Genomic DNA, 56695 nt, shown 5'->3' on the forward strand with positions numbered 1-56695 from the left:
AGCCGTGCCCCGCCAGGTACGTCATCAGGGCGGCCCCGCCGCCGGCGTCCGCGCCGTCGCGGTAGCGCCGCAGCACCCGCCCCTCGTCCAGGGCGAACACGTCCGCCGTCCGCCCGCTGCCGATGAGTTCCCCCGTGATCATGCGGAAGAAGCTACCCGACGGAGCCTCAGGCCGGGTGTCTCTCCCGGAAGGAGGCGGCCTTGGCGCGGTTGCCGCAGCGGGTCATGTCGCACCAGCGCCGCGCCCCCTTGCGGGAGAGGTCGACGTAGAGGCGGGTGCAGGTCTCGGCGGCGCACTCCTTGACCGGAGCGGCCAGCGGGAGGGCGAGCAGGCGCTGGGCGGAGCGGGCCAGGGTGGCGAGCAGGGCCTCGGCGGTGCCGGTGCGGTGGAGGGTGCCGTCGGGGCGGAGTTCCTGACGGAGTCCCGGTCCGTCTGCCTGACGGTTGAGCAGCCGGCGGTCGGCGGCGGCGTACGGTGCGGAGGCGGCGGCAGCGCCCGCCAGCCGGAAGATCGTCTCGCGGAGCCGGACGGCGTGGGCGAGGTCCTCGGCGTCGGCGGCCATCGGCTGGTCGACCAACCCGGCCGCGACGGCCCAGGCGCCCAGGTCGGCGGGGGTGACCAGCTGGTCGAGGGCCAGGCCGCGGCGGCGCTGCACGGTGCCGACCAGGTCGAGGGCCGGGTCACCACTGACAAAGACGAACTCCATTTCGCCAGCATAGTGCGCAACCGGCCGCCATAACCGGTATGACTGGTTATTGCGAGGTCCGTGGGTTACTCTCGTAGCACCCTCAGAAATAACCCCACAGAGTGGTTACCAGCCGACGACGCCTGGCAGCGCTCCGTCAACTGACGTACGTAGCACGGGAATACGAGGAGTCGAGATGGCAGTCAAGGTAGCGGTCAACGGTTTCGGTCGGATCGGCCGCGGCTTCGTCCGGGCGGCGCTGGAGCGTGGCGCCGACCTTCAGGTGGTGGCCGTCAACGACCTCACCGACGCGAAGACCCTGGCCCACCTGCTCACCTACGACAGCTCCCTCGGCAAGCTGGCCGAGGACGTCCGCGCCGAGGGCGACACCATCGTCGTCGGCGGCCAGACCATCAAGGTCTTCGCCGAGCGGGACCCGGGCAAGCTGCCCTGGGGCGAGCTGGGCGTGGACGTGGTGATCGAGTCCACCGGTGTCTTCACCGACGCCGCCAAGGCCCGCGCGCACATCGAGGCCGGCGCCCGCAAGGTGATCATCTCCGCCCCGGCCAACGGCGAGGACCTCACCCTCGCGATCGGCGTGAACGACGACAAGTACGACCCCGAGGTCCACCACATCGTCTCCAACGCCTCCTGCACCACCAACTGCCTGGCCCCGCTGGCCAAGGTGCTGAACGAGGCGCTGGGCATCGAGCACGGCCTGATGACCACCGTGCACGCCTACACCCAGGACCAGAACCTCCAGGACGGCCCGCACAAGGACGCCCGCCGCGCCCGCGCCGCCGCCACCAACATCGTCCCGACCTCCACCGGTGCGGCCAAGGCCATCGGCCTGGTCCTGCCGGAGCTCCAGGGCAAGCTGGGCGGCACCTCGCTGCGCGTCCCGATCCCGGTCGGCTCGATCACCGACCTGACCGCCCGGGTGGAGCGCCCGACCACGGTCGAGGAGATCAACGCCGCCTTCGCCAAGGCCGCCACCGAGGGCTCGCTGGCCGGCATCCTCCGCTACAGCGAGGCGCCGCTGGTCTCCAGCGACATCGTGGGCGACCCGGCCTCCGTCGTCTTCGACGCCGGCCTGACCACCGTCAGCGAGGACGGCCGCCAGGTGAAGATCTTCGGCTGGTACGACAACGAGACGGGCTTCTCCCACCGCGTGGTCGACGCCGCCCTGCTGCTCGGCGCCTGACCCTCCGTCACCCGCCAGGAGCCACCCCGCACCACCCACGCCGCCCCCGCCGAGCCGTCCGTCCCACGGCCCGGCGGGGGCGGCGCGTTCCCCCGGCCAGACCATCCCGCAGCTCTGCCGCGAGGTACTGCCGGGCGTCGGCACCGTTCGTCCGGCCTTCAGCCCGGCAGTACCGTCCGATCCGCCGGGGGCGTCCACCCGTTCACCCTCGGCCGGTCAGGCACCGGAAAACGAGCGGACTCACCGCCGTAACACAACTGCCGCCTGCGCCAGGGAGGATGACGGTTCACGGACGAGCCGAGGGGACCGAACAGTGAGCGGAGCGCAGGCGGCACGGCGGCGGCCGACCGGGGCACGGTTCGGCGGGGTCTACCAGGAGGAAGAGGCCCCGGCAGCCCCGGCCCCCGCCGCCGCCGCGCCCCGCGGTGCCCGGTTCGCGGGCGCCCCCGTCCAGGCGGAGCCCCAACCGGAGGCCGCCGCACCGCCGTTGGCCCCTCCGCAGCGCACCGGCCCCGAGCTGGTCTCGCTGGCGGGCCGGATCACCGCCCTGCACCAGGGCGGAGCCGCCCACGAGTCCGCCGCCCTGACCGCCCAGGCTGCCGTCCTGCTGGCACCGGAGGACGTGGCCAGGCTGGCCGTGCTGCTGCACGCCCAGGGCCCGGCGGGCGCCGCCGGCTACCTGGCCAGGGCCACCGTGCACGGCAGCCCCGAGCAGGCCGCCGCCACCCTGGCCGGGCTGCGCCGGGCCGGGCTGGCCGAGGAGGCGGCCGGACTGTTCCACGCCCTCTGGGGCCACCCCAGCTCCCAACTCCCGCCGCTGCTCGCCGCCTTGGAGCGCCACGGGCTGGCCGGCGACGGACTCACCCTGCTCTGGGAGCGGGCCTCTGCGGCCCCCGCCGAGCTGGCCGCCCTGGCCACCGCTCTGCGGGCGGCCGGACGGGCCGAGGACGCGCACCGCCTGCTGCACCAGGCGACCGGCCGCCGCTCCGGCGAACTCGCCGCGACCGCGCTGGAGTTGGACGAGACACTGGCCGCCGAGCTCTCCGCCCAGGCGGCCCGGCTGCGCTCCCCCGCCGACCTGGCCGAGTACGCCGCCGCACTGACCGCCTCCCCGCCGCGCTACCGGGCCCTGCTCGCGGCCGTCGCCGCCCTCGACGAACCCCGCCGGCGCTCCGCCGTGGCCGCCCTGCGCGCCCTCGGGCTCCCGCTGCGCTGAGAACGCGGACGGCCCCGCCGCCCTCGAAGGGGCAGCGGGGCCGCATGCGGTCGACGGTGCGTCAGCAGCCGATCAGGCGGGCGCCCAGGTAGGACTTCACCTGGTCGAGCGAGACGCGCTCCTGCGCCATGGTGTCACGCTCGCGGATGGTCACCGCGTTGTCCTCGAGGGTGTCGAAGTCGACGGTGACGCAGAACGGCGTGCCGATCTCGTCCTGACGGCGGTAGCGCTTGCCGATCGCGCCGGCGTCGTCGAACTCGACGTTCCACGCGGTGCGCAGGTCGGCGGCCAGGCCGCGGGCCTTCGGCGAGAGGTCGGCGTTGCGGGAGAGCGGGAGCACCGCGACCTTGACCGGGGCCAGCCGCGGGTCCAGCCGCATGCCGACGCGCTTCTCCATGCCGCCCTTGGCGTTCGGCGCCTCGTCCTCGAAGTAGGCGTCGATCAGGAAGGCCAGCATGGCGCGGTTCAGACCGGCTGCCGGCTCGATGACGTACGGGAAGTAGCGCTCGTTGGCTTCCTGGTCGTTGTAGCGCAGGTCCTTGCCGGAGGCCTCGCTGTGCACGGTGAGGTCGTAGTCCGTGCGGTTGGCCACGCCCTCCAGCTCGGAGAACTCGTTGCCGCCGAAGTTGAAGCGGTACTCGATGTCCACCGTGCGCTTGGCGTAGTGGGAGAGCTTCTCCTTCGGGTGCTCGAAGAAGCGCATGTTCTCGGTGCGCAGGCCGAGGCCGACGTACCAGTCCCAGCGCTGCTGCAGCCAGTACTCGTGCCAGGTCTCGTCCTCGCCCGGCTTGACGAAGAACTCCATCTCCATCTGCTCGAACTCGCGGGTCCGGAAGATGAAGTTGCCCGGGGTGATCTCGTTCCGGAAGCTCTTGCCGACCTGGGCGATGCCGAACGGCGGCTTCTTGCGCGAAGTGGTCTGCACCTGGCTGAAGTTGGTGAAGATGCCCTGCGCGGTCTCCGGGCGCAGGTAGGCCAGGCCGGACGCGTCCTCGGTGACGCCGAGGTGCGTCTTCAGCATGCCCGAGAACTCCTTGGGCGCGGTGAAGCCGCCCTTGTTGCCGCAGTTCGGACAGTTGACGTCGGCCAGGCCGTTGGCCGGGAGCTTGCCGTGCTTGGCCTCGTACGCCTCCTCCAGGTGGTCCGCGCGGAACCGCTTGTGGCAGGAGAGGCACTCGGTCAGCGGGTCGTTGAAGGTGGCGACGTGGCCCGAGGCCTCCCAGACCTCGCGGGCCAGGATCACCGACGAGTCGAGACCGACGACGTCCTCGCGAGCGGTGACCATCGAACGCCACCACTGGCGCTTGATGTTCTCCTTGAGCTCCACGCCCAGCGGCCCGTAGTCCCAGGCGGCGCGGGTGCCGCCGTAGATCTCGCTGCAGGGGTAGACGAAGCCTCGGCGCTTGCTCAGGCTGACGATCGTGTCGATCTTGTCGGCGGCCACAGTGCTCTCTTCAGTACGACGTCACGCGAGTGACGGCACGGTCAGGGCACGGCTGGTTGCACGTACCCGAATACCAGCAGAGGTTACCGGGCGGCCCCGTGGGGGGTTCAAATCGGTATTCGCCCGCACACCGTGTGTCGAACGGACCATCGGACCGTCGGACAGTTGAGTGAGTTGACAATCATTTCCAGTTAAGTTGAGAATGGTTGTCATGAAGTCGCGCCGCCTCCCCACCTCGATAGCCCTGACCGCCACCGCCGTTGCCGGCGCCCTCCTGCTCTCCGCCTGCGGCGGGGCCAGCAGCGCCGAGGACGGCAAGGGGAAGCTCGACGTGGTCGCGTCGTTCTACCCCATGGAGTTCCTCGCCGAGCAGATCGGCGGGCAGCACGTGAAGGTGACCGACCTCACCGCCGCCGGCGTCGAGCCGCACGACCTGGAGCTGACGGCCAAGCAGGTCGCCAAGGTCAAGGGCGCCGACGCCGTCCTCTACCTCAAGGGCCTGCAGCCCACCGTGGACAAGGCCGTGGCGCAGAGCGACTCCAAGCACGTGGTCGACGCCACCGCCGCCTCCCCGCTGGTCGACCACCACCTCCCCGAGGGCCACGCCGAGGACGACGGCCACGACCACTCCGGCGCCGCCGGCGACCCGCACATCTGGCTGGACCCGAACCGCTACGCCGCCGTGGCCAAGAACGTCGGCGCCGAGCTGGCCAAGGCCGACCCGGCGCACGCGGCCGACTACCAGACGAACACCGACCGGGTGGTGGCCGAACTCGCCGCCCTGGACAAGGAGTTCAAGGACGGCCTGAAGGACGCCAAGGGGAAGTCCTTCGTCACCAGCCACGCCGCCTTCGGCTACCTCGCGGACGCCTACGGGATCGACCAGCTGGCCATCAACGGCGTGGACCCGGAGTCCGAGCCGACCCCGGCCAAGCTGGCCGAGATCCAGAAGGAGGCCAAGGAACACGGCGTCTCCACCATCTTCTTCGAGACCCTGGTCAGCCCCAAGCTGGCCGAGACGGTCGCCAAGGACCTCGGCCTGAAGACCGCCGTCCTCGACCCGCTGGAGGGCGTCAAGGACCCCTCCAAGGAGAACTACTTCTCCGTCATGAAGCAGAACCTGCACAACCTCCAGGCCGCCTTCGGCATCCAGAGCTGACGGGACACCGCATCACCATGAGTTCAGTCATTCCCGAGGCCCCGGCGGCCGAGGGGACGGACACCGCCGAGGCGCGGCACCCCCAGCGGGGTGCCGCGCCCGCGGTCGTCTGCCTCTGCGACGCCGTCGCCTCCCTCGGCGGCCGTCCCGTCCTGCGCGGGGTCGACCTCAGGGTCCGGCCCGGCGAGGTGGTCGCGCTGCTCGGGGCCAACGGCTCCGGCAAGTCCACCACCGTCAAGTCGGTGATCGGCGCCGTCCCGCTGGAGCGCGGCGGCCTGGAGCTGTTCGGCACCCCCTTCGCCAAGTTCCGCGACTGGCACCGGATCGGCTACGTGCCGCAGCGCACCACCGCCGCCAGCGGCGTGCCCGCCACCGTCCGCGAGGTGGTCTCCACCGGGCGGCTGCCCAAGCACGGGCTGCTGCCGTTCCGCCGCAGGGACCGGGCTGCCGTCGACCGCGCGCTGGCCGCCGTCGGGATGCTGGACCGGGCCGGGGACGGCGTGGCCGGGCTCTCCGGCGGCCAGCACCAGCGGGTGCTGATCGCCCGCGCCCTGGTCGGCACCCCCGAACTCCTCATCATGGACGAGCCGATGGCCGGGGTGGACCTGGAGAGCCAGCAGGTGCTCGCCGACACCCTGCGCACCGAGGTCGAGCGCGGCGCCGCCGTCCTGCTGGTGCTGCACGAACTCGGCCCGCTGGAGCCGCTGATCGACCGCACGGTCGTCCTTCGCGACGGCTGCGTCTCCTACGACGGCCCCCCGATCCCCAGCACCGGCCAGCACGCCCTGCCGGGCCACGACCACGTCCACCCGCACGGGGACGAGCACCTGACGACCCCCGGACTGCTCGCATGAGCGCCGACCACCCGCGCACCGCCCACCCGCGCACCACCCGCCCGACCTCAGGACTGCCGCGATGACCGAGATGCTCAGCTACGACTTCATGCAGCGCGCGCTGATCGCCGCCGTGCTGGTCGGCATCACCGCCCCCGCCGTCGGCATCTACCTGGTGCAGCGGCGGCAGGCGCTGATGGGCGACGGCATGGGCCACGTCGCGCTCACCGGCGTCGGCCTCGGCTTCTTCTTCCAGACCAGTCCGGTCTGGATGGCGGTGCTGGTCTGCGTGCTCGGCGCCGTGGTCATGGAGGTGGTCCGCTCGCGCGGCAACCAGCGCGGCGACATCGCGCTGGCGATGCTCTTCTACGGCGGCATGGCCTGCGGCAAGCTGCTGGTCAGCATGAGCTCGCAGTCCGGGAACGGCAGCCTGGAGAGCTACCTCTGGGGCTCCATCCTCACCGTCTCCCCCACCGACCTGCTCACCATCACGGTGCTGGCCGCCGTGGTGATCGCGGTCACCATCGGCCTGCGCCGCCAGCTCTTCGCGATCTGCCAGGACGAGGAGTTCGCCCGGGTCACCGGCCTGCCGGTGCGGGCGCTCAACCTGCTGCTCGCGGTGATGGCCGCCGTCACCGTCACGGTGGCGATGCGGGTGGTCGGCCTGCTGCTGGTCTCCGCGCTGATGGTCGTCCCGGTGGTCGCCGCGCAGCAGCTGACCCGCTCGTTCGCGATGACCCAGGCCGCCTCGATCGGCGTCGGCGTGGCCGTCGCGGTGGCCGGCGTGGCCGGCTCCTACGAGGCCGACCTGCCCTCCGGCCCGGCCATCGTGCTGCTGGCCATCGTGGTCTTCGCGGTCTTCAGCGCACTGGCCGCACCGCTGGCCCGCCGCCGCCACCGCGCCGCCCCGGACGCCGGGCCCGAGGTCTGCGAGGTCGGGCTGCCCCGCCAGGCCGGGCCGTCCGACCCCCACCGGCCCCAGGAGGCCCGGGAGTCCGAGGAGTCCCGCACCGAGGATTCGGTCACCAGTCGGGGACTGGCACAATGAGGTGCCAGACGCCCACTCTCCCTGGAGGACCCACGGTGACCACCGCAGGCCCGTCGCGTGCCCGATCGACCCGGCAGCGAGCCGCCGTCTGGGCGGCCCTGGACGAGGTCGAGGACTTCCGCAGCGCCCAGGAGCTGCACGACCTCCTCAAGCACCGCGGCGACTCGGTCGGGCTCACCACCGTCTACCGCACCCTCCAGTCACTGGCCGACGCCGGCGAGGTGGACGTGCTGCGCACCGCCGACGGCGAGGCGGTCTACCGCCGCTGCAGCAGCGGACACCACCACCACCTGGTCTGCCGCTCCTGCGGCTCCACCGTCGAGGTGGAGGGCCCCGCCGTCGAGCGCTGGGCCAACTCGATCGCGGCCGAGCACGGCTACAGCGACATCGCGCACACCCTGGAGATCTTCGGCACCTGCGCCAGCTGCGCCGCCAAGGCCACCGCCTGACGGACCGTCGGACGCACGGCAGAGGGCCCGTACGGATTCACCTCCGTACGGGCCCTCTCGTCGTGCTGTCTCAGCGCTGGGTCGGGACCTCGGCGGCCACCTCGTTGGGCAGCGCGCCGCCGAAGCGGCGGTCGCGCATCGCGTACTGCTCGCAGGCGCGCCACAGGTCGCGGCGGTCGAAGTCCGGCCAGAGCACGTCCTGGAACACCAGCTCGGCGTAGGCGCTCTGCCAGAGCAGGAAGTTGGAGGTGCGCTGCTCGCCGCTGGGGCGCAGGAAGAGGTCCACGTCCGGCATGTCCGGGTGGTACATGTACTTGGCGAGGGTCTTCTCGTTGATCTTCGACGGGTCGAGCTTCCCGGCCGCGACGTCCCGGCCGATCGCGGCGGCCGCGTCGGCCACCTCGGCCCGGCCGCCGTAGTTGACGCACATGTAGAGGGTGACCGCGTCGTTCTCCTTGGTCATCTCCTCGGCGACCTGGAGCTCCTGGACCACGCTCTTCCACAGCTTCGGCATCCGGCCGGCCCAGCGGATCCGGACGCCCATCTCGCTCATCTCGTCCCGGCGGCGGCGGATCACGTCCCGGTTGAAGTTCATCAGGAACTTCACCTCGTCGGGGGACCGCTTCCAGTTCTCGGTGGAGAAGGCGTACAGCGAGACGTTCTTCACGCCCAGCTCGATCGCGCCCTTGAGCACGTCCAGCACCACCGACTCGCCGACCTTGTGGCCCTCGGTCCGCGGCAGCCCGCGCTCCTTGGCCCAACGGCCGTTCCCGTCCATCACGATCGCGACGTGGCCCGGCACCAGCTCGCCCGGGATCTTCGGCGGCACGGCGCCGCTCGGGTGCGGGGTCGGCGGGAGGTACTCCCGCTGCTTGCTGCCGAAGAGCCGTCGCGCTGCCATGCTCACTTCTCCACGTATCTCATCGAGCGGATTCCCCGCTCCAGGTGCCACTGGAGGTAGGCGGCGACCAGACCGCTGCCCTCCCGCCAGTACCTCGGCTCGCTGTTGTCCGCCGTCTGCCAGTCCCCTGACAGCAGTGCGCCGAGCAGTACCAGTGTCTCAGGGGAGGGTACGGCACTTCCCGGTACGCGGCAGTCACCGCAGAGCACACCGCCCGCCTGGAGCGAGAAGAACCGGTTGGGGCCCGGGAGTCCGCACTTGGCGCAGTCGGTGAAGCTGGCGCCGTAGCCGTTGACGGCGAGGGAGCGGAGCAGGAACGCGTCCAGCACCAGATGGGGCTCGTGCTCCCCGGCCGCGAGCGTCCGCAGCCCGCCGACCAGCAGCAGGTACTGCTGCACGGCGGGCTGGCCCTCGTTCTCCGCGAAGCGCTCGGCGGTCTCCAGCATCGCGGTGCCGGCGGTGTAGCGGGAGTAGTCGGTGACGATCCGTCCGCCGTACGGGGCGATGGTCTCCACCTGCGTGCAGAGCGGCAGCCCACGGCCGATCAGGTCCGCTCCGCGGCTGAAGAACTGCACGTCCACGTGCGAGAACGGCTCCAGCCGCGCCCCGAACTTCGACTTCGTCTTGCGGATCCCCCGGGCCACCGCCCGGACCTTGCCGTGCTGACGCGTCAACAACGTGATGATCCGGTCGGCCTCGCCCAGCTTCTGGGTACGGAGGACGATGCCGTCGTCCCGGAACAGACTCATGCCGCCCATTCTCCCGCACCCCACCGACACCCCCGCCCGGGGAGGGGAACGCCTACGGCGGGCTTCGGAAGCGGGGGAGGGGAACGCCTACGGCGAGCCTCGGGCTCGCGAAAGGCAGACGCCTGCGGCGGGCTTCGGAGGCGGGAGAGGGGAACGCCTGCGGCGAGCCTCGGGCGCGGGGAGAGGGGAACGCCTGCGGCGAGCTGCAGTGGTCCCGGTCGGGCACGCGCGGGGCGGGTCGCAGACGTCCGCCCACGGTGACGCCCGACGGTCCCGGGCGTCACGGCTCGCGCGCGTGCCGATGGCCCCCGACGCCCCGTCAGCTCGCCACAGGCGGCTCCCGCACGGCGCGGCCTCGCACCCCGGTCGAGCCGGCCGCAGGCGAGGCATCCCAGTGGTAACACCGCGAGCCCCACGAGCCGGCCGCAGACAAGGCCCCGGCCCCATAGGCCCCGCCAGCTCGCCGCAGGCGGCTCCCGCACCCCGGCCGAGCCGGCCGCAAGCGAGGCATCCCAGTGGTAACACCGCGAGCCCCACGAACCGGCCGCAGGCAAGGCGCCGGACCCATAGGCCCCGTCCGCTCGCCGCAGGCGGCTGACGCGCCGCGTCGGCGTACGCCTCGACGAGCCCGCCGCAGGCGAGGCCCCGAGCCCGTGACACCCTCTCCCCTGGCGAGCTCGTCCTAGGTGGATTCCGCGCGCGGTGACGCCCGACGGACTCGGGCAGCGTGGCTCGCGCGTGCCGATGCCCCCGACGCCCCGTCAGCTCGCCGCAGGCGGCTCCCGCACGGCGCGGCCTCGCACCCCGGCCGAGCCGGCCGCAGGCGAGGCATCCCAACGGTGACAGCGCTCGCCCCACGAGCCCTCCGCAGACAAGGCCCCGGACCCATAGGCGCCGTCAGCTCGCCGCAGGCGGCTGACGCGCTGCGTCGGCGTACGCCCCGACGCGCCCGCCGCAGGCGAGGCCCCGAGTCCGTGACGCCTGCTCGCCTCGGCGAGCCCGCCGCAGGCGGGGCCGCGCAGCCGCGAGCCCGCACCCTGGGTCCGTGGGGGAACCGTCCTGCGGGTGCGGGTCGTGGCGGGCCCGGAGGGGGGAGTCGGGCCCGGCTCAGTGGGAGGTGCGGGTGGCGGCCTCGAGGAGTTCGGCGGTGCGGGTGGCCGGGAGGCCGAGGCAGCGGCCGACGGCGGTGAGGGCGGTGCGCTCGTGGGGGAGGTAGCGGCCGTCGGCGAGGGCGATCCAGGCGCCCTGCAGGACGAGGCGTTCGCGGCCGGGCTGGGCCAGGTGCGGGGCCAACGGTTCGAGCGCGGCGTGGAGTTCGACGGTGAGGGCACTGCCGGTGGCGTCCAGGTCGACGGGGGTGTCCCCGCCCGTCCCGGAGAGGGCGGCGAGCGCGGCCAGCACCTGGGCCTCGCCGCAGTCCTCGAAGCCGGCCTCCCGGATCGCCTCGCAGGCGGCGTCCCGCGCGGCCCGGCTGCCGGTGCCGCCGGCCGCGAGCACCGCCAGTGCGACGGTGTACTGCGCGTCCCGCAGCATCGCGCCCAGCCGGACGCAGGTGAGCTGGTCCAGCGCCTCCAGCCCGAAGCGCCGGTGGCAGGTGGTGCACTGCACGCAGCCGGTGACCGGGCCGACCGGCAGCACCGGGGTGCCGAACAACCGCAGCCACCGCCGGCCGTGCTGCCGGCGGTAGTTGCGGTCCCCGCCGCAGCCCGGACAGTAGAAATCACCGAGGACGTCAGTCCGCCACCGAGGACGGACACCCCACAACCCTGTCACGGCGCCAACTCCCCAGACATGGCAGGCGGCCTGCACAACAATGGGCAGGTCACGCGACCGGACGCCGCGGTCGTCCCACCGACCCCGGTTCCGGTGGGTAGATGCTGCCATGGTTAAGCGCGGGTGTCAGCACCCCGAACGGGTAAAAATGTGTCGCAGAACACACCCCGCGCCCCCGCCCGCCGACCCCCCTGCCGACACCCGCGCCGGCACCCCCGAGGAACCCCGGAAACGCCGAAGGGGCCGCCGCAGCGGCCCCCCTGACGCACCGTCAGCCGCGCTGGGCCCGGTTCACCGCACTGACCACGGCCTTCAGCGAGGCCAGCACCGTGTTGCCGTCGATCCCGACGCCCCACAGCACCTTGCCGTCCACCGCGCACTCGACGTACGCGGCGGCCTGGGCGTCGCCGCCCTCGCTCAGCGCGTGCTCGGCGTAGTCCAGCACCCGTACGTCGACGCCGATCCCGGCCAGCGCGTTGACGAAGGCGGAGACGGGGCCGTTGCCGGTGCCGCTCAGGGTGACGGGGCGACCGTCGACCACGGCCTCGGCGCGCAGCACGTCGCGGCCGTCCTCGGTCTCCAGGCTGCGCGAGCCGCTCAGCGCGATCCGGCCCCACGGGTTCTCCGGGGTGGGCAGGTACTCGTCCTGGAAGACGCTCCAGATCTCGGCCGGGGTGACCTCGCCGCCCTCGGCGTCGGTCTTGGCCTGGATGATCCGGGAGAACTCGATCTGCTGACGGCGCGGCAGGTCCAGCTTGTGGTCGTTCTTCAGCACGTAGGCGATGCCGCCCTTGCCGGACTGGCTGTTGACCCGGATGACCGCCTCGTAGGAGCGGCCGACGTCCTTCGGGTCGATCGGCAGGTACGGGACGCCCCAGGTGTACTCGCCGACCGGCACGCCGGCCGCCTTGGCGTCGGCCTCCAGGGCGTCGAAGCCCTTCTTGATGGCGTCCTGGTGGGAGCCGGAGAAGGAGGTGTACACCAGGTCGCCGGCGTAGGGGTGGCGCTCGGCCACCGGCATCTGGAAGCAGTACTCGGCGGTGCGGCGGATCTCGTCGATGTCGGAGAAGTCGATCATCGGGTCCACGCCCTGGGAGAACAGGTTCATCCCGACGTTGACCAGGTCCAGGTTGCCGGTCCGCTCGCCCTGGCCGAACAGGCAGCCCTCGACGCGGTCGGCGCCGGCCATGATGGCCAGCTCGGCGGAGGCCACGCCGGTGCCGCGGTCGTTGTGCGGGTGGGTGGACAGCGCGACGAACTCGCGGCGGCTCAGGTTCCGCGACATCCACTCGATCTTGTCGGCGTAGACGTTCGGGGTGGAGCGCTCGACGGTGGTCGGCAGGTTCAGGATGATCTCGCGGCCCTCGCCGGGCTGCCAGACGTCCATCACCGCCTCGCAGACCTCCAGGGCGAAGTCCAGCTCGGTGTCGATGAAGATCTCCGGCGAGTACTCGTAGCCGAAGACCGTCTCGTCCCGCAGGATCTTCTCCGCGTACTCCATCACCAGGCGGGTGCCGTCCACGGCGATCGCCTTGATGTCGTCCTTGCTGCCCTTGAAGACCACCCGGCGGAACAGCGGCGAGGTGGCGTTGTACAGGTGCACGGTGGCGCGCGGGGCGCCGACCAGGGACTCCACGGTGCGCTCGATCAGGTCCTCGCGGGCCTGGGTCAGCACCGAGATGGTGACGTCCTCGGGGATCGCGTCCTGCTCGATCAGGGAGCGGACGAAGTCGAAGTCGGTGGCGCCGGAGGACGGGAAGCCGACCTCGATCTCCTTGTAGCCCAGCTTGACCAGCAGGTCGAACATCTTGCGCTTGCGGGCCGGGGACATCGGGTCGATCAGCGCCTGGTTGCCGTCCCGCAGGTCGGTGGAGAGCCAGCGCGGAGCCTGGGTGATCACCTTGGACGGCCAGGTGCGGTCCGGCAGGTCGATGGTGCCGAACGGTACGTACCGCTGGAACGGCATCCCGGACGGCTTCTGCTGGACGGTGCCGGCCGTGATCGGGGTGGGGCGGTCGTTGAACGCACGAGCGATGGCGGACTGCTCAGTCATGAAGGGACTCTCGGCTTCCGAACTCGATATGCGGGCTGGTCGGGGTGGAGGACACCCGACTCGGCCGACCACTGCCCCGCATCCGTACGGGGACAGCACAGCATCCCGCGGCGAGGGAGCCGGCCTTCGTGGTCTACAGGCCCTCGCCGCGGCAGCTAAGAAGAAGCAGCCGGTAGCGCATGATGTCGCCCAGCGTAACCCAGGCGCCCTGCCCGCCGAAGTGAGGCAGGCCACTGTCCCACCCAGCGAGACGGCTCGAACTGACGTGCCGTCAGCCGGGCGGCCTCCGCGCACCTGCCCGTCCGCCCGCCCGCCTCCTTGATCCACCCGCCGATCCGACGCCGAATTTTCACCGAAACGGGCAGCGCGGCCGTGCCCCTGAGTAGCACACTGGCAACCATGCGCATCCAGGTGACCCGGACCGGCGGCCTGGCCGGACACCCCCTCCGAGCCGAGCTGGACACCGCCGCGCGCACCGACGCGCCGCACGTCCACGCGCTGGCCAGGGAGGCGGTGGCCGGCGGACTCCGCAACCCCTCCTACGGAGTGCCGGACGGGTTCCACTACGCGATCACGGTCGACGGACGGACGGTGCACTGCGCCGACCCGAAGCTGACCGACTCCCAGCACGAGCTGGTCTCCCTGGTGCTGCGCGAGGGCCTGGCCCTCCCGGTGGAGTAGTCCACTTCCGGATAATCCCGCTGGAGCCGCAGTTTGTAGACTGCGGGAATGACCGAACCCTCGCGCACCATGCCGGACCTGTCGGCCCTGCTGACCCACACCAGCCACGTGCTCTCCACCCGGATGTCGGCCGCCTTCGCCGGGAGCGGGCTCGGCATCACCCCGCGCGGCTTCTGCGTGCTGCTGCACGCCCTGGAGCAGGAGCGGACCCAGATCCAGCTGGCCGAGATCGCCGACCTGGACAAGACCACCATGGTGGTCACCGTGGACGAGCTGGAGCGGCTCGGACTGGCCGAGCGCCGCCCCTCCTCCACCGACCGGCGGGCCCGGATCATCTCCGTCACCCCGGCCGGCGCCGAGGCGGTGGCGGCCGGCGTGAAGGTCGCCGACGGCGTCCACCGGGAGGCCCTGGAGGCGGTGCCCGAGGAGGACCGCGCCGTACTGCTGCGCGCGCTCACCACCCTCCACGACGGCCACCTCTCGACCCCCGTGGAGAGCGAGCGCCCGGTGCGCCGGGCCCGCCGCCCGCGCGGCTGAGGCCGTCCCGGACAATTCAATACCGAGAAAGATAGTCTCGTACGGGACTATCTGATAGCTTCCTTCCTGTCGCCACCACCGAGGGGGAGGAACTCCATGACCACGCGAGGAACCGCACCGGGGACCGCGCATTCGCGCTGGACGGCCCTGGCCGTGCTCTGCGCCGGGATGCTGATGATCATCCTGGACGGCACCATCGTCACCGTGGCGCTGCCCGCCATCCAGGCCGACCTGGGCTTCACCGCCGAGGGCCTGACCTGGACGGTGAACGCCTACCTGATCGCCTTCGGCGGCCTGCTCCTGCTGGCCGGGCGGCTCGGCGACCTGCTCGGCGGCCGCCGGATCTTCGTGGCCGGGCTGGTGCTCTTCACCGCCGCCTCGCTGCTGGCCGGGCTGGCGGGCGGTCAGGAGCTGCTGATCGCGGCCCGGTTCGCCCAGGGGATCGGCGGGGCGATGGCCTCGGCGGTCAGCCTGGGGATGATCGTCACGCTCTTCCCCGAACCGGGCGAGCGCGGGAAGGCGATCGGCGCGTTCAGCTTCGTCGGCGCCGCCGGGGCCTCGATCGGGCAGGTGCTCGGCGGGGTGCTGACCGAGGCGGTCGGCTGGCACTGGATCTTCTTCGTCAACCTGCCGATCGGCCTGGCCGCCGTCCTGCTGTCGCTGCGGGTGCTGGCCGCCGACGGCCCGGCCCGCTCGCTGCGCGGCCTTGACCTGCCGGGCGCCGCGCTGGTCACCGCCGGTCTGATGCTCGGGGTCTACGCGATCGTCTCGATCGAGCGCTCCACCACCGGCGCCCTGCTGCTCGGCGCCGTCTCCGCCCTGCTGCTGGCCGGCTTCCTGCTGCGCCAGCGGTACGCGGCCGAGCCGCTGCTGCCGCTGCGCCTGCTGCGCTCGCGCCGGGTGGCGGCGGCCAATCTGGTGCAGGTGCTGATGGTCTCGGCGCTGTTCGGCTTCCAGGTGCTGATAGCGCTCTACCTGCAGAACGTGCTCGGCTACGGCGCCGCCGCGACCGGCTTCGCCATGCTCCCGGCCGCAGTGGTGATCGGTGGCGTCTCGCTGCTGCTCTCCGCCCCGCTGGTCGCCCGCTTCGGTGAACGGACCGTGCTGCTGGGCGGGTTGGGCCTGCTGGTGGTGGCGATCGGCCTGCTCACCCGGCTCCCCGCGGACGCCTCCTACGTCCTCCACCTGCTGCCGACCATGCTGCTCGCGGGCGGCTTCGGCCTGGCCGTCGCCGCGCTCACCTCGCTGGCCATGGCCGACGCCGCCCCGGCCGACGCGGGCGTCAGCTCGGGGCTGTTCAACACCACCCAGCAGGTCGGCGGCGCGCTCGGGGTGGCCGTGCTGGTCACCCTGGCCGGCAGCCGGGGCCAGGCGCTGGCCGAGGCCGGCCGCAGCCAGGCCGAGGCGATGACGGCCGGCTTCCGGGCCGCCTTCCTGCTCGGCACCCTGCTCCTGCTGGCCGCCACCGCGCTGGCCGCCGTCGCCCTGCGGCCGGCCGCCGGCCGGGTCGTGGCGACCAGCCGGCGGGAGGAGAAGTCGCTTATCCGAAGCGGCCGTTGACGTAGTCCGAGGTGCGCTGGTCCACCGGGGCGGAGAACATCGCCTCGGTGGGCCCGTGCTCCACGATGCCGCCGGGGGTGCCCTGTTCGGCGAGGAAGAAGGCGCACTGGTCGGAGACCCGGTGCGCCTGCTGCATGTTGTGGGTGACGATCACGATGGTGACCTCCTCCACCAGCTCGCGGATGGTCTGCTCGATCCGGCGGGTCGAGGTCGGGTCGAGGGCCGAGCAGGGCTCGTCCATCAGCAGGACCTTGGGGCGCACGGCGAGCGAGCGGGCGATGCACAGGCGCTGCTGCTGGCCGCCGGAGAGGGCGCCGCCGGGCTGGCGCAGCCGGTCCTGCACCTCCTTCCACAGGCCCGCCTTGGTCAGGCACTCCTCGACCAGGTGGTCCTTCTCGGCCCGGGTGGCGCGCAGGCCGGTGAGCTTCAGCCCGGCCACCACGTTGTCGTAGATGGACATCGCGGGGAAGGGGTTGGGCTTCTGGAACACCATGCCGATGTCCCGGCGGGCCGAGGTGAGCCGGCGCTCGGGGGCGTAGACGTCGGAGCCGTCCAGCAGCACCTCCCCCGCCAACTGGGCGCCGGGGATGAGCTCGTGCATCCGGTTGAGGATGCGCAGGAAGGTGGACTTGCCGCAGCCGGACGGGCCGATCAGCGCGGTGACCTGGCCGGCCGGCATCAGCAGCGAGACCCGTTCCAGCACCTTGCGCTCGCCGAACCAGGCCGAGATGCCGTGGGCGTCGAGCGTCCCGGCGTTGCTCGCGGCGGTGGGGACGACGGGCAGGACGGCAGTGGTGTCGAGACTCACGGGGCGGCCCCTTTCTTGACTGGAACGGCGGTGCGGAGCGGGGGAACTGAGGTCAGATCAGGTTGGGCAGCAGGCGGGCGACCTGGTCGGCGACGGCCAGGCCGAGGGCGGCCAGCACCGGCACCCCGACCGTCCAGGCCTGCCAGCGCCCCCAGCGGGTCCAGGCCAGGGCCAGGGCGACGGCGGCCAGCAGCAGTGCCTCGCCCCAGAGCACCAGCGGCACCCAGGCACCCTCCTCGGTGCCCATCGCCTTCTCGGCCGCGGGCAGCGCGGCGAAGGTGAGCGGGCGGGCGTTGTTCGGCTGGACCTCGCTCTCGAGGTCGGCGTCCACGTAGAGCAGGTCGTCGGGCGCGTACAGCGGGCCGTCGCCGGTGACCAGCACCACCCGTCCGGCGCCGGTCTTGAGGGCGGGCGGCATCGGGTCGCCGGCCCGGCGGACCGTCACCACCCGGAAGGTGTGACTGCCCTGACCGGTGGTCACGGTGAAGGTCTCGCCCTGGCGCAGCTGGCCGATGGCGCCGAACGGGCCGCCGAAGCCCGCCTGGCGGCCGAACAGCACGCTGGTGCCGGCCTGGCCGGGCATCGCGGTGTCCCGGCGGTGGCCGGGGCCGGAGGAGAGAACCTCGCCGGTGGTGCCCTCGCGGACCACCTCGCGCAGTCCGAGGTGCTTGATCTCCAGCAGTGCGACGGGCGTGCCGGGCAGCACCGGCTTGCCGTCCTTGTCCAACTGGCCGACGGGGGCGGTGCCCTGGGCCAGGCTCAGGCGGAGCTCGGCCATCCCGGTCTCGTGGTCGCGCAGGTGGCGCAGGCCGCCGAGCGGGCCGAGGTCGAGCAGCAGGCCGAGCATCAGGCCGGCCAGGATGGCCAGCGCCGCGCCGATCAGCTGCGGTCCGTCCGGGGTCAGCCGGCGCACCACCGAGGGCCGGGCGGGCGGCCGAACGGGCGGGGGCGCGGACGGCGGGACGGACGGCGGGGCGGGCGCGGCGGGCGGCTCGGTGGACGGCGGCGTCCAGTCCCGCGGGCCGGGGCCGGCCTTGATCGGCACGGGGACGGTGACGGTCATTCGGCTGCCTCCTCGGCGGTGCGCCGGGCCCGGCGCCGCAGGCGCGGCACGGCGATCCAGCCGAGCAGCAGCAGCCCGGCGGCGACCGAGACCCAGGTGTAGAGCGGGACCCCGTCGTCGGCGGTCGCGGTGGAGCCGCCCCTGGCGCCGGCCACCGGCCCGGTGGCGACGCCGGGGTCGGGCGCCGGGGCGTGCACGGCTCCGGCGGGGGCCACGTCGGTGGCGGTCCAGGTGTTCGGCCCGGTGAAGGTGAGCGTGCCGGTGAACTCCTTGAGCGCGGCCGGGCGGACCTTGTTCCGGCAGGTCGCGGTGATGGTGTAGGCGCCCTTGAGCTGACCGGCTCCGGCCTGGGAGGCCACCACCCGCAGGGTGTTGGCCAGCGGCAGCACGAACCCGCCGCCGTTCGAGGGGCGGTAGACCGAGGCGGCCACCAGGCCGGTCAGCGGGTACCCCTCGGCGGGGAAGCCGGGGCCGGCGATCCGGACCGCCACGTAGTTGCTCGCCGGGTCCGGGCAGGGCGCCGAGCTGAGCAGGTCGATCGGGTCGTCGTCCTTGCCGGAGGCGTAGTCGAAGGCCAACGTGCCGGGTGCCTCGGCGGCCGAGGCCGTCGGTGCGGACCAGAGGTGGCCGAAGGCCAGCAGGGCCAGCAGGGTGGCCACCGCGACGGCGGCCGGAGCGGCGGACGCACCGCCTCCCCCGGCGGCGGCCGGTGCGGTGGGCGGGACGGCCGGACGGCGGCGGCGCCGGTACCAGCGCAGGCCGAGGGCGCCGGCCACCAGCAGGATCGCCAGCGTGGTCCACGGGATCCAGGCGAAGGCGTACTTGGTGACGGAGCTGATCAGCTTCGGGTCCTTGTCGCCGCCGACCGGCAGCGGGTCCACGGTGATCCCGGCGGTGCCCCACAGGGTCGGGTAGACGCCGGAGACGTCGAAGCGGTAGGTCACCGAGTTGCCGGGCAGCAGCTCCTGGAGGTCGGGCGGGGTGTGACCGGTGGCGATCGAGCCGAACAGGTTGGTCACCCGGACCGCCTGCTTGCCGCCGAGCCGGACGTTGCCGGTGTTGCGGACGGTGTAACTCACCGTCGTGCGGCCGGAGTCGAGCGGATTGGCGCTCGGGTGGTAGACCGCCTTGGCGTCCTCCACCTTGAGCTCGGCCCGCAGGTCGCCGGCCACCCGGATGTTGACCCGGGCGCCGACCCGCTGGTCGACGGTGATGGCGTTGCCCTGAGCGTCCTTGCTCTCCGCCCGCAGCGCGGCGACGATCCCGGCCGGGTGGTCCCCGGGGGTGGCGTCGGCGGGCACCACGAGGGTGAAGGGGACGATCTGGCGGCTGCGCGGAGCGAGCGTCACCGAGTCCGCCGCGGTGCGCAGCCAGCTTCCGGCCTGGGTGGACTTGCGGCCGTCCGGCAGCACGTCGTAGCCGCCGCTGTCGGTGTTGAAGGCGTCCGCGGGGTAGAGCCGCACGGTGAGCGGCTGGTCGCTGTAGTTCCAGAGCGCGACGTGGTCCTTGACCAGCGCGCCGGGGGTGGCGGCGTAGCCGAAGGTGCCCCGGGTGTCGGGGGCGTCGGCGGACGAGGGCTGGATGCCGAAGGTCTGCGCGACGGGCGGCGCGCCCTGGGCCGGGGCCTGCGCGGGTGCGCTCTGACCGGGGGACGGCTGCGCCGGGGGGTCCTCCGCGTGCGCGGTCCCCTGGAGCACGGTCAGGGCGAGCAGGGCCGGGGTGGCGAGTGCCAGGAGCCATCGGCGCATCGGCGGCGTCATCCTCGCTTGTCGGTACGGGAGTTGGGCACCGGCGGCCCGGCGGTCCAGAGCTGACACAGTGTCGCCTGGACCGCCCGGCCGCCGGGTTACGAACGCACGCTGACCCGGTGAACTACCGGCGTCAGATCGCGGTCAGGGTGAGCAGGCCCTGGTAGGTGCCGGCCTGGGTGGAGGTCGGCGCCAGCAGGGTGAGGTCGGCGCCGAGCTTGGCGGTGCCGAGGCCGGTCGCGGTGGCCAGGGTGCGGGACGACTTCAGGCCGTACGGGCCGCTGTCGTTGGCCTCGACCGCGTTGGCCGGGTTGACCGTGCCGCCCAGGGTGACCTTGAGGCCGTCGCCCTTGGAGACCAGGCTCGGGGCCCAGCCCAGGTTCTGCGCGTTGATCACGTTGGCACCCGAGTTGAACTGGGCGACCTGGCCGCTGACCGACCAGCCCGGGGCACCGGCACGGGTGTCCGTGACGGTGACGGTCTGGATGGCGCCACCGGTGGAGTACAGGGTGCTGGTGCTGTTCAGCGCCAGTGGGGGCAGCGTGACGTTGGTGCCGGCCACGCTGATCACCAGGGCGCCGGGGGCGACCGAGGTGGTGATGGTCTCGAAGACCGGGGACGGCGGGGTCGGGCCGCCCGGGTTCGGCGGGGTCACCACGGGGGTGACGGTGAAGGCCACCGTGCTGGAGGTGGAGGACGCGAAGTCGGCCGGGGCGGCCGGGGTGAACTCGGCGGTGAAGGCGTGGTCGCCCTCGGCCAGGGTCGCGGTGGTGAACTCGCAGGCGCCGGCCACCACGGTCTGGGTGCCGAGCACGGTGCCGTTGTCCTTGAACGCGACGGTGCCCGCGGCGCCCGGGGTGACGTTGGCGCTGAGCTTGACCGGGGTGTTCTTGGCGGCCGAGCCGGCGGGCGAGACGGCCAGCGCGGTGGTGGTCGCCGCGGCGCCCTTCGGGCTGATGGTGTAGGCCACCGCCGCGGCGGTGGAGCCGAGGAAGCCGGTGCTGGAGGAGGTGAAGACCGCCGACAGCTGGTGGGCGCCCTCGGTCAGCGCGTTGGTGGTCAGGGTGGCCTGGCCGGCGTTGACCGCGACCGGGGAGCCGACCGGGTTGGCGCCGTCCAGGAACTGCACGGTGCCGGGGGCGGCCGGGGAGACGGCGGCGGTCAGCGTGACGTCGCTGCCCACGGTGGCCGAGCCGTTCGGGGTGGCCGACACGGTGGTCGTGGTGGCCACCGCGACCGGGGCGTTCGGGTCGGTCGAGGTGAAGTTGGTGGCGCTGGACATCCAGATCGCGCCGACGAAGTCACCGTAGTAGGTGGCGCCGACCTTGTTGCGGCAGCGCAGGCGGAACTCGTACTTGCCGGAGAGCTCGGCGATGCCGTTGGCCTGGGCGTAGCCGCGCAGGGTGTTGGAGAGCGGGACGGTCACCTTGCCCTGGGCGTCGGCCGGGAAGCCGTCCTTGGACTGGTTCGAGGTGGCGCCGTAGCCGTCGGCCGGGAAGCCCTGGCCGAGCACCAGGACCTGGAGGTTGGTGCCCGAGGTGCAGGCGCCCGAGGCGGTCACGGTCAGACCCTCGTCGACGGTGCCGGCGTTCGGGTTGACGACCAGGCTGCCGATGGTCGGGCTGTCGGCCGCGTGGGCGGCGACGGAGCCGAGCATGGTGATGGAGCCGGCGGCCAGCAGGGTGGCCGCGCTGACCGCGATGGTGCGGGTGATCCGGATGCTCACGGTGGAGTTCGCCTTTCAGGCGTCAGTGGAGCGTTTCTGAGGGTGTTTCGGGCCCGTGGTGCGGGCCGGGTGTTGCTCAGACCGGTGGAGCTGTGGCCAGGTCAGCCGGTGACGCGCGAGATGTCGCCGCAGTTGGCGTTCACGCCGAAGCCGTACTGCTTGACGATGGCGGCGCGCTTGCAGATCTCGGAGTTCGAGCCGACGAAGACGTCCTTCCAGGGGCTGTTCGCCACCTGGGAGGTCGGGATGACGTTGTAGACGTCACGGGTGGCGGCCGCGCTGGAGTTCAGCAGCACCGACGGCACGCCGTTGATGTTGCCGAGCTGGGCGGAGCCGCGGATGTCGGCGATGGTGGAGGAGGCCTGCGCGATGTACTGGGCGATCGAGAACGGCACCAGCGACTTGGTGTCGAGGACGCGGCCGTCGTGCTCCTCGATCTTCTTGCCGCCCTTGGTGTCGGTCACGCAGGGGTACTTGTTGGCGCTGATGTCCGACTCGGTGATGCCGACCACGGTGAGCCAGAAGGCACGGGTGCCCGAACCCGCCTGCGGGAGCAGCGGCTTGATGTCCCAGTTCGGGCCGGTGCCGACGTAGCCCGGGTCGCAGCTGTAGATCGAGTGCAGGTCGGCGGTGGAGAGGTCGAGGGCGACCTCGGAGCCGGAGGAGACGGCGTAGGTGACGCCGTCCACCGCGAACGGGACGTAGGTCAGGCCCGGGGTGACGGCGGCCAGGTTCAGGCTGGAGGAGCGGGCGAAGTCCAGGCAGCCGTTGCCCAGGTTGAGCTGGTTGACCAGCGCGGTGCGGCCGGCGCCGGAGCCGTTCGGGCGGGCGACCGACTGGCACGCGGCTGCCGCCTTGGTGGCGACGGTGGCGGTGCCCAGCGCGTTGTAGGAGGCCACCACCTTCTGGCCGCCGAGGGTGATGTCGTTGGCCATGGCGTTCATGACGCCCTGGGTGGTGTCGGAGCCGACACCCGCCAGCTGGCGGTAGACCGGGGCGCCCGACGGGTCGGCCTGCGCGGTGCCGGTGCTACCCAGCACCAGGCCCAGACCGGCGGCAACGGTCACACACTTGGCGAGGTTGCTCTTGGTGGGAGAGTTCACGGTTCCTTCTTCCTACGGGCAGCTCTCGGGCACGGCCGGAGGGTCTCCGGCCGTGTGGCGCACCTGCGTTGACGGTGGATCGATGGTTCGGTGGTCTGTGGGCCCGCGCCCGGGTCAGTGCCGCCGCCTGCGCAGCAGGTGCGGCACGGCCACGCCGCCGACGGCTGCGAGCACTCCGGCGATCAGGGTGCCGAGCAGGACGTAGCGGGCGGAGCCGACCTTGGTCCCGGCGGTCTTGCCGACCGGGGCGGCGGACGGGGTGGCGGAGAGCAGGACCGGGCTGCGGGAGGGCTCGGGGCTCGGCGGCGGCGGACTCAGCGGAGCCGTGTCCACCGGGGCGCCGCCCGAGCCGCCGGAGCCGCCGCCCGTACCGGCACCGCTGCCGGAGCCGGTCCCGGCACCGGAGGCGGGCGTCACCCCGACCGGGGCGGTGGGGAGTTGGACGACCGTGCTCCCACTCGCCGAGGCGGAGGGCCGGGCGGTCGCCGAGGCGGACCCGGAGGCCGTGGGCGAGGCGGAGGTGCTCGGCTTGGGGCTCGGCTCCGCCCTCCCCGCCGCGAGCTCGATCGCGTCGGCGACCAGTCTGGCCTGGCTGCGCATCCGCTCGGGCAACGGGACGTAGCCAACGGGCAACTGGCCGGCGGCGACACCCGGCTCCTGGCCGGGGCCGGCCGCGTAGCGCAGCAGGTCGGCGTAGGACTTGCCCGCCTCGGGGGTGATCTGCGAGGGCACGGTGGCGGCGAAGGTGGTCAGGGTCAGCGGGTAGCCGCCGGCCACCTCGGCCCACGGCGGGATCACCGAGATGGTGGTCGCCGACTCGGGCATCGTGCCGTTGGCCATGGCCAGCATGGAGGCGTCCGTCGGGGTGACGAACTCGCCCTTGGCGTTGCGGATCTGAGCGGTGCTCAGACCGAACCGGGCCGCCTGGGCGGTGGTGGTCAGGGCCATCAGGGCGCGCAGGCCCTGCGGCTGCGGCGAGCCCTTCTTGAGCTGGCCGGGGATCACGGTGGCGTCCCAGACCGACTTGCCCAGGCCGTCCCCGCGGGCGATGCCCCGGGCGCCCTCGCGCATGCTGGGGGCGTAGGCGTGCGAGTCCAGGTTGCACCAGGCCGGGCGGCCGTCCGGGTCGTCCGGGAACTCCAGGCAGTAGACGTCCTGCTTGGGGTAGTTGGAGCGCGGGTAGGTGGTGCCGACCTTGATCCAGGCCTTGTTGATGGTGTCCTTCCAGACCGCGTGCTTCTCGCCGCGCAGGAAGGCGGCCGCCTCCGGGTCCTTCAGCAGCCACATCCAGACCAGCTGGGCGGCGTCGCTGTCGCCGTTGGGCAGCAGCAGGTCGGCGACCCGGGTCGGGAAGTACAGGTCCTTGAAGTACGGGTTGAGCGCCAGGAATTCGGGGTCGGTCAGCAGGTCGACCGGGTTCTCGGCCGGCACGTCCGGGTCGAAGGGGTTGACCGACTGCTGGTAGCTCTGGGTCATCAGCTTGGCGATGAGCCGGGGCGTCAGCTTGAGGTCGTGGATGCGCTGGCCGTCCTTCTTCTTCTTGTCCTCCGGCGTGCGGACGCCGGACTGGCTCTCGATGTCGAAGGCGAAGGTCAGCCCGGAGAGGGCGACCGGCGCGTAGTACGGCGTCCGGCCGGGCCGGTCCTCCTCGCGGGCCTGCGGGATGCCGAGGTAGGACAGGCCGGGGTCGTCCTGGTTGAGCTGGTTGCGGGCCAGGTGGTCGGCGATCTGGGTGTAGCTGAAGATCCCGCCCGCCTGGCGGCAGAGCACCGGCTGCCAGCGCCACATCGCCTCGGCGGCCATCTCGGTTCCGTTGGTGGGCCGTTCGGAGCTTCCGATCGGGCAGGACAGGCCGACCCGCTCGAAGCTCAGCGGCACCACCAGCCGCTTCTCCCAGTTGGTGAAGGAGAGCGGGCTGGTCTGGAGCTTGCCGGAGGAGCCGGTCGGCACCTCCTTGTTCACCTCGATCTCGCCGCGCGGCACGATCACCAGCCAGCAGCGGCGCGGGGTCGCATCGGCCGGGGCGCCGGCCGGGGTCTGGCCGCAGCCCAGGCCCGGTGCCTCCATGCCGGTCTGCATCTCGAAGTCGATCTGGCCGGAGCCATCGGCCCTGGTCGGCCCGAACGGCACCTCGTTGGTGGTCTGCGCGTCGTAGTACTGGCTCGCGCCGCCGCTCTCGGCCGGGCCGCCGTTGGAGGGGCGGAACGGCACGTAGATGTTCTTGGTCGGGTGCTCCTGGTAGAGCGGGTCGGCCTTGTCCTCGAGTGCGCCCGCGTTGAGCTGACGGGTGCTCACGAAGTCACCGGCGGAGATCCGCGGGTCCCCCTTGGTGGCACCGTACTGGCACTGCTCGCGGCTCGGGCCGCTGTCCTCGTCGCCCCAGCACTGCATGAACTGGAGGTAGTGACGGGCCAGGATCATCGGGCTCGGCCAGGTCGGCCTGCCGCCGGTCCAGGTCACCTGGACCGACTCGTTCACCAGGTGCGCGGTCTGGTGGACCGTCACCTCCAGGCCGGCGAACTCGCCGGAGCCGGTCACCGTGACCGGCCGCTGGTCGCTCTCCGACCCGGCGCCGGCCTCGGCCAGCCGGGCCGCGCCGGGGGCCGCCGCCGACAGGGCCGGCTCAGCGGCGGTGGAGCCCGCGCCGGAGCCGGCCGCCGGGGTGGCGGCCCTGCCGGTGGGCGGGGTGTCGGCCGCGATGGTGGGCTCGCCGGACGGGCGCTGCCCGTCGATCGGGACCGGGGCCCCGGTGATCGGGTCCACCGGGATCTCGGGGGTGGCCGAACCGCCGGCCGCCACCCGCACCGGCGCCGAGCCGGGCCCGGCCGACAGCGCGACACCACCGGCGACGGCCAGCACCAGGGCGAACGCCCCGGCCGTGCGGACCACCCGCCGGAGCGGACGCGCGCCCCGGGCCGTGCCACCGGCCCCGCTCCCGGCCTCGTCCCGGCCCGGCCGCCCCGCTGCGGCGAGGTCGTCCTGCGGCGGGCGCCCGTGCGTCCGACGGAGCCTCATCGGCCCTCCCCCCGGCGACGGGCGGCCCGGCCGGCCACCAGCGGCGGCAGCACGATGACCGCACCGAGCAGCAGACCGGCCACCAGCATCAGCGAGTGCCGCAGGCCGCTGCTGGCGGAAGCGGCGATCTCGACCTGGGTCGCGGACACCTGCTGGCCGCCGTCGCCGCCACCGGCCGCGCCGCCACCACCCCCGCCCCCGAGCGCCGGGTCCCCGCCGCCGAGCGCGGGATCACCCGAACCGCCGCCCGCCGCACCGCCGTTGGCGCCACCGGAGGCACCCCCCGCGGCTCCACCGGCCGCGCCGCCGCTGCTCCCGCCCGCCGCCGCGCCACCGGTGCCGCCCGCTCCCCCGGTGCTGCCCGCAGCACCGGCGGCCGTCCCCCGGGCACCGCCGGAGCCGGCCGTGCCACCGCCCGCCGTGCTGCCCGAACCACCGCTTCCGCCGGAGGAGTTGGAGCCGCCCGAGGCACCGGCGCCGCCGGTGGCGGTGCCGCACATCTGGGCGCCCTTCTTGTCGCACTCCTGGGGCATCGGCGCCCCGGCCGCGAACGGGTTGGTCCCGTTGGGCCCGAAGGTCGGGTTGGTGCAGGCGTTGGCGTCGAAGGCCCTGCCCTCGGAGCCCGGCACCTTGGCCAGCTGCTCGAACCCGGACTTCACCAGCTGCTGGGTGAGCGGCGAGTAGCCGAGCTTGTCGGCCTGCCGCTGGCCCTCGCAGAGGAAGTAGTAGCCGAAGGCGCTGAGCGTCTTGCCCTTCTCGTCCGGGAAGCTCTGGGTGGCGCTGGTGTGCACGGCCATGTAGCTGTAGCTGGAGAGCGGGTAGGCGTTCTTCTCCGGCGAGCTGTACACGTCGTCGAGCCGCTGGGTGAGGTCCTGGTTGATCCCGGCGTGCCCGAGCGCGACCGAGACGTTGCGGGCGGTCGGCTCCACGTAGTAGCCCGCGTCGTTGAGCACCTTCACCACCGGGAAGCGGGCGTTGAGCGCGTAGGAGTACTCGACGTAGGTGATCGCGCCGTTGTTGGAGTCGGTGGCCACCGCGTTGGCCACCGCGATCGAGGTGCCGAGCGACTGCCAGGTGGAGCCGGGCAGCAGCGGGTAGAACGAGGTGACCCCGCAGGGCGCGTGCCGGCTGGTCTTGGCGCAGTACGCGTCCCAGGTGCCCTGGTGACGCTTGCTCATCCAGGTGGTGAGCTGCGCCGTGGTGCCGGAGCCGTCGGAGCGGACCACCGGGCGGACGGCCACATTGGGGAGCGCCAGGCCGGGGTTGTCGGCCGCCACCAGCGGGTCGTTCCACTTGGTGATCACGCCGGTGAAGAGCTTGGTGAGGGTGTCCCCGGAGAGCCGCAGGTTGTCGACCCGCTTGCCGTTGATCTTCAGGTTGTACATGAACGAGGTGCCACCGGCCACGATCGGCAGGTAGGCCATCGGGAACGGCGGCGGCGCGTCGAACTGCCCGCCGTCGGTGAGGCCGTACGGGATCTCGGTGACCGCGAAGTCGGTGGCCTGGTTCTTGAACTGGTTGCGGCCGTAGCTGGAGCCCTGCGCGTCGAAGTCGATGGTCATGCCGTACTGGCGGACGTTGGTGACCCAGGCGTCCACCGCGTTGCTGCTCCAGGTGGAGCCGGCGCCGCTGATCCGGCGGTAGTCGGCGGCCTCGGCCCGCGGCGCCGCGCCGAGCAGCAGCGAACCGGCCACGACCGCGAGCGCGGTGAGGAGGGTGAGGGTACGGGTCAGCATGCGGGTGAGCACGGGTGCCTTCCGGACGGCGGGGAACGTGGCGGGGCCGGTCATCCGGGCCAGGTCGGCGGCGGACTGCCGGGCCCGGCGCTCGCGCTGACGGGAGGTCAGGTCGCCGGGGCCGCGGCCGCCGAGCGTGCGGGCCACCACGAAGAGCAGCAGCACCAGGCCGAGCAGCACCGCGGCGGCGCCGAAGGCCCTGGTGATGTGGAGCTGGGACGGGAACTTGATCAGGGTGAACGCCATCAGCGGCAGCGAGGCCTGCGGGTCGCTGGTCGGGTCCGGGTTGAGGTTCTTGGTGTAGCCGGAGCAGAGCAGCACCGGGGAGGTCTCGCCGATGCCGCGGGCCGCGCCGAGGATGACGGCGGTGGCCAGGCCGGAGCGGGCGCTCGGCAGGGTCACCGTCCAGACGGTGCGCCAACGGCCGGCGCCGAGCGCGTAGGAGGCCTCCTTGAGGGAGGCCGGCACCAGGCGCAGCACCACGTCGGTGGCCCGGATCAGGATCGGCAGCATCATCACCGAGAGGGCCACCCCGGCCGCCAGGCCCGAGCGCGGGAAGCCCAGCGCGAGCACCAGCACGGCGTAGATGAACAGGCCCGCCAGGATCGAGGGCAGCGCGGTCATCGCCTCGACCAGGGTGCGCACCAGCCGGCTGAACCGGCCGGGCACCTCGCTCATGAAGACCGCGCAGCTGATCCCGACCGGGATGGTGATGGCCAGCGAGATGGTGATCTGGATCAGCGTGCCGACGATGGCGTGCAGCGCGCCGCCCTTGTCGAGCGGGTCGGTGGGCCCGGCCCGGGACAGGTCCTGGGTGTAGAAGTTGGTGTGGCTGAGCGCGTCCCAGCCCTTGAGGAAGACGTAGCCGACCACCCAGACCAGCACGCCGAGCAGCAGGGCGGCGATGGAGTGCACCACCACCGAGGCCAGCCGGTCCCGGACCGCGAGCCCGTTCTCGTCCCGGGAGACCAGCAGGGCGTACAGGCCGAGGAAGCCGAGCCAGACGCAGATCACGAAGCCGAATCCGCCGCTGAACGGCGCGAAGCGCTGGAACAGCAGGGCGGTCATCGCCACCGAGGCCGCCAGGCTGCCCCAGAACGCGTAGTGGTCCGAGGCCCGGCGCGGCGCGATCCGGCGCGGGCGCTGCGGCGGGGCCGACGCGTCGGGACGCCCCACCACGGTGGTGCGCGGCCCCTTGTCGAGCGGCAGCTCGGACGCGGGCACCTCGGGCAGCGGCACCTCGGACTCGGCGTGCGGAACGGTGGTGGTCACGAACTGGCCCCCGAACGGCTGCGGGCGACCACGGCGGCCGCGGCGAAGTTGACCACCAGGGTCAGCAGGAAGAGCGCGAGGCCGGCCGCCATCAGCGCGGAGATGGAGAACGGGGTGGAGTCGCCGTAGCGCAGGGCGATCATCGGGGCCACCGCGCTGCCGCCGGTCTGCAGGACGTGCGGCTGGATCTCGAAGGCCATCGAGAGGATCAGGTAGACCGTGATGGTCTCGCCGAGCGCGCGGCCCAGACCCAGCATGGTGCCGCCGATGATCCCGCCGCGGCCGAACGGGAGCACCACCGAGCGGATCATCCCCCAGCGGGTGGAGCCCAGCGCGTACGCGCCCTCGCGCTCGCCGGCCGGGGCCTGGTCGAAGACCTCGCGCATGATGGAGCACATGATCGGCGTGATCATGAAGGCGACGACCGTGCCGGCCATCAGACTCGACGCCGTGTAGACCAGCGGCGGGGTGAGCGGGTCGTTCGGGTCCACGCCGTTCACCTTGAAGAGCGGGATCCAGTCCAGCCAGGTGGAGAGCCAGCGGGCCACCCCGGCCAGCTGGTACTGGAGCAGCTTGTAGCCCCAGACGCCGTAGACCACGCTGGGCACGGCGGCCATCAGGTCGACCATGCCGATCAGGGTCCGGCGCAGCTTCCGGGGCGCGTACTCGCTGATGTAGAGCGCGCTGCCGAGCGCCAGCGGCACCGCCAGCAGCACCGCGATCCCGCCGACCAGCAGGGTGCCGACCAGCACGGCCGCGATGCCGAACTGGCCCTTGCCGCCGTCCGGGTTCCAGCTCTCGGTGGTGAGGAAGGTGAGGCCGGCGGTGGAGAGCGCCTCGGAGGCGCGCACCGCCAGGTAACCGCCGACCCCGAGCATCACGACCAGCACGAAGGCGCCGCTGCCCTTGGCCCAGGCCAGGAAGATCCGGTCCGGCAGACCGGGGTTGGCGGTGATCGGGCGGGGGACGTCCTCCTCGCGGGCGTCCTCGACCGGAGCGGCCACGGTGGTCACGCCGCACCGTCCACGGTCGTGCCCGCGCCGCCGCGGTCCACCTCGGCCGCGCTGCGCGCCCCCGCCATGAAGCGCGCCAGGTTGTACTGGCACTCCCGCTGACGGCGGTAGCCGCGGGCCGAGCAGGCCACCGTGCGGCCGTCCAACTCAAGCCGCCAGAGCCAGAGTTGGCCGCGGTCCAGCGAGCTGATGGTGGCCCGCCCCTGGTCCACCCTGGACTGGAAGTCCTCGATCGCGGCCCGGCAGGCCACCGCGTCCCGGAAGGTGTCCTGACTCTGGCCCAGGTGCCGGTTGTTGGCGCCGAGCAGCCGCCACACCGTCCCGCCCGAACCGAGGTCGGGGCGGGACGGTCTGTTGACGATCAGGAATCTGGGATGCCCCATTGCCGGTGCCCGCCCTTCCGCGCTGCCTTGGCCGGAAGAGACCGTCTCGGCTCAGAAGTACCGCTCAGATGCGGCCAGATGAACGCCGGACACGGGGCTGCTGAACGAACCGTGCGCGAAACCCACACGGATCACACACCGAAGATTCCGTTCTGACGAAGTGTCAGCTGGTCGGAGGGGTTCCGTTGACCTCCAGGGCCATGGTCAGGACGCGATCCGCCGCGCTCCGGCCGACCTCCACCGTGTACGTCCCGGGGCGCAGCTCCCACCCCTGCGGGCCCCAGGTCTGCACGGCCCGTTCGGCCAGCGTCACCCTGGCGGTGGCCGACTCCCCCGCTGCGGCCTCCACCACCGCGAACCCGGCCAGCTGGCGGGAGGGCCGGCTGCGGTCCACGCCGTCGGTGGCCAGGTAGACCTGCACCACCTCGCGCCCGGCCCGGGCCCCGGTGTTGCGCACCCGGACGGTGACCTCGGCCAGCACGCCCGGCTCGGCACTGAGGCGGGCCGCCACGCCCTGGTACTCCCAGCTGGTGTACCCCTGGCCGGCGCCGAACCAGTACGCCGGCTCGGCCGCGGCCCGGCGCTGCCAGGCCCGGTAGCCGATGAACAGGCCCTCCTCGTACGGCAGTCGGCCGTCCACCGGCTCCACCGTCCAGACCGGCACGTCGGCCTCCTCGGCCGGCCAGGTGGTCGGCAGCCGCCCGCCCGGCTCGGCCTCGCCGAGCAGCACCCCGGCCAGCGCGGCCCCGGCCTGCTGGCCGGGGAACCAGGCCAGCAGCAGCCCGGCGACCTGCTCGCGCCAGGGCAGCAGCACCGGCGAGCCGGCGTTGACCACCACCACGGTGCGCGGGTTGGCCGCCGCCACCCGGGCCACCAGCTCGTCCTGACGGCCCGGCAGCCGCAGGCCGTCGCGGTCCACGCCCTCGCTCTCCACCTCCTCGGTGGTGCCGACCACCACCACGGCCACCTCGGCGGCCCGGGCGGCCGCCACCGCCCGCTCGATCAACTCGTCGGCGGTGCCCGCCGGTTCGGAGTGCCCGAGGGCGAAGGAGACCAGCCCGAACCCGGCGAAGCCGCCGGCCTCCGGCAGGGTGTGCACCAGGGTCAGCTCGGCCGGGCCGGCCAGCTCGACCGGGAAGCGCCGCTCCGGCGGGTTCAGGAAGGCCGCCGCCGGGTCCTCGCCGGACGGCAGCAGCACGTCGTCGAAGAGCACCCGCCCCGCGCACTCCAGCCGGTACCGGCCGACCCCGCGCACCGCCACCAGGTGCTCGCCCGCGCGCTCCGGCACCACGGTGGTGCGCAGCACCACCTCGCGCAGCGCGTCGAAGCCCACCCCGCCGGGCAGCGCGCCGAGCCAGCGCACGGTGCCGTCGGCGGTGGCCGCCGTGCCGAGCACCTCGCCCTCCGCACCGCGCAGTTCGGCCGTGCCGGGGAAGGCCACCGGCGGCACGAATGTCCGCGGGTCCGCCCCCACCTCGTACACCACCGCCTGCTCGCCGAGCGCGGCCCGCAGCCCCTCCAGCGGGGTGACCACCGAGGTCGGGAAGACCTGAGCACTGCCCCCACCGCCGATCCGGGCCTCGGCCGCGGCCGCCCCGATCAGCGCGATCCCGGTCCGCGGGGCCAGCGGCAGCACACCGCCCTCGTTGCGCAGCAGGACGAAGGAGCGGGCGGCCAGCTCGCGGGCCACCGCGTCCCCGTCCAGCTCCTCCGGCAGCTCCTCGGCCGCCACCACCGGCGGGGCGCCCTCCAGCAGCCCCACCCGGGCCGCCAACCGCAGGACGCGGCGGGCCAGTTCGTCCACGGTGTCCTCCGGCACCAGGCCCTCGCGGACCGCCCGCACCAGGTGCTCGCCGTAGACGGTGGCCGGGCCCGGCATGGCGACGTCCATCCCGCCGAGCGCGCAGCCGACGGTGTCGCGCGCGCCGGTCCAGTCCGAGACCAGCACCCCGTCGAAGCCCCACTCCTCGCGCAGCACCCGGAGGTTGAGCTCCTGGTGCTCCGTCATGGTGGTGCCGTTGACGGCGTTGTACGCGGCCATCAGGCCCCAGGGGTGAGCCTTGGCGACGATGGTCTCGAAGGGGGCCAGGTAGAGCTCGCGCAGGGTGCGCTCGTCCGCCCGGACGTCCACCGTGTAGCGGTCGGTCTCCGAGTCGTTGCCGACCCAGTGCTTGGGGGTGGTGGCCACCCCGCCGTCCTGCACCCCGGCCACCAGCGCGGCGCCCAGCTCGCCGGTCAGCAGCGGGTCCTCGGACCAGCACTCGAAGTGCCGGCCGCCGCGCGGGCTGCGGTGCAGGTTGACGGTGGGCGCGAGCACCACGTGGACGCCCTTGCGGCGGGCCTCCTGGGCCAGCAACCGCCCGGCCCTGCGCACCAGTTCGGGATCCCAGCTGGCGGCCAGCGCGGTCGGCGAGGGGATCGCCACCGAGGGGTCGTCGGCGGTCCAGTGCTCGCCGCGGACACCGGCCGGGCCGTCCGACATCACCAGCCGGCCGAGCCCGATCTCCTCGTCGGCCGGCAGCGACCACATGTCGGCCCCGGCCAGCAGCGCCACCTTGGCGGTGAGGTCCAGCTTGGCGAGGGCGGCCTCGACGGCGGCCTCCCGGGCGGTGTCGGTCATCTCGCGCTGCTCCTTGCCCTCGTCGGTCGTGCTGTCGTCGGTCGTGCTGCCGTCGGTCGTGCTGCCGTCGGTCATCTCAGATCCACCCCTCCAGCGAGCCCAGGAAGCCCGCGAAGTCGTCCCGGTGGATGGTGTGGCCGGCCCCGGCCACGGTGCGCACCTCGAAGCCCCGGCCGCGCAGCTCCTCGGCCTGCTGCTCGTTCACCAGGAAGCTGGGATCGGCCAGTTGGACCAGCGAGGGCACCACCGGGGCCTCCGGCAGACCGGCGTACCCGCCGTGCGCGGTGAGCGAGCGGGCGGTGTCCCGGTCCCAGAGCGCCAGGGTGGCCAGCTCGGTCTCGACGTCCTCGGCCTCCCAGCGCGGGTTCATCGCCGCCACCTGCTCGGCGGTGGCGGTCTCGGCGAAGCCGACGAACAGCTCCGGGTCGATCCCCGGCTGGTCGAACAGCCAGGCCGGGTCCGAGAAGACCGCCCGCCGCGGTGCCAGCCGCTCCACCGCCCAGCGCAGCGAGAGCCCGCCGAGCGAGTGCCCGACCGCCAGCTCCGCGCCCACCGGCAGGGTCTCCACCAGGTCGTCGGCGTACTGCCGCGGCCCGTACCTCTCGGCCGGCGTCTCCCCCTCGCCGCGCGGGCTCAGGCCGTGGCCGCGCAGGTCCACCGCGATCACCCGGTAGCCGCGCTCGGCCAGCGCCGGGCCGAACCGCCGCCAGGTGCGGTGGTCCGACATGATCCCGTGCACCAGCAGGGCGACCCGGTCGCCGGTGCCCCATTCATGGGTGTGCAGCTTCATTGCTCCATTGCCTTTCTGATGTGTCGACATGTCGGTACTCAGCGGACGCCCTTGATGGGCCGGACGGCGAGCGCCCCGGCCAGGGCGAGCACGGCGCCGAACACGAAGAGGGGGGTGTAGCCGCCGATGCCGACCACGGCGGAGGCGACGAAGGGGGCGAGGATCTGCGGTCCGGCGTTGGCGATGTTCAGCACGCCCATGTCCCGGGCGGCGTCCTCGGCCCGCGGCAGCACCATGGTGACCAGTGCGGTGTCCACCGCCATGAAGCAGCCGAAGGCCAGGCCGTTGACGGCGGAGAAGACCAGCATCCCGCCCCAGGTCGGGCTGACCACCGGGATCAGCAGCGAGACCCCGGAGAGCGCGGCCGACAGGCCGACGAACAGCTTGCGCCGGTCCATCCGGTCGGAGAGCACGCCGCCGGCCACCGTGGAGAGCGCCATGGTGACGGCCGAGACCGGCGTCAGGATCGCCACCGCCTCGGCCGGCTCCAGCCCGGCCGGCAGCGCGATGTGGTCCTGCAGGACATACAACTGGTAGCCCACCACGGCGAAGTAGCCGAGCACCAGCAGCCAGCGGCCGATGAAGGCCCAGCGGAAGTCGTGCTCGCGCAGCACCCCGAGGAAGGCCGCCACCTGCTCCCGCAGCGGAGCGGGCGCCTTGGGCTCCATCCGCTGCTCCTTCGCCCCGAGGGTGAAGACCAGCGCCGCCACGGCCACGAGCAGGCCGAGCACCAGGTAGCCGGTGCGGTAGTGGTCGGCGAAGGCCGAGGCCGTCACCACGCCGACGGTGGAGCCGACCGGCAGCCCGAGGCCGACCGCCGCCGAGGCGGCGCCGCGTCTCGCGGCCGGGACCCGGTCGGGCACCACCGAGGTGAGCGCGGCCTGGTAGAAGTTCATCACCGCCTGGCCGAGGCACCAGGCGATGGCCACCAGCAGCACGGTGTCCACGCTGCCGAGCAGCGCCATCGCGGCCACGGTGGCCAGGCCGCCGCCGAGGATCCACGGGTTGCGGCGGCCGGAGCGGTCGGAGAGCGCACCGGCGAAGGGGTTGAAGAAGGTCGCGAAGACGGCCGCCACCCCGGCCACCAGGCCCAGGTTGGCCACCTTCTCGGCCGGGTCGATCCGTTCGACCTGGATCGGCAGCAGCACGGAGCCGACACCGAGGTAGAGCGCGTACATCGCGGTGTTGCCGGCGAACAGCAGCGGCAGCAGGCCGCGGGCGGTGCGGGTGGTGGGAGCGGGGACGTCAGTGGGGGTGGGGGTAAGGGCCACGTTGCCCTCCATGACTCTCGTGAGGGAAGTCGTTGACGAGGTTACACGTGTAACGCTTACACGTGTAAGCAGCCATGTAACCTGGCGTCCCCGCCCCCGACCAGCCCCCGGACGTGAAAAGATTCGAACCGTTATGAGCAGCCCCCCGCCCCCGACCAGCGCCGACGTCGCCCGCCTCGCGGGCGTCTCCCGCGCCACCGTCTCCTTCGTGCTCAACGACACCGCCGGCGGCCGGGTCGGCGAGGCCACCCGGCAGAAGGTCCGGGCCGCCGCCGCCGAGCTCGGCTACGTGCCGCACGCCGCCGCACGCTCCCTGCGGGCCGGCCGCACCGGCATCGTCCTGATCGGCGGCTCCTCCGCCCCGATCGGCCCGCTGTTCAGCGGCTTCTACCGCGAGCTCCAGGGCGCCCTGCGCGAGCGCGGCCACACCAGCGTGCTCTACGGGCCGACCGGCGAAGGGAACGAACCCGCCCGCGCCTGGGCCGAGTTGAGGCCCGCCGCGGTGCTCTGCCTGGAGCCGGTGCTGACCCCCGCCGGGGTCGAGCTGCTGCACCGCTCGGGGACCAGGGCGGTGCTCACCCTGGGCACCGCGCCCGTCCCCGGGGCGCACGCGCTGATCATGGACCAGCGCGAGGTGGGTGCCGCGGCCGGCGCCCACCTGCTGGCCTCCGGCCGCCGCCGGCTCGGCGTGGTCGTCCCCACCGACGCCGGCCTCGACCAGTTCAGCGGCCCCCGCCTGGCCGGGGTCCGGGCCGCCGCCGCCTCCGCCGGACTGCCGGACGCGGTCACCCCGCTCCCCCTCGACTACACCGAGGAGTCCGGGGCCGCCGCCGCCCTGCGCTGCCGCGAGCTCGGCCTGGACGGCGTCTTCGCCTACAACGACGAGTACGCCATGCTGCTGCTGCGCTCCCTCCAGGACCTGGGCGTCCCCGTCCCCGAACGGACCGCCCTGATCGGTGCCGACGACCTCCTCCTCGGCCGCCTGCTGCGCCCCCGCCTCACCACCGTCCGCCTCACCCTCCCCGAGGGCCGCACCCTGGCGGACCTGATCGACCTGCTGATCGAGAACCCCCACAGCACCCCCGCCGTCGACAACCTCCTGACGGCCCGTCTGATCCCCCGCGAATCGGCCTGACCGGCCCGACCGGCCCGACCGCAGGCCGGTGGGAGCCCCGGCGAAGCCGGGCTTCCGCCACGCGGCGGACCACGGCGAGGCCGGAATCCTGCGGTCGCGCGGCGCACCCCGGCCGGACGGGATCCGCGTGCACTGCTGCGCGGGCCGCGCCCCACCCCACCAGCAGACGGCCCACGGCGGGCCGGAGGACGCCGCGAAGCCCGGGGCCCGCAATCACAGCCCGGGTCCCGGCCGGAGGCCGGAGGGGTCGGCGCGGAGCCCGTGGCACCACGACGGCCCGCACCCCACCGGGGGTACGGGCCGTCGTGGTGCCACGGGGCGTCAGAAGCCGAGCTTGCGCAGCTGCTTCGGGTCTCGCTGCCAGTCCTTGGCGACCTTGACGTGCAGGTCGAGGTAGACCGGGGTGCCGAGCAGGGCCTCGATCTGCTTGCGGGCGGTGGTGCCGACGTGCTTGAGGCGGGAGCCCTTCGCGCCGATCACGATGGCCTTCTGGGACTGCCGCTCGATGTAGACGTTGGCGTGGATGTCGAGCAGCGGCCGGTCCGCCGGACGGTCCTCGCGGGGGATCATCTCCTCGACCACCACGGCCAGCGAGTGCGGGAGCTCGTCCCGGACGCCCTCCAGGGCGGCCTCGCGGATCAGCTCGGCGACCATGATCTGCTCGGGCTCGTCGGTGAGGTCACCGTCCGGGTAGAGCGGCTGGCCCTCGGGGAGCAGCTTGGTGATCAGCTCGCCGACCAGCTCGACCTGCTGGTCGCCGACGGCGGAGACCGGGATGATCTCGGCCCACTCGATGCCCAGTTCGGCGCCGAGCTGGTGGACGGCGATCAGCTGCTCGGCCAGCCGCTTGGAGTCGACCAGGTCGGTCTTGGTGACGATCGCGACCTTGGGGGTCTTCTTGATCTCGGCCAGTTCCTTGGCGATGAACTTGTCGCCGGGGCCGAGCTTCTGGTCGGCGGGCAGGCAGAAGCCGATCACGTCCACCTCGGCCCAGGTCGAGCGGACCAGGTCGTTCAGCCGCTCGCCGAGCAGGGTGCGAGGCTTGTGCAGGCCGGGGGTGTCGACCAGCACCAGCTGGGCGTCCGGACGGTGCACGATGCCGCGCACGGTGTGCCGGGTGGTCTGCGGACGGTCGGAGGTGATCGCGACCTTCGTCCCGACCAGGGCGTTGGTCAGGGTCGACTTGCCCGCGTTGGGGCGGCCGACGAAGCACGCGAACCCGGAGCGGTACGGGGAAGAAGGGCTACTCATGCGCACCATTCTCCCTGATCGTCCGACCGGACTCGGTCAGCGGGCCTTCTTCCCCGTCGCCGCGCCCACCAGCAGCAGGACGAACAGCAGCAGAGACCCGATCAGCCAGTACGGCGATCCGGTCTCGTGCCACCGCCCCAACCCCATCAGGGTCAGCAACACACCCGCGAGGAAAGCACATCCACCCATGCCGGTCAGATTATCGATCTGCCGACACGCTCAGAAGGCCTGCCGGAAGGTCCCGTCCGGGCCGGCCAGCAGGACCGGGGCGGACGGGCCGCCCAGATCGCGGACGGCGGCCAGGTCGCCCTCGGCGGGGGCGTCGGCGGCGGTGACCACGGCGGCGGCCTCCAGGCCCTTGGCCCCGCTGGCCACCGCCATCGCCACGGCGGTCTGCAGCGCCGTCAGCCGCAGCGAGGGCAGCTCCACGGTGCCCGCCACGTACGTCCGCCCGGTCTCGTCGCGGACGGCGGCCCCCTCGGCCACGCCGTTGCGGGCGCGGGCCGAGCGGGCCAGCGTGATGATCTTCTTGTCCTCGGGGTCCAGCTGGGTCTGCTCAGTCTGATCGGTCATGCCGCTGAGCATAGGAGACCCGCACCGGCCGCCGCTCAGGCGTCCAGCAGGTCGCCCTTCCCGGCCGGCGCGAAGGCGGCCAGCGCCGCGTCCACCCGGGCCAGGTCGGCCGCCGAGAGCCGGACCTCGGCCGCCGCGGTGTTGTCGGCGATGTGCGCCGGGGTGCGGCTGCCCGGGATCGGGACCACGTGGTCGTCCTGGTGCAGCAGCCAGGCCAGCGCCAGCTGACCGGCGCTCAGGCCGAGCTCGGCGGCGATCGCCCGCACCGGCGCGTAGTGGTCGTTGTTGGCCTTGAGGTTGGCCTCGTCGAAGCGCTCCAGGTTCTTCCGGAAGTCGCCCTCCTTCAGCTGCTGCACGGTGCCGGTCAGGAAGCCGCCGCCGAGCGGGCTCCAGGCCACCAGCCCGACGCCGAGCTCCCGGGCGGCGGCCAGCAGCTCCGGGTCGGCCGGCTGCCACATCGACCACTGCACCTGCACCGCGGCCACCGGGTGCACCGCGTGCGCCTCGCGCAGCTGGGCGGCGGTCACGTTGGACAGCCCCAGGTGGCGCACCAGCCCGGCCTCCACCAGCTCGGCCACCGCGCCGACGGTGTCGGCCAGCGGCACCTGCGGGTCCGGGAAGTGCGGGTAGTAGAGGTCGATCACGTCGGTGGCCAGGTTGCGCAGCGACTGCTCGGCGTAGCCCCGGACGTACTTCGGCTCGGCGTTGACCGCCAGCTCGCCGAAGGCGTAGCTGACCGGGAAGCGGTGCGCCTCGGCGCCCTCCGGGATCCGGAAGCCGAACTTGGTGGCCAGCACCACCTCGTCCCGCCGCCCGGCCAGCGCCCGGCCGAGCAGCCGCTCGTTGTGGCCGTCGGCGCCGTAGCCGTCCGCGGTGTCGAACATGGTGACCCCGGCGTCCAGCGCGGCGAGCACCGCCCGCTCGCCGCGGTCGTCGTCGGTCTCCCCGTACATGCCGGGCGAGAGCACCATCGCCCCGAAGCCGATCGGGGCGGTGCTGAGCGTACCCAGGGTGCGGGCGGTCATCGGATCTCCTCGTGCGTGGAAGACGTACGTGAAGATCCCTTCCTACCGCTCGAACTGACGACCCGTCAGGTGAATTCTCGGAACCGGCGGGCCCGTCTCAGTGGCCGGGCACCGCGGGCGGGCCGGTCGGGCCGCGCAGGGCCTCGGCGTAGCGGGCGTGCCGCTCGCGCCAGTAGGGGTTGTCGTGCGGCAGGTGCCGGCTGACCCGGCCGTACATGCCGAAGGTGGCGACCGTCAGGCCGAACAGGAAGCTGAAGATCACGTTGGACATGCCGAAGGCCAGGAAGTTGGCGTCCGAGTCCAGGATCATCAGCCCGACGAAGCCGGCCCCGACGAAGACCGTGCCGACCACCATGTTGATCCAGGAGGCCACGTTGCCCCCGATCGCGGCGCCGGCGATCAGCACCAGGCCGACCACCACCGACAGCAGCCCGAGCAGGCCGTTGCTGCTCATGCCGGCCACCCGGTCCCCCTGGGTGTCCAGGAAGCCCGGGCGGTCCAGCAGTCCGAGGATGCCGAAGAACAGCAGGAAGACCCCGCCCAACCCGGCCCCGAAGCGGTAGACCTGCGCCAGCCGGTGGTCGACCGGCAGGTCGTCCTTGAGCTTCAACACGGCGTACCTCCCGAGGGAGTGCGGCGGGGACCCCGCTGTCCACGCTACTCCTCGGCGTCGGTGCCCTCCCCCGGCTCGTCCTGCTCCCGCAGCGGGGCGACCAGCACGGTGCCGATCCGGTTGCGCCGGCCCGCCGCGCTCTCCGCGGTGAGCCGGATCGCGGTCAGGTCCGAGCCGGAGTCCTCCGGCACCGGGAGGTCGACCGAGGAGCCCGGGATCGGCACCCGGCCGAGGTGCTTGGCCAGCAGGCCGCCGACCGTCTCCACGTCCTCGTCCTCCAGCTGGAGGCCGAACAGCTCGCCGAAGTCCTCCACCAGCAGGCGGGCGGTGATCCGGTACGAGCCGTCCCCGAGGTCCTCGACCGGCGGGACCTCCCGGTCGTACTCGTCGGTGATCTCGCCGACGATCTCCTCCAGGATGTCCTCGATCGTCACCAGCCCGGCGGTGCCGCCGTACTCGTCGATCACGATCGCCACGTGCGAGCGCATCTGCTGCATCTCGCGCAGCAGGTCCGCGGCCGGCTTGGAGTCCGGGATGAAGACCGCCGGGCGCATCACCGAGGAGACCGGCTCGGACTCCGACTCCCGGTTGATGTGGGTGCGCCGGACCAGGTCCTTGAGGTAGACGATGCCGACCACGTCGTCCTCGTTCTCGCCCACCACCGGGATCCGGGAGAAGCCGGAGCGCAGGGCGAGGGTGAGGGCCTGACGGACCGTCTTGTGACGCTCGATCATCACCAGGTCGGTGCGCGGCACCATCACCTCGCGGACGATGGTGTCGCCCAGCTCGAAGACCGAGTGCACCATCCGGCGCTCCTCGTCCTCGATCAGGTCGTCCTTCTCCGCCAGGTCGACCAGGGCCCGCAGCTCGGCCTCGGAGGCGAACGGCCCCTCCTTGTACCCCTTGCCCGGGGTGAGCGCGTTCCCCAGCAGGATCAGCAGCTTGGGGATCGGCCCGAGCACCCCGGCCAGCGGGAGCAGCACGAAGGAGGCCGCGGTCGAGGTGGTCAGCGGGTGCTGGCGGCCGATGGTGCGGGGCGAGACGCCGACCGCGACGAAGGAGACCAGCACCATCACGGCGAAGGCCAGCAGCACCGCCTGCCAGGTCACCTCGATGCTGCGCACGCAGACCACGGTGACCAGGACGGCGGCCGCCATCTCGCTGGACACCCGGATCAGGGTGGCCAGGTTGAGGTAGCGGATCGGGTCGGAGGCCAGCGTCAGCAGCCGGTCGGCCCCGCGCCGCCCGGCCCGGACGGCCTCCTCGGCGCGGAACCGGGAGACCCGGGAGATGCCGGCCTCGGCGCAGGCCGCCAACCAGCCGAGCACGACGAGGAGGAGAGCCCCGACGAGGAGGCTCGTACTGTTGCCACTCACAGGAGGCCGCGCCTCAGTGGGTGGTCGGGGCGGGCGAGATGGCGGAGAGGCCGCGGCCGGCCCGCCAGTCGTCCAGGATCCGCTTCTGGAGGCCGAACATGACCTCCTTCTCCTCCGGCTCCTCGTGGTCGTAGCCGAGCACGTGGAGCACCCCGTGGACGGTGAGCAGCTGCAGCTCGTCGTCCATCGCGTGCTTGGTCGGGGCGTCCAGGCCCTGCTGCTTGGCGACCTCGGGGCAGAGCACGATGTCACCGAGCAGGCCCTGCGGAAGGTCCTCGCCCTCCTTGCCGGGGCGCAGCTCGTCCATCGGGAACGACATCACGTCGGTGGGACCGGGGAGGTCCATCCACTGGATGTGCAGCTCCTCCATCTGGGCGCTGTCGACCAGGATGACGGAGAGCTCCGCCTGCGGGTGGATCCGCATCTGGTCGAGGGCGTAGCGGGCGACGTCGAGGATGGACTCCTCGTCGACCTCCCAGTCGGACTCGTTGGCGATGTCGATCGACATGACGGGCTGGTTACTCAGCTTTCGGTGCGATGGGACTGGCGGGGGGCACGGGCGCCCTTCCGCTGGACGGGCTTTCGGGGTGCCGGGGCCTCGGCGGCCTCCTGCTGGGCGTCCCAGCGCTCGTAGGCGTCCACGATCCGGCCGACCAGCTTGTGCCGGACCACGTCGGTGCTGGTGAGCACCGAGAAGTGGATGTCCGGCACGTCGACGAGGATCTCCTGGACCACCTTGAGACCGGAGCGGGTGCCGCCGGGGAGGTCGATCTGGCTGGTGTCACCCGTCACCACGACCCGGGAGTTGAAGCCCAGGCGGGTGAGGAACATCTTCATCTGCTCGGGCGAGGTGTTCTGGGCCTCGTCCAGGATGATGAAGGCGTCGTTCAGGGTCCGGCCGCGCATGTAGGCGAGCGGGGCGACCTCGATGGTGCCCGCGGCCATCAGCCGGGGGATGGAGTCCGGGTCCATCATGTCGTGCAGCGCGTCGTAGAGCGGGCGCAGGTACGGGTCGATCTTCTCGTAGAGGGTGCCGGGCAGGAAGCCCAGCCGCTCCCCCGCCTCGACGGCCGGCCGGGTCAGGATGATCCGGTTGACCTCCTTGGCCTGGAGGGCCTGGACGGCCTTGGCCATCGCGAGGTAGGTCTTGCCGGTACCGGCCGGGCCGAGGCCGAAGACGATGGTGTGCTTGTCGATCGCGTCGACGTAGCGCTGCTGGTTGAGCGTCTTGGGGCGGATGGTGCGGCCCCGGTTGGACAGGATGTTCGCGGTGAAGACCTCGGACGGGGCCGGGTGGGCCGGGTCGTCGGCGGCGCTCCTGAGCATGGCGATGGAGCGCTCCACGGCGTCCTCCGTCAGCGGTTGGCCGGTGCGCAGCACCAGCATCATCTCGTTGAACAGCTGCTGGACGAGGGCGACCTCGGCGCGGGCGCCGGTCGCGGTCACCTCGTTGCCGCGGACGTGGATGTCGGCGTCCGGGAAGCCCTGCTCGATCACCCGGAGCAGCGAGTCGGTCGCCCCGAGCAGGGTGACCATGGGGTGCTTCTCGGGGATGGTGATCCGGGCGGTGGCGGCGGCGTCCCCGTGGGGACGCGACTGTCCATTGGTACGGGTCTGCGGTGTCTCAGTCATGGGTCGGCCGCTCGGGCCTGCCTCATCCCATCCGTCGTCTAGGGGTGCCGCTCGGTTCTCCGGGGTCACCAGGGTACGCCGCGCACCGGGTCACTGCGGTGACGCGGCTTCCGATGGTCCGGGAGGACGCGTGCGGATGCGAGTGGTTTTCCGTGCGCCTCCGGGTGCCCGCGGATGCCTCCGCCGGCTCACCGTCGCGGCGGTACGGCTACCCGGGCCAGGTCCTGGGCAACCACCAGCTCGCCGTCGAAGTGCTTGCGGGCCTCGGCCAGATGACCGCTCAGGTCCGGGTAGCGCTGGGAGAAGTGGGTCAGCACCAGGGTGCGCACCCCGGCCTCGGCGGCCACCCGGGCGGCCTGGGCGGCGGTGAGGTGGCCGTGCTCCTCGGCGAGGTGGGCCTCGGACTCCAGGAAGGTCGCCTCGATCACCAACAGGTCCGCGTCCTGGGCGAGTTCGCCCACCCCGTCGCAGAGCCGGGTGTCCATCACGAAGGCGAACCGCTGCCCCGGGCGGGGTTCGCTGACCTCGGCCAGGGTGACGGTCCGCCCGTCCAGCTCGACCGAGCCGGCGCGCTGGAGGCGGCCGACCGCCGGTCCGGCGATGCCGAGTTCCGCCAGCCGGGCCGGGATCAGCCGGGTCGAGTCCGGCTCGGCGAGCCGGTAGCCGAAGGAGTCGACCGGGTGCGAGAGCCGGACGGCGCTCAGCTCGAAGGCGGCGCCCGGGGCGGTCAGCGGCCCGGGCTCCTCGATCGGCCGGGGGCGCAGCTCGGCGGTCTCGTGGAAGGCGGTGGCGTGCCGGAGCCGGTCGAAGAAGACCTGGCCGCTGGCCGGGTAGTAGGCGTCCACCGGGTGCGGGACCTTGTCGAGGTTGATCCGCTGGATCACCCCGGCCAAGCCCAGCGAGTGGTCGCCGTGGAAGTGCGTGACGCAGAGCCTGGTGAGCTGGGTGGCGGAGACCCCGGCGTGCAGCATCTGACGCTGCGTCCCCTCGCCGGGGTCGAACAGCAGGCCCTCGCCGTCCCAGCGGAGCAGGTAGCCGTTGTGGTTGCGGTGCCGGGTGGGCACCTGGCTGGCGGTGCCGAGGACGACGAGTTCGCGCTGGGACACGGGATCAGACCAGGCCCTCGTGGAGCTTGCGGCCGCCGAGCACGTGCACGTGGGCGTGGAAGACCGTCTGGCCCGCGCCCGCACCGGTGTTGAAGATCAGGCGGTAGGAGTCCAGGCCCTCGTCCTTGGCCACCTCGCCGGCCTCCGCCAGCAGCTCGCCGGCGATCTCCGGCTCGGCGGCGGCGAGTTCGGCCGCGTTCGGGTAGTGCGCGTGCGGAATCACCAGGACGTGCGTGGGGGCCTGCGGGCTGATGTCCCGGAAGGCGAGCGTGCGCTCGGTCTTGCGGACCACGGTGGCCGGGATCTCCCCCGCCACGATCTTGCAGAACAGGCAGTCGGACTGCGGCTCGCCGGCCATCACGGTCTCCTCGCTGATCGTTCCGGATACGGTCGCAGCCTAGCCCAGGGCCTGCCTCCGGGGTGGGGCGCCGTGGTACGTTTCCCGGCCGTCCACCGCCCCTCCCCCACGGAGCGTCACATGCGCCGCCTGCCCGCCCTGTTGAGCACCGCCGCCCTGGTCGGGACACTGCTGGCCGGGGCCGCGGTGCCCGCCGAGGCGAAGACCGGGGGCAGCAGCGGCAACAAGAGCAGCAGCAGCGGGGGGTCGAAGAGCCGGACGACGAGCTCGGGCGGTTCGTCCACGGGCGGTTCGTCCACGGGCGGTTCGTCCACCGGCGGTTCGTCGTCCACCGGCGGCACCAGCGGCGGGGTGTCCAAGCCCACCTCGGGGACCGGCGGTTCGGACAGCACCTCGAGCAGCGGCGTGAGCGGCACCGGCGGCACCACCGGCGGGGTGTCCAAGCCCACGTCGGGGAGCAGCAGTTCGGACAGCACCCCGAGCAGCGGCGTGAGCGGCACCACCACCGGTCTCGGTGCGACCCGGCAACCCGCCCCCGCCTCCTCCTCCGCGTCCCCGACTCCGCTGGTGGTCAGCAAGCAGCCCGCTCCGGCCAAGAAGAAGAAGTCCTCCTTCCTCGGCGGCCTCGGCGGGCTGCTGCTCCTGCTGCTCCTGCTCCCGGTGCTGCTGATCGGCGGCCTGGTGCTGTTCCTGGTCCGCCGGGCCCGCCGCCGCTAGAGCCAGGCCCTAGGGCAGTTCGGGCAGCTCCGGGGCGGTGGCGGCCGGGCGCTCGGCGAGTGCGGCCAGCGCGATGCGGACGCCCTCGGCCAGCTGCGGGTCCTCGCCGTTGGCCCACTGGTGCGGGGCGATCGGCACCTCGACGTCCGGGTCCACGCCGTGGTTCTCCACGCCCCAGCCGTAACCCTCCAGCCAGAACGAGTACTTGGGCTGGGTGACGCCGGTGCCGTCGACCAGGCTGTAGCGGCCGTCGATGCCGATCACGCCGCCCCAGGTACGGGTGCCGACCACCGGGCCGATGCCGAGCGCCTGGATCGCCGCGTTGACGATGTCGCCGTCCGAGCCCGAGAACTGGTCGGCCAGCGCCACCACCGGGCCGCGCGGGGCGTCCTGCGGGTACGGGGCGGGGGTGGCCAGGTCGCGGGCGTAGTCCCAGCCGACCACCTTGCGGGTGAGCTTCTCGATGATCAGCTGGGAGGTGTGGCCGCCGCGGTTCTCCCGCAGGTCGACGATCACGCCCTCCTTGGACATCTCGACCCGCAGGTCGCGGTGGATCTGGGCCCAACCGCCCACCTGCATGTCCGGGACGTGCAGGTAGCCGAGCCGCCCGTCGGAGAGCGCGCGGACGGCGGCCCGCCGGCCGGCCACCCAGTCGTGGTAGCGCAGCGCCTCCTCGTCGGCCAGCGGCACCACCACCGGGTGCCGCTCGGTGCCGTCCGGGCCCGCGACCGTGAGCTCGACCGGCTGGCCGGCGGTGCCCGCCAGCAGCGGGGCCGGGCCGGTGACCGGGTCGACCGGGCGGCCGTTCACCGCGAGCAGCGCGTCCCCGGGCCGGACCGCCGCGCCGGGGGCGGCCAGCGGGGAGCGGGCGCGCGGGTCGGAGGACTCGCCGGGCAGCACCCGGGCCACCCGCCAGACCTCGCCGTCCTTCACCAGGTCGGCGCCGAGCAGGCCCTGACGGCGCGCCGGCTCGGTGCCCCGGCCGGGCGGCATCACGTAGGCGTGCGAGGTGCCCAGCTCGCCGACGGTCTCCCAGAGCAGGTCCACCAGGTCGTCGTGGCTGCCGAGGCGGTCGACCAAGGGACGGTAGCGGTCCAGCACCCCGGCCCAGTCCACCCCGCCCAGGTCGGCGCGCCAGAAGTTGTCCCGCATCAGGCGGCCGTTCTCGTCGAACATCTGCCGCCACTCGGCCGCCGGGTCCACGGTGATCCGCAACCGGTCCAGGTCCACCGTCAGGTCGTCGTCCTCGCCGGCCTTGTGGTCCGCCGGGACCACCCGGACGGTGCCCTGGTCGAGCACCACCACCCGGCCGGCGTCGCCGCTGAGCGCGAAGCCGTCCAGCTCGGAGACCAGCTCCTCGGCCCGGCGCTTCTTGAAGTCGAAGCGCTCCAGCACCGGGCGGGCCTCGTCGTCGTCCAGCGAGGCGGCGTTGTCGCCGAGCATGCCGAGCAGCGGGTACCTGGTCCAGAGCACACCGTCCTTGACCGCGCGCAGGCCTCCGAACTGGCCGCCCTCGACCGGGAAGGCGATGATCCGGTCGGCGATCCCCTCCAGGTCGACCCTGGTCTCCGGGGCCTTCTCCTTGTCCTTCTCCTTCGCCTCCTCGCCGTCCTTCTTCTCCTCCTCCTTCTTGGCGGCCGGCTCCTCGTCCTCGCCGGTGAGCGAGCGCCCGGCCCGCTGCGGGCCGAAGGGCGAGGGGGTGTCGGCGGCCAGGGTGACCAGGTACGGGCGGGCACCGGTCGGGAAGGAGAGGTCGAAGACGTGCGCGTCGTAGACCGGGTCGAAGTTGCGGACCGAGAGGAACGCCAGGTGCTTGCCGTCGGCGGTGAAGGCCGGGGCGTAGTCGACGAAGCGCTGCGGGGTGACCTCGGCCACCGAACGGTCCGTCAGGTCGGCCAGCACGATCTGCCGCAGCGACTCGGCGCCGAGGGTCGGCTGGGACCAGGCCAGGTGGCGCGAGTCCGGTGAGAAGGCCAGGCCGGTGACCTCGCCCTGGCCGCTGCGGGCCAGCTCGTGCACGGTGCCGTCGGCCAACAGGAGCTGGAGCACCCGGCCGTCGTGCACGGCCAGCGCCAGGCTGGCGCCGTCCGGGGAGACCACCATCGAGTGCACCCGGCCGAGCTGCCCGGCGGCCAGCACCCGGCGCTCGGCGCCCAGCACCTCGGGGGCGTGCACCAGGGCGTCGTCGCCCTGGGCGTCGGTGATCCACACCGCGCCCTGCGGGCCCTTCGCGCCGTCCTCGCCCTCGGCCCCGGGCACCACCCGGGCCAGCCGGTTGCGCACCCCCGGGGTCTCGTCCAGCACCCGGGCCGGACCCTCCTGGTGGGTCAGCCAGTGCACCGAACCGCGGACCACCACGGCGCTGGCGCGGCCGGTGCGGTCGGGCGCGACGGTCTCCAACTGCCCTGCCGCGGCGACCGGGTGGGGTCGGCGGCCGGAGCGCGGGCCGGCCGGGGTGACCTCCAGGCGGCGCGGCCCGGCACCGTCCAGGTCGTCCAGGAGCCACAGCTCGCCGGCGCTGTGCCAGATCACCCGGGTGCCGTCGGTGGTGGCGTTGCGGGCGTAGAAGCCGCCCTGGTCGGCGGTGTGGCGGCGCAGGTCGGAGCCGTCCGGGAGGCTGGAGTACAGCTGACCGGTGCCCTCGTGGTCGGCGAGGAAGGCGATCCGGCCGCCGACCCAGAGCGGGGAGTCGATGTTGGCCTTGCCGTCCAGCTCGGCGTGCAGGCGGGTGAACTCGCCACCGCGCTCGCCGATCCAGAGCTTCCCGGCCGTGCCGCCCCGGTAGCGCTTCCAGTAGGCGGGCTCGGTGGTCAGCGGGGCCAGCAGCAGCGTCCGCGGGCCGCCCGGCTCCTCGGCCAGCCCGCCGATCGGCCCGAACGGCAGCCGCTCCGGCTCGCCGCCGTCCAGCGGGATCGCGAACGCCCAGCTGCGGCGCATCGTCTCCTGCCCGGCCGGGCTGACCGCGACCGGGCGGCCGTCGGCGGTCCAGCCGCGCAGCCGGGTGCGGGGCGCGCCCCAGTGGGTCAGGCGCCGGGACGGGCCGCCGTCGGCGGGCGCCACGTGGATCTCGGACGCACCGTCCCGGGTGGAGGTCCACGCGACGTGCCGTCCGTCCGGCGAGAACCGGGGGTGGCTCACCGGGACCTGGTCCGCCGTCAGGCGCCAGGCCCGGCCGCCGTCGATCGGGGCCAGCCAGATGTCGTCCTCGGCGACGAAGGTCAGCAGGTCGCCGTGCAGGTGAGGGTGGCGCAGATAGGCGCCGGCAGAGGTCGTCACGGCGGCCACCCTATGCAGGGGGTCGGCCGGGGGCCATGCGTTTCTTTGTCAGCGAACCTTGGGGCGCCGGAGGCGCCGCCGACGGTCGGGGTCCGGCGGCCCGGGATGGGCGGCCCGGGGCGGGTGGCCCGGGGCGGGCGGCTCAGGCCCAGCGGCCGGTGCGGCCGAGCAGCAGGGCGCCGGCGGCCACGCCCGCGGTCGAGGTGCGCAGCACCGAGGGGCCCAGGCGGTGCGGCTTCGCGCCCGCCTCGGCGAAGGCGGCCAGCTCGTCCGGGGAGACCCCGCCCTCGGGGCCGACCACCAGCACCAGGTCCCCCTCGGCCGGGAGGGCGGCGGTGGCCAGCGGCTCGGAGCCCTCCTCGTGCAGGACGGCGGCGAAGGAGGCGGCGGCGAGCAGCGGGGCCAGCTGACGGGTGGTCATGAGGTCGCGGACCTCGGGGAAGCGCAGGCGGCGGGACTGCTTGCCGGCCTCCCGGGCGGTGGAGCGCCACTTGGCCAGCGCCTTGGCGCCCCGGTCGCCCTTCCACTGGGTGATGCAGCGGGAGGCTGCCCAGGGGATCACCACGTCCACGCCGACCTCGGTCATGGTCTCGACCGCGAGCTCGCCCCGGTCGCCCTTGGGCAGGGCCTGGACCACCACGATCCGGGGCGCCGGCTCCGCCTCCTGACGGACCGCCAGCACCTCGACGTCCAGCGCGTCCTTGCCGTGCACGGCGCGCACCGCACCCTCGACGCCGAGCCCGAGCCCGTCCGCCAGGGTGACGGCCTCGCCGGGCTCCAGCCGCTTGACGGCCGCCGCGTGCCGCCCCTCGGGCCCGTCCAGCCGCACCACCGAGCCGGGGGCGGCCCCGGCGAGCAGTGCGGACTCCACGACGAACACGGGGGCGGTCATGCGGTGCTACTCCTCGATCGGATCGCCGTCTCAGCGACCGTTGAACGCGTCCTTCAGGCGGGAGAACAGGCCCTGCTGCCCCGGTGCGAACTGACCCGAGGGCCGCTCCTCGCCGCGGAGCACGGCGATCCGCCGGAGCAGTTCCTCCTGCTCCGGGTCGAGCTTGGTCGGAGTCTGCACCTCGACGTGCACTATCAAGTCGCCCCGCCCGCCGCCGCGCAGGTGGGTGATGCCCCGTCCGTGCAGCGGGATCGACTGGCCGGACTGGGTGCCGGGCCGGATGTCGACCTCCTCCAGCCCGTCCAGGGTCTGCAGCGGCACCTGGGTGCCGAGCGCGGCCGCCGTCATCGGGATGGTGACGGTGCAGTGCAGGTCGTCCCCGCGCCGCTGGAAGACCGCGTGGCTGGTCTCGGCGATCTCGACGTAGAGGTCACCGGCGGGGCCGCCGCCGGGGCCGACCTCGCCCTCGCCGGCCAGCTGGATCCGGGTGCCGTTGTCCACACCGGCCGGGATCTTGACCGTCAGGGTGCGGCGGGCGCGGACCCGGCCGTCGCCGGCGCACTCCGGGCACGGGGTCGGCACGACGGTGCCGAAGCCCTGACACTGCGGGCAGGGGCGGGAGGTCATGACCTGACCCAGGAAGGACCGGGTGACCTGGGAGACCTCGCCCTTGCCGCGGCACATGTCACAGGTCTGCGCCGAGGTGCCGGGGGCCGCGCCCTCGCCGTTGCAGGTGGTGCAGGTGACGGCGGTGTCGACCTGGAGCTCCTTGGTGGTGCCGAAGGCGGCCTCCTCCAGGGTGATCTCCAGGCGGATCATCGCGTCCTGGCCGCGCCGGGTGCGCGAGCGCGGGCCGCGCTGGCCCGAGGCCGCACCGAAGAACGCGTCCATGATGTCGGAGAAGCCGAAGCCCGCCGCGCCCGCGCCGAAGCCGCCGGCCCCGCCACCGCCGTTGGGCGAGAGCGGGTCGCCGCCGAGGTCGTAGACCTGGCGCTTGGCCGGGTCGGAGAGCACCTCGTAGGCGGCGTTGATCTCCTTGAACCGCTCCTGCGTCTTGGGGTCCGGGTTGACGTCCGGGTGCAGTTCGCGGGCGAGGCGCCGGAACGCCTTCTTGATCTCGTCCTGCCCCGCATCCCGTCGGACGCCGAGTACCGCGTAGTAGTCCGTGGCCACCAAATGCTCCGCTTGTTCCGCCTCTAGAAGTGCTGCGACTGGTCCTGAACAGTGCTGATCTTCGAGCTGTTCCTACGACTCGCCTACGACTCGGCCAGGATCTGGCCCACGTATTGCGCTATTGCTCGCACCGCCCCCATTGTGCCCGGGTAGTCCATCCGGGTCGGTCCGATCACGCCCAGCTTCGCGACACTCTGATCGCCCGAACCGTAACCGACCGAGACCACCGAGGTGGAATTGAGGCCCTCGTAGGCGTTCTCGTGGCCGATCCGGACCGTCATCCCCGCGTCCGCCGTCTCACCCAGGAGACGGAGCAGGACGACCTGCTCCTCCAGGGCCTCCAGCACCGGCTGGATGGTGAGCGGGAAGTCGTGGCCGAAGCGGGTCAGGTTGGCCGTGCCGGCCAGCATGATCCGCTCCTCGTTCTGCTCCGCCAGGGTCTCGAACAGGGTGGCCAGCACGGTGGAGACCGTCGGCCGGTCGGCGGGCTCGAAGGTGGACGGGAGGTCCTCCAGCAGGCCCGGGACCTCCGGCAGCGGCCGGCCCACCGCCTGGGCGTTGAGCCGGGAGCGCAGGTCCGCCAGGACCGTCTCGCCGACCGCGCCCGGGCAGTCCACCATCCGCTGCTCGACCCGGCCGGTGTTGGTGATCAGGACCAGCATCACCTTGGCCGGGGCCAGTGCCACCAGCTCGACGTGACGGACCGTCGAACGGCTCAGCGAGGGGTACTGGACCACCGCGACCTGCCTGGTCAGCTGCGCCAGCAGCCGGACCGTGCGGGCCACCGTGTCGTCCAGGTCCACCGCGCCGTCCAGGAAGTGCCGGATGGCCCGGCGCTCCGGGGAGCTCATCGGCTTGACCTCGGCCAGCCGGTCCACGAACAGCCGGTACCCCTTGTCGGTGGGGATCCGGCCCGCACTGGTGTGCGGCTGGTGGATGTAGCCGTCCTCCTCCAGGGCCGCCATGTCGTTGCGCACGGTGGCCGGGGAGACGCCGAGGTTGTGCCGCTCGACCAGGGCCTTGGAGCCGACCGGCTCCTCCGTCCCGACGTAGTCCTGGACGATGGCGCGCAGCACCGCGAGCTTGCGGTCGTCCAACGGCCGCTCGCCGTACATGGCACCCACCTCCCTCTCGGCCAGGCCCGCTGGCACTCAGACGGGCAGAGTGCCAGGGCAGTACCAGCCAGTGTAAGGCCCATGGGTGACGGCAGGAACGGGGCGCTCAGGTGATCCTCGTTGCTCCGTCAGTTGGGCCTCGCCCCGGGGGCGGTCCGGTAGTGGCAGCATCGAAAGCGGACATACCGGGATACAAGGAGCAGACATGTCATCAGGACGGCGCACCCGCTTCGCCCCGGACCGAGGTCTGACGGGCCGGATGGTCACCACCATGTTCGTCATCGGGCTGCTGTACGTGGGCTTCACCGGGGTGCTGATCGTGCTGCTCCGCGGGGCCTGGCCGCTGGTGGTGCTGATCTCCGGCGGGCTCTTCGTGGCGCAGTTCTGGTTCAGCGACCGGATCACCCAGCGCGCCATGGGCGCCCGCGAGGTCACCCCCGAGGAGTACCCGCAGCTCCACGGCACGGTGGACCGGCTCTGCGCCCTGGCCGACATGCCCAAGCCCCGGGTGGCGGTCACCGACACCGACATGCCCAACGCCTTCGCCACCGGCCGCAACCCGCAGAACGCGGTGGTCTGCGTCACCACCGGCCTGCTGCGGCGGCTGGAGCCCGAGGAGCTGGAGGGCGTGCTCGCCCACGAGCTCTCGCACGTCGCCCACCGGGACGTCGCGGTGATGACCATCGCCGGCTTCCTCGGCGTGCTGGCCGGGGTGATCACCCGGATCGCCCTCTACGGCGGCTTCCTGAACGGACGCGGCAGCCGGGACAGCAATGCGGCCGTCGCGATGATCCTGGTCCCGCTGGTCAGCATGGTGGTCTACGCGGCCAGCTTCCTGCTCACCCGCCTGCTCTCCCGCTACCGCGAGCTGGCCGCCGACCGCGCCGCCGCCCAGCTCACCGGCCGCCCCAGCGCACTGGCCTCCGCCCTCACCAAGGTCACCGGCCAGATCTCGGCCATCCCCACCGAGGACCTGCGCCGGGCGCAGCCGTACAACGCCTTCTACTTCGCACCCGCGCTGAGCGCCCGGGAGACGGCGAGTCAGCTGATGTCCACCCACCCGTCGCTGGAGCAGCGGCTCGACCAGCTCGGGCGGATCTCCGCCGAACTCGGCCGCTGAGGGGAGCCGCACGCGCCATGGGATTCCTCGACTCGCTCTTCGGCCGCAGCAAGCCCGTCCGCCCGGACCTGGACCAGCTGTTCGCCGTCCCCTCCGCCGCCCTCACCCTGGAGGCGGGCGCCGGCTTCCGCCCGACCGGCCTCGGCTCGGTCTGCTTCGCCGCCGTCGAAGGCGGCGCCTTCGGTGAGGTGACCCGCCAGGTCACCGCCCTGCTCGACGCCGACACCGGCCGCGGCGGCACCCCGGTCGAGGCCTCCCGGGACTCCTACGGCTACTCCTGGCTGCTGGCCCGGCACGCCCCCGAGGAGCTCCCCGAACTGGTCAACGACCTGCACGCGGTCAACGGCGAGCTGGAGGCCAACGGCTTCGGGCCCCAACTGCTGTGCTCCATCGTCTCGTTCCGCGACGGCGCCGACCGGCCGCTCGGGCTGGTCTACCTCTACAAGCGCGGCACCTTCTACCCCTTCGCCCCGCTGGCGGGCGGCGTCGAACGGCGCGACAACGCACTGGAGCTCCAGGTGAAGGCGCTGCTCGCCGACGACCTCAAGGTGGAGCCGGAGCTCAACCGCTGGTTCCCCGTCTGGGGAGCGCCCGGGCTGTGACGGGGCGTCGGCTCAGGGACGGTCGTACCAGGAGAAGGCGGTGATCCTCCAACCGTCCCGGGGCGTGCGGACGAACTGCATCGTCTTGGTGCCCGTGCCCTCGTACACGGCGCCGTCGAGGAAGCCCGACTTGGCATACTCGCCGAAGCGACAGGCGATGTCGCCGGCGATGTCGGTGCGCTCGCTGGTCTCCCACTCGTGGAACTCGGTCAGGCGGCCGTTCGCGAGCAACTCCTCGCGGGGAGCGACGAACTCCTCGACGGAGTAGACGGTGTACCTCGGCCCGGTCACCACGATCACCCCGCCCGGCACCATCAACCGGCGGATCCGCCCGACGTCGGCGGGCTTGCCGTCCCGGTTGTCGAAGGCGCCGAAGAACTCGGCGGTCAGGGCGTCGATCTCGCGCTTGGCCCCGTCGCCGGGGGCCGCGCCGTTCGAGGCTGCGTCGTTCGAAGACATGCCCGGACAGTAACAGTGCAATGGCACCGAGCGGGAGGGGTCCGGTCAGCCCAGCGCCCGGCACCTGCGGACGTGGTCCGCCCCGTGCCGGTACCAGGCGGCGGCGACCTCCCGGCCGTTCGGAAGGACGTGCCGGGCCGGGCCCTCGGCCGGGACGAACCCGGCGGCCTCCAGCGTCCGGAGGCCGGCCCGGTTGGTGACGGCCGTCCCGGCCCGGACGGCGGCGAGGCCGAAGTGACGGTGCGCCAGGGCGGTGACCGCCGCCGCGACTTCGGCCCCGGCGGCGCAGCGCCCAACTCCCGGTCATCCCCAGCCCCCCGATCCGGTGCACGACGGCCCGGACCCTACCGCACCCGTCCGAACACCGCGCCGTACCCTGACGGCCCATGAGATCCGACCTTCCCGGCCTGCTGCGCGCCCTCCGCTCCCCCGATCCGGCCGTCCGGGACGACCACGCCTACGTCCGGCTGGCGGAGCTGGTACCCGGCCTGGAGGAGGCCGAGCGGTCCCGGCTCGGGGACGAGCTGGCCGGGTGGTTCGGCGATCCCGAGGTGCACGTGCGGAGCTTCGCCGCGCTGGTGCTGGCCCGGCTGGTGGAGGCCGGTGCCCACCGGGCGGAGTGGGTGGGGGAGTTCGCGCGCTGGTACCCCGCGGAGCCCGACCTGCGCGGGTACGACGCCGGGCTCGGCTGGCTGCACGCCGCCGCGCACGGGGCGGACCTGCTGGCCGCCTTCGGTCGGCACCCGGCGGTGGAGCCCGCGCCGCTGCTGGAGCTGGGGGCGCGGCGGCTGCTGGCTCCGACGGGGCAGGTCTTCGACTCCATGGAGGACGACCGGATCGGCTGTGCGCTCGGGGTGGCGCTGACCCGGGCGGAGCTGACGGAGCGTGAGTCGGTGGGGTGGCTGGACCTGGTGGCCGAGGAGTTCGGCCGGGGAGAGCCCGGGCCGATGCCGCCGTTCGCGTCGAACACCCTCCGCACCCTCCGGGTGGTCTACCTGCTGGCGGACCGCGGGGTGCGGCCGCGCGGGCACCAGGGGGAGCCGCTGATGCTCCGTCACCGGGCGGCGGTGCGGGAGGCGGTGGCCGGTGTGCTGAGGATCGCGGCACCGTATGCGGGGTGACGGGCGGGGGCGGCTCGTAGACTCCGGGGAATGCGGAGCAAGGAGTACGGACCCGATCTGACCCCGCCGTGGAAGCGGCAGCAGCCGGCGCCGGAGGTGGCGGCGGAGCGCGACCTGGTGGTGGAGGAGGCGGCCACCGGGTACTGCGGGGCGGTGGTGCGGTGCGAGAAGACCGCGGAGGGGTTCACCGTCACGCTGGAGGACCGGTTCGGGAAGCAGCGGGTCTTCCCGATGGTGCCGCGCGGCTTCCTGCTGGAGGGCCGGGTGGTCACCCTGGTCCGGCCGGTGGCGGCCAGGACCGGGCCGCCGCAGGGGCCGGGACGGACCGCCTCGGGCTCGGTGGCGGTGCCGGGGGCTCGGGCCCGGGTGGCCCGGGAGTCGCGGATCTACGTGGAGGGGCGGCACGACGCCGAACTGGTCGAGCGGGTCTGGGGCGACGACCTGCGGATCGAGGGCGTGGTGGTGGAGTACCTGGAGGGCGTCGACGACCTCCCGGCCATCGTCGCGGAGTTCGGCCCGGGGCCCGGGCGGCGGCTCGGGGTGCTGGTCGACCACCTGCTGCCGGGGACCAAGGAGCACCGGATCGCTCAGCAGGTGACCGGGGCCGACGTCCTGGTGGTCGGCCACCCGTACATCGACGTCTGGGCGGCGGTGAAGCCGTCCAGCGTGGGCATCCCCGGCTGGCCGGAGGTGCCGCGCGGGGAGGAGTGGAAGCTCGGGGTCTGCCGTCGGCTGGGCTGGCCGGAGGACACCCCGGCGGCCTGGAAGCGGATCCTGGCCTCGGTGAACTCCTTCCGCGACCTCGACCCGGCGCTGCTGGGCCGGGTCGAGGAGCTGATCGACTTCGTGACGGCGGGTCAGGAGGGCTGAGCCGCCCGGCTGTCGGCACGAGCCCCCACTAGGCCGCGGTCGGCGCGGTCGGGGCTGTCGGTGCGGTCGGCGCGGAAGGCGCGGTCGGCAGCTACGGTGCGGTCGGTGACGAAGAGCCGGGGCCAGAGGTACAGCACCACCGGGTAGACCGCGTAGCCGATCCTGGTCGCCGGCGAGAGCAGGATCGCCAGCAGCAGCCCGAGCGCCAGCCGACCGGCCGCCGCCGTCACGTCGCGCGGCGGCCGGACCACCAGGGAGACCCCGACGGCCACTGCGCTCAACCCGATCAGCACCACCGCGACCGCCTTGCCGTGCTCGGGCAGCAGCGTGACCAGCAGCTGCCCGAGCAGCGGGCTGGCGGCGGTGGAGGTGGTGCCGCTCAGGCCGAACGGGTAGAGCAGCACGCTCTGCCGGAAGGCCTCCGGATCGACCAGCAGCACCGGTACCACCGCGACCAGCGCGACCGCCCCGGCGGCCGCGGTGAACCGCAGCGCCGCGCGGCGCCCGGACCGGACCGCGAGGAGCACCAGCAGCACCGGCACGGCCGGCCAGGCCGTCCACTTCAACGCCGCCGCCAGACCGGCGACCACCCCGGCCCGGCCGGCCTCGCCGCGCTGCGCGAAGGCCAGGGCCAGGCAGAGCAGCGCGATCACCGGCGGGTCCACCCCGCCGATCGCCAGCGGCAGCGCGACCACCGGGCAGGCCACGACCCAGAGCAGCCGGGTGAGACGGTCCGGCCCCACTGATGCGCCGTCAGCTGACGGCCCGGTGGCGACCAGCCGTACCGACCACACCAGCGCCGCCAGGGTGCCCAGCACCAACCAGAGCCTGGCTCCGGTCAGCGCCCCGCCGCCGAACAGCGCGGCCGGGAGCCCGAAGAGCGACATCCCCGGCAGGTACGGGTTGAACTCCTTCACCGCCTGCGGCGCGTGCAGGTACGGAGTACCGGTGTCGAGCAGCAGGCGGGCACCCCGCTCGATCACCCCCACCTCCATCTGGGCCCGCCCGAGCACGGTGAGCCAGACCAGCGGCACCACCAGTGAGCCGAGGACCGCGACCACCGCCGCGGCCCGCCCCCAGCGCGCCCGGGTACCGAGCGCCACCAGCGCGGCCACCCCGTAGCCGGGCCCGGCGATCACGCCCCACCACCGCTGGGCCGTCCCGGGCGGCGAGGAGAGCCCGACCGCCAGCGCCGCGACCGCGCTCACCAGGAGCAGCGGCAGGCACCAGGACGACCACCGGCCGGCCGTCGGGCGCACCGGAACGCGGCCGACCGGCCGCGGGGAGAACACGCTCATCCGGCCAAGGCTAACGGGTCCAGTTGGAATCCTTCCTGGACGAAGCACTGGCTCCGTGGAGCCGCTCGGACCGACGCTGACCCGCCGTCAACGGACCGGCTCCACCGGCCGCACACCACCGTGCACGGGGACGCAGCCGGGC

General features: G+C 73.2%; 52 protein-coding genes (2 of these 52 cut by a window edge). 15 read left to right on the forward strand and 37 right to left on the reverse strand.

The annotated features are described in order from the left end of the window. Together ACWCYY_RS08080 and ACWCYY_RS08085 are read right to left on the reverse strand one after the other, a co-directional pair. Positions 1–142: the 5' end (the start) of a phosphotransferase gene (locus ACWCYY_RS08080; RefSeq protein ID WP_449795480.1), read on the reverse strand. Its footprint begins 503 nt before the window's first position; only the first 142 of its 645 coding nucleotides appear in the window; it begins with the start codon at positions 140–142; its stop codon lies beyond the left edge, outside the window. A 25-nt stretch (positions 143–167) separates the two neighbouring features. Then, on the reverse strand, positions 168–707 hold the full coding sequence (locus ACWCYY_RS08085; RefSeq protein WP_345287677.1) for a CGNR zinc finger domain-containing protein: 540 nt from the start codon (positions 705–707) through the stop codon (positions 168–170). Positions 708–882: 175 nt separating this feature from the next. On the opposite strand from ACWCYY_RS08085, the gene gap reads away from it, so the two are divergent. Further along, positions 883–1890 (forward strand): type I glyceraldehyde-3-phosphate dehydrogenase, encoded by a 1008-nt coding sequence (gene gap, locus ACWCYY_RS08090; protein WP_345287675.1) that lies wholly within the window; start codon positions 883–885, stop codon positions 1888–1890. A gap of 313 nt (positions 1891–2203) precedes the next feature. Further along, a complete protein-coding gene (locus ACWCYY_RS08095) occupies positions 2204–3106 on the forward strand; it encodes a hypothetical protein (RefSeq protein WP_449795481.1) in 903 nt (300 codons plus the stop codon). A gap of 61 nt (positions 3107–3167) precedes the next feature. Here the strand turns inward: ACWCYY_RS08095 and ACWCYY_RS08100 are convergent, their stop codons facing one another. Further along, positions 3168–4550: a glycine--tRNA ligase gene (locus ACWCYY_RS08100; protein WP_345287671.1), complete on the reverse strand. Its 1383-nt coding sequence runs from the start codon at positions 4548–4550 to the stop codon at positions 3168–3170. A gap of 211 nt (positions 4551–4761) precedes the next feature. Here ACWCYY_RS08100 and ACWCYY_RS08105 point away from each other — a divergent pair, with 211 nt between their 5' ends. The 4 genes from ACWCYY_RS08105 (at position 4762) to ACWCYY_RS08120 (ending at position 8039) form a co-directional block, all read left to right on the forward strand. Further along, complete coding sequence (locus tag ACWCYY_RS08105) at positions 4762–5709, forward strand: metal ABC transporter substrate-binding protein (protein ID WP_345287669.1); 948 nt, start codon at positions 4762–4764, stop codon at positions 5707–5709. 17 nt (positions 5710–5726) lie between these two features. Next, positions 5727–6563, forward strand: a complete 837-nt coding sequence (locus ACWCYY_RS08110) for a metal ABC transporter ATP-binding protein (protein ID WP_345287667.1) — start codon at positions 5727–5729, stop codon at positions 6561–6563. Between the two features lie 61 nt (positions 6564–6624). Next, positions 6625–7590 carry a metal ABC transporter permease gene (locus tag ACWCYY_RS08115; protein ID WP_345287665.1) on the forward strand — a complete coding sequence of 322 codons (966 nt, stop codon included), beginning with the start codon at positions 6625–6627 and terminating at the stop codon, positions 7588–7590. 35 nt (positions 7591–7625) lie between these two features. After that, the gene (locus tag ACWCYY_RS08120) at positions 7626–8039 is read left to right on the forward strand and encodes a Fur family transcriptional regulator (RefSeq protein ID WP_345287663.1); all 414 of its coding nucleotides are present in this window, start codon (positions 7626–7628) and stop codon (positions 8037–8039) included. Between the two features lie 70 nt (positions 8040–8109). Here ACWCYY_RS08120 and ACWCYY_RS08125 read toward each other — a convergent pair whose 3' ends face one another. The 4 genes from ACWCYY_RS08125 to leuA form a co-directional block, all read right to left on the reverse strand. Next, a complete protein-coding gene (locus ACWCYY_RS08125; protein WP_345287662.1) occupies positions 8110–8940 on the reverse strand; it encodes an isoprenyl transferase in 831 nt (276 codons plus the stop codon). 2 nt (positions 8941–8942) lie between these two features. Continuing rightward, complete coding sequence (gene recO, locus ACWCYY_RS08130) at positions 8943–9689, reverse strand: DNA repair protein RecO (RefSeq protein ID WP_345287660.1); 747 nt, start codon at positions 9687–9689, stop codon at positions 8943–8945. Between the two features lie 1107 nt (positions 9690–10796). Beyond that, a complete protein-coding gene (locus ACWCYY_RS08135) occupies positions 10797–11342 on the reverse strand; it encodes a TerB family tellurite resistance protein (RefSeq protein ID WP_345287658.1) in 546 nt (181 codons plus the stop codon). A gap of 391 nt (positions 11343–11733) precedes the next feature. Further along, a complete protein-coding gene (gene leuA, locus ACWCYY_RS08140; RefSeq protein WP_449795482.1) occupies positions 11734–13515 on the reverse strand; it encodes a 2-isopropylmalate synthase in 1782 nt (593 codons plus the stop codon). A gap of 399 nt (positions 13516–13914) precedes the next feature. Here leuA and ACWCYY_RS08145 point away from each other — a divergent pair, with 399 nt between their 5' ends. The 3 genes from ACWCYY_RS08145 (at position 13915) to ACWCYY_RS08155 (ending at position 16293) form a co-directional block, all read left to right on the forward strand. Continuing rightward, entirely contained in the window at positions 13915–14196 is a 282-nt protein-coding gene (locus ACWCYY_RS08145) for a protealysin inhibitor emfourin (protein ID WP_345287654.1), read from the forward strand. A 48-nt stretch (positions 14197–14244) separates the two neighbouring features. Further along, positions 14245–14733: a MarR family winged helix-turn-helix transcriptional regulator gene (locus tag ACWCYY_RS08150; RefSeq protein ID WP_449795483.1), complete on the forward strand. Its 489-nt coding sequence runs from the start codon at positions 14245–14247 to the stop codon at positions 14731–14733. Positions 14734–14829: 96 nt separating this feature from the next. Further along, positions 14830–16293 carry an MFS transporter gene (locus ACWCYY_RS08155; RefSeq protein WP_345287650.1) on the forward strand — a complete coding sequence of 488 codons (1464 nt, stop codon included), beginning with the start codon at positions 14830–14832 and terminating at the stop codon, positions 16291–16293. Here ACWCYY_RS08155 and ACWCYY_RS08160 read toward each other — a convergent pair. The 12 genes from ACWCYY_RS08160 to ACWCYY_RS08215 all read right to left on the reverse strand — a co-directional run bounded on the left by ACWCYY_RS08160 (position 16274) and on the right by ACWCYY_RS08215 (position 34841). After that, positions 16274–17077: a phosphate ABC transporter ATP-binding protein gene (locus ACWCYY_RS08160; RefSeq protein WP_380149995.1), complete on the reverse strand. Its 804-nt coding sequence runs from the start codon at positions 17075–17077 to the stop codon at positions 16274–16276. The genes ACWCYY_RS08155 and ACWCYY_RS08160 overlap by 20 nt on opposite strands. Before the next feature lie 76 nt (positions 17078–17153). Beyond that, positions 17154–18164 (reverse strand): sortase, encoded by a 1011-nt coding sequence (locus tag ACWCYY_RS08165; RefSeq protein ID WP_449795484.1) that lies wholly within the window; start codon positions 18162–18164, stop codon positions 17154–17156. After that, positions 18161–19912, reverse strand: a complete 1752-nt coding sequence (locus ACWCYY_RS08170; protein WP_449795485.1) for a hypothetical protein — start codon at positions 19910–19912, stop codon at positions 18161–18163. Before ACWCYY_RS08170 ends, ACWCYY_RS08165 begins: the two co-directional genes overlap by 4 nt. A gap of 133 nt (positions 19913–20045) precedes the next feature. Continuing rightward, positions 20046–21638 carry an Ig-like domain-containing protein gene (locus ACWCYY_RS08175; protein WP_345287645.1) on the reverse strand — a complete coding sequence of 531 codons (1593 nt, stop codon included), beginning with the start codon at positions 21636–21638 and terminating at the stop codon, positions 20046–20048. A 101-nt stretch (positions 21639–21739) separates the two neighbouring features. Continuing rightward, positions 21740–22741: a substrate-binding domain-containing protein gene (locus ACWCYY_RS08180; protein WP_345287643.1), complete on the reverse strand. Its 1002-nt coding sequence runs from the start codon at positions 22739–22741 to the stop codon at positions 21740–21742. A 114-nt stretch (positions 22742–22855) separates the two neighbouring features. Continuing rightward, positions 22856–25756: a hypothetical protein gene (locus tag ACWCYY_RS08185; protein ID WP_449795486.1), complete on the reverse strand. Its 2901-nt coding sequence runs from the start codon at positions 25754–25756 to the stop codon at positions 22856–22858. Next, positions 25753–28764, reverse strand: a complete 3012-nt coding sequence (gene pstA / locus ACWCYY_RS08190) for a phosphate ABC transporter permease PstA (protein WP_449795487.1) — start codon at positions 28762–28764, stop codon at positions 25753–25755. Before pstA ends, ACWCYY_RS08185 begins: the two co-directional genes overlap by 4 nt. Further along, complete coding sequence (gene pstC, locus ACWCYY_RS08195) at positions 28761–29777, reverse strand: phosphate ABC transporter permease subunit PstC (RefSeq protein ID WP_449795488.1); 1017 nt, start codon at positions 29775–29777, stop codon at positions 28761–28763. The genes pstA and pstC overlap by 4 nt, the downstream gene beginning before the upstream one ends. After that, positions 29774–30160: a hypothetical protein gene (locus tag ACWCYY_RS08200; protein ID WP_345282488.1), complete on the reverse strand. Its 387-nt coding sequence runs from the start codon at positions 30158–30160 to the stop codon at positions 29774–29776. Before ACWCYY_RS08200 ends, pstC begins: the two co-directional genes overlap by 4 nt. Before the next feature lie 163 nt (positions 30161–30323). Continuing rightward, positions 30324–32855: a beta-glucosidase gene (locus ACWCYY_RS08205; protein ID WP_449795489.1), complete on the reverse strand. Its 2532-nt coding sequence runs from the start codon at positions 32853–32855 to the stop codon at positions 30324–30326. A gap of 1 nt (position 32856) precedes the next feature. After that, positions 32857–33570 (reverse strand): alpha/beta fold hydrolase, encoded by a 714-nt coding sequence (locus tag ACWCYY_RS08210; protein WP_345282486.1) that lies wholly within the window; start codon positions 33568–33570, stop codon positions 32857–32859. A 38-nt stretch (positions 33571–33608) separates the two neighbouring features. After that, complete coding sequence (locus ACWCYY_RS08215) at positions 33609–34841, reverse strand: MFS transporter (protein WP_449795490.1); 1233 nt, start codon at positions 34839–34841, stop codon at positions 33609–33611. Positions 34842–34974: 133 nt separating this feature from the next. On the opposite strand from ACWCYY_RS08215, the gene ACWCYY_RS08220 reads away from it, so the two are divergent. Continuing rightward, positions 34975–35976: a LacI family DNA-binding transcriptional regulator gene (locus ACWCYY_RS08220; protein ID WP_449795491.1), complete on the forward strand. Its 1002-nt coding sequence runs from the start codon at positions 34975–34977 to the stop codon at positions 35974–35976. Between the two features lie 321 nt (positions 35977–36297). On the opposite strand, the gene era is transcribed toward ACWCYY_RS08220, so the two are convergent. From era to ACWCYY_RS08275, 11 genes are all read right to left on the reverse strand, one after another. Further along, complete coding sequence (era, locus tag ACWCYY_RS08225) at positions 36298–37227, reverse strand: GTPase Era (RefSeq protein ID WP_345282483.1); 930 nt, start codon at positions 37225–37227, stop codon at positions 36298–36300. Positions 37228–37263: 36 nt separating this feature from the next. Next, a complete protein-coding gene (locus ACWCYY_RS08230) occupies positions 37264–37416 on the reverse strand; it encodes a hypothetical protein (RefSeq protein ID WP_380149979.1) in 153 nt (50 codons plus the stop codon). 30 nt (positions 37417–37446) lie between these two features. Next, positions 37447–37800, reverse strand: a complete 354-nt coding sequence (locus ACWCYY_RS08235) for a cytidine deaminase (RefSeq protein ID WP_345282481.1) — start codon at positions 37798–37800, stop codon at positions 37447–37449. 35 nt (positions 37801–37835) lie between these two features. After that, entirely contained in the window at positions 37836–38825 is a 990-nt protein-coding gene (locus tag ACWCYY_RS08240) for an aldo/keto reductase (protein WP_345282479.1), read from the reverse strand. Between the two features lie 97 nt (positions 38826–38922). Further along, positions 38923–39435: a DUF4383 domain-containing protein gene (locus ACWCYY_RS08245; RefSeq protein WP_345282500.1), complete on the reverse strand. Its 513-nt coding sequence runs from the start codon at positions 39433–39435 to the stop codon at positions 38923–38925. 47 nt (positions 39436–39482) lie between these two features. Further along, positions 39483–40814 carry a hemolysin family protein gene (locus ACWCYY_RS08250; RefSeq protein ID WP_345282477.1) on the reverse strand — a complete coding sequence of 444 codons (1332 nt, stop codon included), beginning with the start codon at positions 40812–40814 and terminating at the stop codon, positions 39483–39485. A 13-nt stretch (positions 40815–40827) separates the two neighbouring features. After that, the gene (gene ybeY / locus ACWCYY_RS08255) at positions 40828–41322 is read right to left on the reverse strand and encodes an rRNA maturation RNase YbeY (RefSeq protein WP_449795492.1); all 495 of its coding nucleotides are present in this window, start codon (positions 41320–41322) and stop codon (positions 40828–40830) included. A 14-nt stretch (positions 41323–41336) separates the two neighbouring features. Beyond that, complete coding sequence (locus ACWCYY_RS08260; protein ID WP_345282473.1) at positions 41337–42446, reverse strand: PhoH family protein; 1110 nt, start codon at positions 42444–42446, stop codon at positions 41337–41339. 188 nt (positions 42447–42634) lie between these two features. Then, the gene (locus ACWCYY_RS08265) at positions 42635–43552 is read right to left on the reverse strand and encodes a ribonuclease Z (protein ID WP_345282471.1); all 918 of its coding nucleotides are present in this window, start codon (positions 43550–43552) and stop codon (positions 42635–42637) included. 4 nt (positions 43553–43556) lie between these two features. After that, positions 43557–43910, reverse strand: a complete 354-nt coding sequence (locus ACWCYY_RS08270; RefSeq protein ID WP_449795493.1) for a histidine triad nucleotide-binding protein — start codon at positions 43908–43910, stop codon at positions 43557–43559. 116 nt (positions 43911–44026) lie between these two features. Beyond that, on the reverse strand, positions 44027–44410 hold the full coding sequence (locus tag ACWCYY_RS08275) for a hypothetical protein (RefSeq protein ID WP_449795494.1): 384 nt from the start codon (positions 44408–44410) through the stop codon (positions 44027–44029). Here ACWCYY_RS08275 and ACWCYY_RS08280 point away from each other — a divergent pair. Further along, the gene (locus tag ACWCYY_RS08280; protein ID WP_449795495.1) at positions 44400–44627 is read left to right on the forward strand and encodes a hypothetical protein; all 228 of its coding nucleotides are present in this window, start codon (positions 44400–44402) and stop codon (positions 44625–44627) included. The genes ACWCYY_RS08275 and ACWCYY_RS08280 overlap by 11 nt on opposite strands. Positions 44628–44636: 9 nt before the next feature. Here the strand turns inward: ACWCYY_RS08280 and ACWCYY_RS08285 are convergent, their stop codons facing one another. From ACWCYY_RS08285 to hrcA, 4 genes are all read right to left on the reverse strand, one after another. Then, the gene (locus ACWCYY_RS08285; protein ID WP_449795496.1) at positions 44637–47912 is read right to left on the reverse strand and encodes a S41 family peptidase; all 3276 of its coding nucleotides are present in this window, start codon (positions 47910–47912) and stop codon (positions 44637–44639) included. Positions 47913–48045: 133 nt separating this feature from the next. Beyond that, entirely contained in the window at positions 48046–48795 is a 750-nt protein-coding gene (locus tag ACWCYY_RS08290) for a 16S rRNA (uracil(1498)-N(3))-methyltransferase (protein ID WP_449795497.1), read from the reverse strand. A 30-nt stretch (positions 48796–48825) separates the two neighbouring features. Beyond that, the gene (dnaJ, locus tag ACWCYY_RS08295) at positions 48826–49968 is read right to left on the reverse strand and encodes a molecular chaperone DnaJ (RefSeq protein ID WP_345282462.1); all 1143 of its coding nucleotides are present in this window, start codon (positions 49966–49968) and stop codon (positions 48826–48828) included. Between the two features lie 83 nt (positions 49969–50051). After that, positions 50052–51083, reverse strand: a complete 1032-nt coding sequence (hrcA, locus tag ACWCYY_RS08300) for a heat-inducible transcriptional repressor HrcA (protein WP_449795498.1) — start codon at positions 51081–51083, stop codon at positions 50052–50054. A 205-nt stretch (positions 51084–51288) separates the two neighbouring features. On the opposite strand from hrcA, the gene htpX reads away from it, so the two are divergent. Continuing rightward, a complete protein-coding gene (htpX, locus tag ACWCYY_RS08305) occupies positions 51289–52203 on the forward strand; it encodes a zinc metalloprotease HtpX (RefSeq protein WP_449795499.1) in 915 nt (304 codons plus the stop codon). Positions 52204–52220: 17 nt separating this feature from the next. Further along, the gene (pspAB, locus tag ACWCYY_RS08310; RefSeq protein ID WP_449795500.1) at positions 52221–52805 is read left to right on the forward strand and encodes a PspA-associated protein PspAB; all 585 of its coding nucleotides are present in this window, start codon (positions 52221–52223) and stop codon (positions 52803–52805) included. Between the two features lie 12 nt (positions 52806–52817). Here pspAB and ACWCYY_RS08315 read toward each other — a convergent pair whose 3' ends face one another. Beyond that, positions 52818–53264: a DUF4440 domain-containing protein gene (locus ACWCYY_RS08315; RefSeq protein WP_449795501.1), complete on the reverse strand. Its 447-nt coding sequence runs from the start codon at positions 53262–53264 to the stop codon at positions 52818–52820. A gap of 386 nt (positions 53265–53650) precedes the next feature. On the opposite strand from ACWCYY_RS08315, the gene ACWCYY_RS08320 reads away from it, so the two are divergent. Together ACWCYY_RS08320 and ACWCYY_RS08325 are read left to right on the forward strand one after the other, a co-directional pair. Next, complete coding sequence (locus ACWCYY_RS08320; protein WP_449795502.1) at positions 53651–54385, forward strand: DUF2785 domain-containing protein; 735 nt, start codon at positions 53651–53653, stop codon at positions 54383–54385. 30 nt (positions 54386–54415) lie between these two features. Then, positions 54416–55255 (forward strand): DUF3097 domain-containing protein, encoded by an 840-nt coding sequence (locus tag ACWCYY_RS08325; protein ID WP_345282450.1) that lies wholly within the window; start codon positions 54416–54418, stop codon positions 55253–55255. Here ACWCYY_RS08325 and ACWCYY_RS08330 read toward each other — a convergent pair. Both ACWCYY_RS08330 and ACWCYY_RS08335 read right to left on the reverse strand, forming a co-directional pair. Continuing rightward, entirely contained in the window at positions 55243–56553 is a 1311-nt protein-coding gene (locus tag ACWCYY_RS08330; protein WP_449795503.1) for a glycosyltransferase 87 family protein, read from the reverse strand. The two genes, ACWCYY_RS08325 and ACWCYY_RS08330, sit on opposite strands and share 13 nt — an antisense overlap. An 87-nt stretch (positions 56554–56640) precedes the next feature. Continuing rightward, positions 56641–56695, reverse strand: the final stretch of a protein-coding gene (locus ACWCYY_RS08335; protein ID WP_345282446.1) for a hypothetical protein. Its footprint extends 551 nt past the window's final position; only the last 55 of its 606 coding nucleotides appear in the window; its start codon lies beyond the right edge, outside the window; its stop codon occupies positions 56641–56643.

Source organism: Kitasatospora sp. NPDC001664, assembly GCF_053596675.1.

What these genes read in the sequence shown, in the direction of transcription:
- ACWCYY_RS08270 (WP_449795493.1), bottom strand. Translation starts at nt 43,910, where the DNA reads ATGGCCGGCGAGCCGCAGTCCGACTGCCTGTTCTGCAAGATCGTGGCG.
- ACWCYY_RS08145 (WP_345287654.1), top strand. Translation starts at nt 13,915, where the DNA reads ATGCGCATCCAGGTGACCCGGACCGGCGGCCTGGCCGGACACCCCCTC.
- ACWCYY_RS08205 (WP_449795489.1), bottom strand. Translation starts at nt 32,855, where the DNA reads ATGACCGACGGCAGCACGACCGACGGCAGCACGACCGACGACAGCACG.
- ACWCYY_RS08115 (WP_345287665.1), top strand. Translation starts at nt 6,625, where the DNA reads ATGACCGAGATGCTCAGCTACGACTTCATGCAGCGCGCGCTGATCGCC.
- ACWCYY_RS08325 (WP_345282450.1), top strand. Translation starts at nt 54,416, where the DNA reads ATGCGGAGCAAGGAGTACGGACCCGATCTGACCCCGCCGTGGAAGCGG.
- ACWCYY_RS08290 (WP_449795497.1), bottom strand. Translation starts at nt 48,795, where the DNA reads ATGACCGCCCCCGTGTTCGTCGTGGAGTCCGCACTGCTCGCCGGGGCC.
- ACWCYY_RS08235 (WP_345282481.1), bottom strand. Translation starts at nt 37,800, where the DNA reads ATGACCGATCAGACTGAGCAGACCCAGCTGGACCCCGAGGACAAGAAG.
- ACWCYY_RS08330 (WP_449795503.1), bottom strand. Translation starts at nt 56,553, where the DNA reads ATGAGCGTGTTCTCCCCGCGGCCGGTCGGCCGCGTTCCGGTGCGCCCG.
- ACWCYY_RS08155 (WP_345287650.1), top strand. Translation starts at nt 14,830, where the DNA reads ATGACCACGCGAGGAACCGCACCGGGGACCGCGCATTCGCGCTGGACG.
- ybeY (WP_449795492.1), bottom strand. Translation starts at nt 41,322, where the DNA reads ATGTCGATCGACATCGCCAACGAGTCCGACTGGGAGGTCGACGAGGAG.
- ACWCYY_RS08110 (WP_345287667.1), top strand. Translation starts at nt 5,727, where the DNA reads ATGAGTTCAGTCATTCCCGAGGCCCCGGCGGCCGAGGGGACGGACACC.
- ACWCYY_RS08165 (WP_449795484.1), bottom strand. Translation starts at nt 18,164, where the DNA reads ATGACCGTCACCGTCCCCGTGCCGATCAAGGCCGGCCCCGGCCCGCGG.
- ACWCYY_RS08105 (WP_345287669.1), top strand. Translation starts at nt 4,762, where the DNA reads ATGAAGTCGCGCCGCCTCCCCACCTCGATAGCCCTGACCGCCACCGCC.
- ACWCYY_RS08230 (WP_380149979.1), bottom strand. Translation starts at nt 37,416, where the DNA reads ATGGGTGGATGTGCTTTCCTCGCGGGTGTGTTGCTGACCCTGATGGGG.
- leuA (WP_449795482.1), bottom strand. Translation starts at nt 13,515, where the DNA reads ATGACTGAGCAGTCCGCCATCGCTCGTGCGTTCAACGACCGCCCCACC.
- ACWCYY_RS08240 (WP_345282479.1), bottom strand. Translation starts at nt 38,825, where the DNA reads ATGACCGCCCGCACCCTGGGTACGCTCAGCACCGCCCCGATCGGCTTC.
- pspAB (WP_449795500.1), top strand. Translation starts at nt 52,221, where the DNA reads ATGGGATTCCTCGACTCGCTCTTCGGCCGCAGCAAGCCCGTCCGCCCG.
- ACWCYY_RS08220 (WP_449795491.1), top strand. Translation starts at nt 34,975, where the DNA reads ATGAGCAGCCCCCCGCCCCCGACCAGCGCCGACGTCGCCCGCCTCGCG.
- htpX (WP_449795499.1), top strand. Translation starts at nt 51,289, where the DNA reads ATGTCATCAGGACGGCGCACCCGCTTCGCCCCGGACCGAGGTCTGACG.
- ACWCYY_RS08315 (WP_449795501.1), bottom strand. Translation starts at nt 53,264, where the DNA reads ATGTCTTCGAACGACGCAGCCTCGAACGGCGCGGCCCCCGGCGACGGG.
- ACWCYY_RS08085 (WP_345287677.1), bottom strand. Translation starts at nt 707, where the DNA reads ATGGAGTTCGTCTTTGTCAGTGGTGACCCGGCCCTCGACCTGGTCGGC.
- ACWCYY_RS08200 (WP_345282488.1), bottom strand. Translation starts at nt 30,160, where the DNA reads ATGGGGCATCCCAGATTCCTGATCGTCAACAGACCGTCCCGCCCCGAC.
- ACWCYY_RS08210 (WP_345282486.1), bottom strand. Translation starts at nt 33,570, where the DNA reads ATGAAGCTGCACACCCATGAATGGGGCACCGGCGACCGGGTCGCCCTG.
- gap (WP_345287675.1), top strand. Translation starts at nt 883, where the DNA reads ATGGCAGTCAAGGTAGCGGTCAACGGTTTCGGTCGGATCGGCCGCGGC.
- ACWCYY_RS08125 (WP_345287662.1), bottom strand. Translation starts at nt 8,940, where the DNA reads ATGGCAGCGCGACGGCTCTTCGGCAGCAAGCAGCGGGAGTACCTCCCG.
- era (WP_345282483.1), bottom strand. Translation starts at nt 37,227, where the DNA reads ATGAGTAGCCCTTCTTCCCCGTACCGCTCCGGGTTCGCGTGCTTCGTC.
- ACWCYY_RS08260 (WP_345282473.1), bottom strand. Translation starts at nt 42,446, where the DNA reads ATGACTGAGACACCGCAGACCCGTACCAATGGACAGTCGCGTCCCCAC.
- ACWCYY_RS08185 (WP_449795486.1), bottom strand. Translation starts at nt 25,756, where the DNA reads ATGAGGCTCCGTCGGACGCACGGGCGCCCGCCGCAGGACGACCTCGCC.
- hrcA (WP_449795498.1), bottom strand. Translation starts at nt 51,083, where the DNA reads ATGTACGGCGAGCGGCCGTTGGACGACCGCAAGCTCGCGGTGCTGCGC.
- ACWCYY_RS08150 (WP_449795483.1), top strand. Translation starts at nt 14,245, where the DNA reads ATGACCGAACCCTCGCGCACCATGCCGGACCTGTCGGCCCTGCTGACC.
- recO (WP_345287660.1), bottom strand. Translation starts at nt 9,689, where the DNA reads ATGAGTCTGTTCCGGGACGACGGCATCGTCCTCCGTACCCAGAAGCTG.
- ACWCYY_RS08320 (WP_449795502.1), top strand. Translation starts at nt 53,651, where the DNA reads ATGAGATCCGACCTTCCCGGCCTGCTGCGCGCCCTCCGCTCCCCCGAT.
- ACWCYY_RS08170 (WP_449795485.1), bottom strand. Translation starts at nt 19,912, where the DNA reads ATGCGCCGATGGCTCCTGGCACTCGCCACCCCGGCCCTGCTCGCCCTG.